This window comes from Mycobacterium sp. ACS4054, from assembly GCF_001667275.1.
Classification (GTDB): domain Bacteria; phylum Actinomycetota; class Actinomycetes; order Mycobacteriales; family Mycobacteriaceae; genus Mycobacterium.
In genome coordinates this window covers 1-57,671 of record NZ_LZHV01000035.1, presented here as the reverse complement: position 1 = coordinate 57,671, position 57,671 = coordinate 1, and the positions used below count along the sequence as shown (strand labels likewise).

Below are 57,671 nucleotides of genomic sequence, written 5' to 3'. Positions count from 1 at the left end.
CTTGTCGAGGTTGCGGGGCAGGGGAGCGCCATAGAACGGTGCGGAGGCGCCGAACCCCTTGGGCGACATCACCAGTGCGAACTGGCCGCCCATGCAGAAACCCGCGATGCCGATCTGACCCGAACATTCCGGCATGGCCTTCAGGTGATCGCGGGCGGCCAGGATGTCGGAGAGGGCGCGGCCGCGCTGCGTCTGCAGCTCCTTCATCACCCGGGTGATGCAACGGATGCGGCCGCCCCGCGCGTACATGTTCGGGGTGATCGCCACATAGCCGGCCTCGGCGATGCGCTTGTTCGTCGACTCTTTGTCCCGGCCGTATCCGAACGCGTCGTGGACCACCACGACACCGGGCCACGGGCCCTGGCCCGAGGGCAGGTCCAGCAGCGCGTCGATCGGTCCTTCGGGCGTGTCGATCTCAATCGTGGTCATAGCGTCATCTAACTGCAATCGCCCCGGACATCACCATGGGAACTTCGACGCGGTCGGCGGACGTTGGCCAGACATGCTGTCACGGCTGTTTGTCATCTACGCCGTCGTGGAGCTGGCGGCGACCATCGCCCTGGCTTCGGCGATCGGATGGGGCTGGACGGTGCTGGCGTTGCTGGGCACCTTCCTGCTCGGCTGGGGCCTGATGGTGCCGATGATGGGATCGCACGTCCTTCGCCAGATCGCTCACCTGCGGTCCGGCCTGGCCGCTCCCCGCACCGCGGCGAGCGACGGCGCGCTCTTCGCCCTGGCCGCACTCCTGGTGCTGGTGCCCGGACTGGTCACCACGGCGTTGGGGCTGTTGCTGCTGGTCCGGCCCGTCCGCTCGGCCGTCGGCCCGGGACTGGCGGCGGTCGCGATGCGCGGGCTGCGGCGGCGGATGCCGTTGCTCGCGGACGCGACGCTGTTCGGCGCGCGCCAGGGCGGCGCCCCCGCGGGCGCCGACTACATCGACGGTGAGGTCGTGGACGTGCGGGACTTCAAACCGCCCGCCCTGCCGAACGAGCCGGTGCGCGGTGGTTTCCCGGGACGGCCCGGCTGGGACTGAACATCGCCCGCCGCCCCACGTAGTTTTGCCCTGTGACTGCAACCACGCTGCTGGTCAACGGCCGGGTGCACAGCCCGACCCATCCCGACGCCACCGCCATGGCGGTGCAGGACGGCGTCGTGGCGTGGCTGGGCAGCGATGACGTCGGCCGCAGCCTGTTCCCCGGGACGGACATCGAGGACCTGGACGGCGGTTTCGTGGCACCCGGCTTCGTCGACAGCCACATCCATCTGACCGCGACCGGCCTGACGCTGAGCGGGCTGGACCTGCGCGCGGCGGGTTCGCGCGCGCAGTGCGTCCAGATGGTCGCCGACTATGCGGCCGCCCACCCCGGCCGGCTGGTGTGGGGACACGGCTGGGACGAATCGTCGTGGCCCGAGAACGCCGCGCCGGCAACCGCCGACCTGGACGCCGTCCTCGGGGACCGGCCCGCCTATCTGTCCAGGGTGGACGTCCATTCCGCGCTGGCCTCGACCGGATTGCGCCGGCTGGCCGCCGACCTGCCGGCGGCCGCCGGCTTCAGCCCCGACGGTCCGCTCAGCGGCGACGCCCATCACCTGGTCCGCGCCGTCGCGCGCGGCCTGCTGAGCCCCGAGCAGCTCGCCGAGGCCCGTGAGGCCGCCCTGCGGGCGGCCGCGGCGGCCGGCATCGTCGCGGTGCACGAATGCGCCGGACCCGAGATCGGCGGGCTGGACGACTGGCTGAAGCTGCGGGCCCTGGACCACGGCGTCGAGGTGACCGGCTATTGGGGCGAGGCGGTGACCACCCCCGCCCGGGCGCGTGCGCTGATCGAGGAGACCGGCGCCAGCGGGCTGGCCGGCGACCTCTTCGTCGACGGCGCACTCGGGTCGCGCACCGCCTGGCTGCACGAGCCGTACGCCGACGCCGAGGAACGGCGCGGCACCTGCTACCTCGACCCAGACCTCATCGAGGCGCACGTGCGGGCGTGCACCGAGGCGCAGGTGACCGCCGGCTTCCACGTCATCGGCGATGCCGCGGTGTCGGCCGTGGTGACGGCTCTCGAACGGGTCGTCGCGCGGCTCGGGTCGGTGGCCGTCGCCCGGTGCGGGCACCGCCTCGAGCACCTCGAGATGGTGACCGCCGAGCAGGCCACCCGGCTGGGGCAGTGGGGCGTCATCGCGAGCGTGCAACCCAACTTCGACGCGTTGTGGGGCGGCACCGGCGGCATGTACGCGCGGCGTCTGGGCGCCGAGCGAGGCAGTCAGCTCAACCCGCTCGCGCTGTTAGCATCCCAAGGCGTGCCCCTCGCGCTAGGTACGGACGCACCGGTAACGGGCCTCGACCCGTGGGCGAGCGTGCGCGCGGCGGTCAACCATCACACCCCCGGCAGCGCGGTGTCCGCGCGGGCCGCCTTCGCCGCGGCGCCCCGCGGTGGCTGGCGGGCCGCCGGGGTGCACGACGGCAAGACCGGGACTTTGGTGCCCGGCGCGCCGGCCTCCTACGCCGTCTGGGACGCCGGGGCCCTGGACGTCCACGCGCCCCGCGACGCCGTCGCGCGCTGGTCGACCGACCCGCGCGCCCGGGTGCCGGCCCTGCCCCGCCTGGGCCCGACCGACGCTTTGCCGCGGTGCCGGCGGACGGTGCATCGGGGCGCTGTCATCCATGGCTAGGGACGACGACCCGGTGGACGATCCCGGCGCAACTCCCGATAGCGACCCGATCAGCGACGAAGCGGAATCGGAACGCGGCGACGAGCCCGCCGCCGTCGAGCCCGAGCCCGAAACCGACGCCTCCGACGCCGGCGCCCGGCCGATCGCGGCCCGTCTGCAAGCCGTGCCGGGCCGGCTGGGCGCGGCGGCGCTCGCGCGGCTGCCCGCCGTCCGGGCCGCCATGCGGCCGCGGCTGGCCCGCCTGGTGTGCGCCACCGCGGGCGGTGTGCTGCTGTTCACCAGCTTCCCCTCCCTGAACTGGTGGTGGGCCGCGGTCGTCGCGTCCGCGCTGCTGGCCTGGGTGCTCAAACATCCCGCGACCACGCCGACGGGCGGTCTGGGTTACGGCTTCTTGTTCGGGCTGGCCTTCTATCTGCCGCTGCTGCCCTGGATAAGCACCCTCGTCGGCGCCGTGCCCTGGACGGTGTTGGCGATGACGTGCGCGCTGTTTCCCGCCTTGTTCGGGCTGTGCGCCGTGCTGGTGCGCGGGTTGCCGGGCTGGCCCGTCTGGTTCGCCGTGGTGTGGACCGCCCAGGAGTGGCTGAAATCCACCCTGCCGTTCGGCGGCTTCCCCTGGGGCGTGGTGGCATTCGGCCAGGCGCAGGGCCCCTTCCTGCCACTGGCAAAGCTCGGCGGCGCCGCGCTGCTCTCCCTGGCGATCGTGCTGATCGGCTTCAGCGCGACCGCCATCGCAATCGAGATCGTGAAGTGGTGGCACGCCGGCCGCCGGGCGGGAAGCGGCGACGAACCGGCGAACGCCGATGCGGCACCGCCGGCGGTGGTCCTGCCGGGCGTCTGCATATGCCTCGTGTTGTTCGCGGCGGTCATCGTCTGGCCGCAGGTGCGGCACGCCGGCACCGGGTCGGGCGGCGAACCCTCGGTCACCGTCGCGGCGGTGCAGGGCAACGTGCCGCGGCTGGGTCTCGACTTCAACGCGCAACGCCGGGCGGTGCTCGACAACCACGTCCACGAGACGCTGCGGCTGGCGGAGGACGTGCGCTCCGGGCAGGCGCCGCAACCGCAATTCGTCATCTGGCCGGAAGACTCCTCGGACATCGATCCGCTGGCCAATGTCGACGCCGCGCTGGAGATATCGCAGGCCGCGACCGCGATCGGCGCCCCGATCCTCATCGGCACCGTGTCCGAACTGCCCGGCAGCCCGCCGGACAACCCCCAATACACCAACACGATGATCGTCTGGAACCCGTTAACCGGCCCCGCGGACCGGCACGACAAGGAGATCGTGCAACCGTTCGGCGAATACCTGCCGATGCCGTGGCTGTTCAGGCACCTGTCCGGCTATGCCAACCGCGCGGGGAACATGGTGCCCCGGCCGGGCCGGGACGTCGTGCACATCGCCGGGGTGCCGGTCGGGGTCGCCACCTGCTGGGAAGTGATCTTCGACCGGGTCCCGCGCAAGGCGGTGCTCAACGGTGCCCAGTTGCTGGCCGTGCCGAGCAACAACGCCACCTTCAACAAGACGATGAGCGAACAACAGCTGGGATTCGCCAAGGTGCGGGCGGTCGAGCACGACCGATACGTGGTGGTCGCCGGCACCACGGGGATCAGCGCGGTGATCGCGCCGGACGGCGCCGAGCTGGTGCGCACGGACTTCTTCCAGCCCGACTACCTGGACATCCAGGTACGGCTGAAGACCAAACTGACGCCGGCGACGCGGTGGGGCCCGCTGCTGCAGTGGCTCCTGGTCGCGGCGGCCGGAGCGGCCATCCTGGCCGGGATGCGGCACAATAGATGGTTCCCGCGTCCCATTCGTCAGAGGTCCGAGGCCCCGGACGAATCCCCGAACGGCGGTGCGCCCGCGGGCGACAGCCCGCCCGACGAGGCCGACTCAGCCAGTCCGCCCGAGGAGGGCGGGGACCAGACGCCGCCGGACACCGACGGTGACTACACTCCGCCCCACGAGGGCGGCCGACGACCGTCGCGCCATTCCGGCCGACACAGAGGAGCTACATGACCACCGGCCAGCCGGCGCCCCGGGTCCCGGGCAGCCGCCCCAGCGAGCGCGTCCTGGTGATCATCCCCACCTACAACGAGCGGGAGAACCTGCCGGTGATCCACCGGCGGCTGAAGGACGCCTGCCCCCACGTCCACCTGCTCATCGTCGACGACAGCAGCCCCGACGGCACGGGCGAGCTCGCCGAGGAGCTGGCGGCCGCCGATGCCGGTCGCACCCACGTGATGCACCGCACCGCCAAGGACGGGCTGGGCGCCGCCTATCTGGCGGGCTTCGCCTGGGGGCTGAGCCGCGACTACTCGGTGCTGGTCGAAATGGACGCCGACGGCAGCCACGCCCCCGAGCAGCTGCACCTGCTGCTGGACGCCGTCGACGCCGGAGCCGATCTGGCCATCGGTTCCCGCTACGTGGAGGGCGGGGCGGTGCGAAATTGGCCGTGGCGGCGCTGGGCGCTGTCGTGGACGGCCAACACCTACGCGCGGATCGCGCTGGGTATCGGTGTGCATGACATCACCGCCGGCTACCGCGCCTACCGCCGTGAGGTCCTCGAGGCGATCGGGCTCGATGCGGTCGACTCCAAGGGCTACTGCTTCCAGATCGACCTGACCTGGCGCACCGTCTGCGGCGGGTTCGTCATCGCCGAGGTGCCCATCACCTTCACCGAACGCGAGCTCGGCGTCTCCAAGATGAGCGGATCCAACATCCGCGAGGCGCTGGTCAAGGTGACCCGCTGGGGCATCGAGGGCCGTAGGACCCGCGCCGGCAGCCAGCGCGCCGACAACCGCACCTAAGCGGCCGGGCTCAGCCCCGGCGGCGGGTGCGGATGATTTCGAGACGCTCCTTGAGCAGCTCTTCGAGTTCTTCGACGCTGCGACGCTCCAGCAACATGTCCCAGTGCGTGCGCGGCGGCTTCACCTTCTTCGGCTCGGGGAGGTCGCCCTCGATCAGGGTGCCTTCCATGCCGTTGCGGCACAGCCAGGTGCCGGGGATCTCGGCGTCGTCGGCGAAGGGGACCTCGAACTCCTCGCCGTTCTCGGTGCGGTACCGCGCGATCTGACGCGGCGCGAGGTCGTGGTTGCGGTCGGTCTCGTAGCTCACGGCTCCGAGGCGACTGCCTCTAAGAACGCGATCAGCCATGTTGCTACTCCTCTGGGTCCTCTGAGCTGTCGGGCAAGTATGTCCATTCGGCAAACGTTGCGGCGCTCCGCGTAGTTCCCCGGATGGGCCGCCGGCGTACGCGACGCGGCCTTCAATGATACCGGGATCGCCGCGCAATCCCGATAAAGTCGGCAGGCGTGAGCCGTCGCACCCACCCGCAGCCGTGCCGCTGGTGCGGTCGAGACGTGTCCGACGCCGGGATGGGACGGCGCCGCCAGTACTGCCGGCAGTCGTGCCGGCAGCGGGCATACGAACAACGCGCCTCGCTGACCCGGGGCGGCGGCGGAGCCGCGCTGGCGCTGCCCGCCGACGCGATCGTGCTGTCGGCCGACGACGCGGCCGACCTGTCGGACCGGGTCTACCAGGTGCGGTGCGCCGCGGAAGACGTCGCCACCGCCCTGGAAGAGGGGGCCCCGGCGACCGAACTGCGCGAGCTGTGCGACGTGCTGATCAGCGCCGCCCGGGCCGCCGACGGCTGGCGCCGGGCGGGTGTCTGACCGCTCTGACCACCAGCGATGCTCAGCCGGGTACAGTCGCGCCATGGACGGCGCGTCAGCTGTACCGCGGTGCACTCGGGTCCGGGCAGGCCACGAGACCCGCGGGCGCAGCGGCGCGTCGCGCGCGCCAAAGCCGGTCCTCCTGTAGCAGCCGGGAGCATCGGACGTTTTGAAATCCCGTCGGAGTTGGCCATACTCACCAGCGACATTCTTGGGCCGGAGAGCAGCACGACTTCGCATCGTGCAGCAATTTCCGTGACTCGGCGAGAGTCGCATCGGGGCAGCTGACGGCCAAGTTAGGCGAGAGGTAGTGATGGTGGATCAACTCCAGCATGCGACCGAAGCGCTGCGCAAAGCGCTGGTCCAGGTCGAGCGCCTGAAACGCACCAACCGTGCGCTGCTGGAGCGGTCGAGCGAGCCGATCGCGATCGTCGGCATGTCCTGCCGGTTCCCCGGCGGAGTCGAGACCCCGGAAGACCTGTGGCGGATGGTCGCCGACGGCCGCGACGTCATCACCGAGTTCCCCACCGATCGCGGCTGGGACCTGGCGAGCCTGTTCGACCCGGACCCCGACGCCCGCCACAAGACGTACGCGCAGACCGGCGGTTTCGTGGACGGCGTCGCCGACTTTGATCCGGCGTTCTTCGGCATCGCACCGAGCGAGGCGCTCGCCATGGATCCGCAGCACCGGATGCTGCTGGAGCTGTCCTGGGAGGCCCTGGAGCGGGCGGGGATCGATCCGAGCGGCCTGCGGGGCAGCGCCACCGGCGTGTTCGCCGGCCTCATCGTCCAGGGCTACGGCATGCTCGCCGAGGAGATCGAGGGCTACCGCCTGACCGGCATGACCTCCAGCGTCGCTTCGGGGCGGGTGTCGTACGTGCTGGGGCTGGAGGGCCCGGCGGTCTCGGTTGACACCGCTTGCTCGTCGTCGCTGGTGGCGTTGCACATGGCGGTGCAGTCGCTGCGCTCGGGCGAGTGCGATCTGGCGCTCGCCGGGGGCGCGACCGTCAACGCCACGCCCACCGTGTTCGTCGAGTTCAGTCGCCACCGCGGGCTGGCCCCGGACGGCCGCTGCAAGGCCTACGCCGGCGCGGCCGACGGCGTCGGCTGGTCGGAGGGCGGCGCGATGCTGGTCGTCGAACGGCTGTCGGATGCGCGGCGGCTGGGCCATCCGGTGCTGGCGGTGGTGCGCGGCTCGGCGGTCAACCAGGACGGCGCGTCGAACGGGTTGACCGCGCCCAACGGTCCGTCGCAGCAGCGGGTGGTGCGCGCGGCGCTGGCCAACGCCGGGTTGTCGCCGGCCGACGTCGACGTCGTCGAGGGCCATGGCACGGGCACCACGCTGGGTGATCCCATCGAAGCCCAGGCGCTGTTGGCGACCTACGGCCAGGATCGCCCCGAGCCGCTGTGGCTGGGTTCGATCAAGTCGAACATGGGTCACACCCAGGCCGCCGCCGGCGTGGCCGGGGTGATCAAGATGGTCCAGGCCATGCGCCACGAGATCTTGCCCGCCACATTGCATGTCGATGCGCCCAGCCCGCACGTGGATTGGTCGGCGGGATCGGTGTCACTACTGACCGAGGCGCAACCCTGGGCGGCCGAACGGCCGCGTAGGGCCGGCGTGTCGTCGTTCGGCATCAGCGGCACCAACGCGCACGTGATCGTCGAGGCGGCCCCGGCGCCGGAGCCGCCGGAGGACGGCCCGAAGCCGGCGGTGGTGCCGTGGGTGGTGTCGGCGAAATCGTTGTCGGCGTTGAGGTCTCAGGCCGCCCGGCTGGCCGGGCACATTCGCGGCCACGAGGAGCTCGAGGTCGCCGACGTGGCCTGGACGCTGGCCGGCCGCGCGACGTTCGAGCATCGGGCCGTCGTCGTCGGTGGCGACCGGGACCGATTGCTGGCCGGGCTGGACGAACTGGCCGGCTCCGAGATGGCGGACCTCAGCGGTTCGGTGATCCAGGGCTCCGCGGTGCCGGCGGGCAAGAACGTCTTCGTGTTCCCCGGCCAGGGTTCGCAATGGCTGGGCATGGGCGTCGAATTGCTGGACACCGCACCGGTATTCGCGCAGCAGATCGATGCGTGCGCCGAAGCGTTCGCGGAATTCGTCGACTGGTCGCTGATCGACGTCCTGCGCGGCGCCCCCGGGGCGCCGGGGATGGACCGCGTGGACGTGGTGCAGCCGGTGCTGTTCGCGGTGATGGTCTCGCTGGCCGAACTGTGGAAGTCGGTCGGGGTCAGCCCGGACGCGGTGATCGGCCATTCGCAGGGCGAGATCGCCGCGGCGTATGTCGCCGGCGCCCTGCCGCTGCGCGATGCGGCCCGGGTGGTCACGCTGCGCAGCCAGCTGCTGCGATCGCTGGCCCATTCCGGGGGCATGCTGTCGATCGCGTGCAGCACCGAGCGCGCGCGGGAACTGTTGGCGCCCTACGGCAATCGCGTCAGCATCGCGGCCGTCAACGGGCGCTCCGCGGTGGTGGTATCGGGTGACGTTGCGGCCCTGGACGAACTCGTCGGGTTCTGCGCCGACCTGGAGCTGCGCACCCGACGGATCGACGTGGACTACGCGTCGCACTCAATCGAGGTCGAGGCCATCCGTGACGAGCTGGCCGAAGCCCTGGCCGGTATCGAGCCGCGTTCCTCGCGCATCGCCTTCTTCTCCACGGTAACCGGAAATCGTTTGGACACGGCCGGTTTGGACGCCGCCTACTGGTATCGCAACATCCGGCAGACCGTGCAGTTCGACCAAGCGGTGCGCGCCGCATGCGAGCACGGCTACCGCACCTTCATCGAGTCCAGCCCGCACCCCGCGCTGATCGCCGGTGTCGAAGACACCGCCAACGACTGCCTGAAAAACGCGGCCGGCGACTCCGAGGCCATCGTGGTTCCCACCCTGGGCCGCGACGACGGCGGACTCGGGCGGTTCCTGACGTCGGCCGCGGCCGCGTTCGCCGCGGGCGTCAGCGTGAGTTGGCGCGGTGTGTTGGCCGGCGCGAGCTTCGTGGAGCTGCCGACGTACGCCTTTGACCGGCGCAGGTTTTGGCTGTCCGGCGAGGGCATCGGGGCGGACGCCGCGGGCTTGGGCCTGGGGACCAGCGAGCACGCCTTGCTCAGCGCGGTCGTGGAGCTGCCGGCCTCGGACGGAGTGTTGCTGACGGGTCGGCTGTCGCCGAGCCTGCAGGGCTGGCTGGCCGATCACGCCGTCTCCGGTGCCGCGGTGTTCCCGGGCGCGGGCTTCGTCGAGCTGGCGATCCGGGCCGGCGACGAAGTCGGTTGTCCGGTGGTGGACGAGTTGACGCTGCAGGCGCCCCTGATGCTGTCCGCCTCGAGTTCGGTTGCCGTACAGGTGGTTGTCGGCGCCGGCGACGAATCGGGCCGGCGCGCCGTGTCGGTGTTTTCCCGCGCCGACGCCGGTTCGGGATGGGTATGCCACGCCGAGGGCACGCTGAGCTCCCGGTCGATCGAGGCCGGCGCCGACCTGTCGGTGTGGCCGCCCGAGGGTGCGGTCGCGGTGGACCTGGCCGACGGCTACGACCAGTTGGCCGCGCACGGATACGGTTACGGCCCGGCGTTTCGGGGACTGACGGCCACGTGGATCCGCGGCGACGAGGTGTTCGCCGAGGTGCGGCTGCCGGACGCGGCGGGAGGCGTCAGCGGGTTCGGCGTGCACCCGGCATTGCTCGACGCGGCAATGCACGCCGTCATCATGGCCCAGCAGGCGGCGGGCCGGCCCGTCGACGTGATGTTGCCGTTCTCGTGGCAGGACGTCTCGCTGCATGCCGCGGGTGCGACCGCGGTCCGCGCGCGGATCGCGCCCACCGCCGGGCAGGGCGGCGGGGGCACCACCGCGATCTCGATCGAGCTCGCCGACGGGCTGGGCTTGCCGGTGTTGTCGGTCGGCGCGATGGTTGCCCGTCCGGTCAGCGAGCGCCAGCTGCGTGCGGCGCTGTCGAGCTCGGGTCCCGAGCGACTCTTCGAGGTTGCCTGGTCGCCTTCGGCCGCCTCGGCCGCCACCGACCCGGCGCCCTCCTACGAGATCGTGGAATCCGTTGTCACCGAACAGGATCCCTTAACCGCGAGCTACCCGCGCACCCACCAGGCGCTGAGCGCGGTGCAGGCTTGGTTGACCGAGCGGGACTCCGGGGTGTTGATCGTTGCGACCCGCGGCGCGGTGGGATTGGCGGGCGAGGACGTCAGCGACCTGGCCGGCTCGGCGGTATGGGGCCTGGTGCGCTCGGCGCAAACGGAACATCCGGGCCGCATCGTCCTGGTGGATTCCGATGTGTCGCTGGATGATCAGGCGGCGGCGTCGGTGCTCGCGGCCGGCGAGCCGCAGGTACTGTTGCGCGGCGGCCAGCTTTACACCCCACGCGTGCGGCCCAGCCGCGCAGCCGACGACCTTCTGGTGCCCCCGGGCGAGGGGCCCTGGCGACTGGGCATCAGCAGCGCCGGCACCTTCGAAAACCTAAGGCTGGAGCCGGTTCCCAACGCCGACGCGCCGTTGGAGCCGGGCCAGGTCCGTGTCGCGCTGCGCGCCATCGCCGCCAACTTCCGCGACATCATGATCACCCTGGGCATGTTCACCCACGACGCGCTGGTCGGCGGCGAGGGTGCCGGCGTGGTCACCGAAGTCGGCCCGGGCGTCACCGAATTCGCGGTCGGCGACTCGGTGTACGGGTTCTTCCCCGACGGCAGCGGCACGCTGGTCGCCGGCGATGTGCGCCTGCTGCAGCCGATGCCGTCGGACTGGTCGTACGCCGAAGCCGCCGCCATCTCGGCCGTCTTCACCACCGCGTACATGGCCTTCGTGCACCTGGCCGCGGTCAAGCCGGGGCAGCGGGTGCTGGTGCACGCCGCCGCCGGTGGTGTGGGCATGGCCGCCGTCCAGTTGGGCCGGCACCTCGGCCTCGAGATCTTCGCGACGGCCAGCCGGGGCAAGTGGGACACGTTGCGGGCCATGGGTTTCGACGACGACCACATCTCGGATTCCCGCAGCCTGGAATTCGAGGAAAAGTTCCGCGCCGTGACCGGTGGTCGCGGCATGGACGTGGTGCTGGACTCGCTGGCAGGCGATTTCGTGGATGCCTCGCTGCGGCTGGTGGCCCCCGGCGGCATGTTCCTGGAGATGGGCAAGACCGACATCCGCGACCCCGGTGTGATCGCGCAGGAGTATCCGGGCGTGCGCTACCGCGCCTTCGACCTCTTCGAGCCCGGCCGGCCGCGGATGCACCAGTGGATGATCGAGCTGGCCGGTCTTTTCGACGCCGGCGTGCTGCGGCCGCTGCCGGTGACCACCTTCGACATTCGGCGCGCTCGGGCGGCGTTGCGATACCTCAGCCAGGCCCGCCACGTCGGCAAGGTCGTCATGACGCTTCCCGACGCGTGGGCCGCGGGCACCGTGCTGATCACCGGCGGGACCGGAATGGCGGGTTCGACGCTCGCCCGGCACCTGGTGACCGAACACGGGGTGCAGAACCTGGTGTTGCTGAGCCGCAGCGGTTCCGCCGCGGCCGGATCGGCCGAGTTGGTCGCCGAGTTGGAGCGCGCCGGCGCCCGGGCGCGGGTGGTCGCGTGCGACGCCGCCGACCGCGAGGCGCTCGCCGCCGTGCTCGCCGAGATACCCGCGAGCCACCCGCTGACCGGGGTGATCCATGCCGCCGGCGTCCTCGACGACGCGGTTGTCACCTCGTTGACTCCCGAGCGCGTGGACGCGGTGTTGCGCGCCAAGGTGAATGCCGCCTGGAACCTGCACGAGCTCACCCGCGGCCTTGACCTGCCGGTGTTCGTCATGTTCTCGTCGATGGCCGGCCTCGTCGGGTCGTCGGGGCAAGCCAACTATGCGGCGGCCAACTCCTTCCTCGACGGACTCGCCGCGCACCGGCGGGCCCACGGGCTGCCGGCCATCTCGTTGGGATGGGGGCTGTGGGATCAGGCCAGCGCGATGACCGGTGGGCTGGACGCCGCCGACCTCGCGCGGCTGGGTCGCGACGGCATCCTGGCGTTGTCGTCGGACGAGGCGATGGAATTGTTCGACACCGCGGTGATCCTCGACGAGCCGTTCCTGGCCCCGGCCCGCATCGACCTGAACGCGCTGCGCGCGCACGCCGCCGCGGTGCCACCCATGTTCGCCGACCTGGTCAACGCGCCCGCGCGGCGCCAGGTCGACGACTCGCTCGCGTCCGCCAGGTCGAAATCGGCTCTGGCCCACCGTCTGCACGGGCTGCCCGAGGCCGAACAGCACGCCGTGCTGCTGGACCTGGTGCGCTCGCACATCGCCACCGTCCTGGGCAACACCACGCCGGAGGCGATCGACCCGGACAAGGCGTTCCAGGACCTGGGCTTCGACTCGCTGACCGCGGTCGAAATGCGCAACCGGCTGAAAACCGCTACCGGGCTTGCGCTTTCACCCACACTGATCTTCGACTACCCGACGCCCAACGGCCTGGCGGGCTACATCCGCGGCGAACTCGCCGGGGTGCCGCAGGAGATTGCGCCGGCCCCGGTCGCCCGCCCGGTCGGCGACGACCCGATCGTGATCGTCGGCATGTCCTGCCACTATCCGGGCGGGGTGAATTCCCCCGACGACCTGTGGCAGATGCTTGTCGAGCGCCGCGACGTGCTCTCGGCGTTCCCCACCGACCGTGGCTGGGACCTGGGCGGCATCTACAGCCCGGATCCCGACGTCCCGGGCACCTGCTACACCCGCACCGGTGGCTTTGTGGAGGGCGTCGCGGACTTCGACCCGGCGTTCTTCGGCATCGCGCCCAGCGAGGCGCTGGCGATGGACCCGCAGCAGCGGATGTTTCTGGAGCTGTCCTGGGAAGCGTTGGAGCGGGCCGGAATTGACCCCGCCGCGTTGCGGGGCAGCGCCACCGGCATGTTCGCCGGCGTGTACACGCAGGGCTACGGCATGGGGGCCGCCCCGGCCGCCGAGGGCTTCCGCCTGACCGGGCAGTCGTCGAGCGTGGCGTCGGGACGGGTGTCCTACGTGCTGGGGCTGGAGGGCCCCGCGGTGTCGGTCGACACGGCGTGCTCGTCGTCGTTGGTGGCGTTGCACATGGCGGCGCAGTCGCTGCGCTCGGGCGAGTGCGACCTGGCGCTGGCGGGTGGCGTCACCGTCAACGCCACACCCGACATCTTCGTGGAGTTCAGCCGCATGCGGGGGCTGTCCGCCGATGGCCGGTGCAAGGCGTACGCGGGGGCCGCCGATGGCACCGGGTTCTCCGAGGGCGGCGGAATGCTTGTCCTGGAACGCCTGTCGGACGCGCAGCGGCTGGGCCACCCGGTGCTGGCGGTGGTGCGCGGTTCGGCGATCAACCAGGACGGCGCGTCCAACGGCCTGACCGCCCCCAACGGCCCGTCCCAGCAACGTGTGGTCCGTGCGGCGCTGGCCAACGCCGGGTTGTCCGCGGCCGAGGTGGACGCGGTCGAGGGCCACGGCACGGGCACCACGTTGGGCGATCCCATCGAGGCCCAGGCGTTGCTGGCCACCTACGGGCAGGACCGCGCCGAGCCGCTGCTGTTGGGATCGATCAAGTCCAACATGGGCCACACCCAGGCCGCCGCAGGCGTGGCCGGCGTCATCAAGATGGTGCTGGCCATGCGCCATGACCTACTGCCGGCGACCCTGCACGTCGACGAGCCCAGCCCGCACGTCGACTGGTCGGCGGGATCGGTGTCGCTGCTGACCGAACACCGGGCCTGGCCCGCGATTCGCCCCCGCCGGGCCGGCGTGTCGTCGTTCGGCATCAGCGGCACCAATGCCCACGTCATCATCGAGGCCGCGCCTGTCCAGGACGCACCCGCCGCCGACCGCGAGCGGCCGCCGGTGCTGCCGTGGGCGATCTCGGCAAAGTCGCTGCCCGCGTTGAGCTCTCAAGCCGATCGGCTGGCCGCGCACCTGCGCGGGCACGGCGAGCTCGACATCGCCGATGTGGCGTGGTCGCTGGCGGGCCGCTCCCACTTCGAACATCGGGCCGTGGTCGTCGGTGGCGACCGCGGGCAGCTGATGGCGGGCCTGGACGAGGTGGCGACCGGTCAAGTCGTTTCGGTCGTTCAGGGCACGGCGACGCCCGGCGGCAAGACCGTCTTCGTCTTCCCCGGCCAGGGCGCCCAAATGCTCGGCATGGGAAGGGGTTTGCACGAGGCGTACCCGGTGTTCGCCGAGGCGTTCGACAGCGTCGTGGCGGAGCTGGACCGGCACCTGCTGCGGCCCCTGCGCGATGTCATGTGGGGAACCGACGAAAACGTCCTGAACACCACCGAATTCGCGCAGCCGGCGTTGTTCGCGGTGGAAGTCGCCCTGTTCCGGCTGCTCGAATCCTGGGGCATTCGCCCCGACTTCGTGCTCGGCCACTCGATCGGGGAGCTGGCCGCCGCGCACGTCGCCGGCGTCCTGTCGCTTCAGAATGCGGCGGTGTTGGTCGCCGCCCGGGGCCGCTTCATGCAGGCCCTGCCCGAGGGCGGGGCGATGATCGCCGTGCAGGCCACCGAGGAGGAAGTGCGCCCGCTACTCGTGCCGGATGTCGGCATCGCCGCGGTCAACGGGCCCGCGTCCGTGGTCATTTCGGGCGCCGAGGACCCGGTGAGCGCGATCGCGGACCAACTCCGCGCCGACGGCCGCCGCGTCCACCGGTTGGCGGTGTCGCACGCGTTCCACTCGCCGTTGATGGAACCGATGATCGACGAGTTCGGCACCGTTGCCGCCGGGCTCGCCGTCGGCAAACCGACGATACCGATCGTGTCGAACGTGACCGGGCAGCTGGCGGCCGACGATTTCGCCTCGCCCGTCTATTGGAAACGGCACATTCGCGAAGCGGTGCGGTTCGCCGACAGCGTCCGCTTCGTGCACGCGGCCGGTGGCAACCGCTTCTTCGAGGTGGGCCCCGGCGGCGGCCTGACGGCTTCGATCGAGGAGACGCTTCCGGACGCGCCGGTGATCACCATGTCGGCGTTGCGCAAGGACCGCCCGGAGCCGGTGACGCTGACCAACGCGGTCGCGCAGGGGTTCGTCGCCGGGATGGACGTGAATTGGCGCGCGGTGGTCGGCCACGCCAATTTCGTGGAGCTGCCCACCTATGCCTTCGAGCGTCGCAGGTTCTGGCTCTCCGGTGACGGCGCCACGGTTGACGCCGCGGGGCTGGGCCTGGCGCCCGGCGAGCACGCGCTGCTCGGCGCGGTGGTGGAGCTGCCGGCATCCGGTGGAGTGGTGCTGACCGGCCGGTTGTCGCCAAGCGCACAGGGCTGGTTGGCCGACCACGCCGTCGGCGGCGTGGTGCTGTTCCCTGGCGCGGGATTCGTCGAGCTGGCCATCCGCGCCGGCGACGAGGTGGGCTGCGGAATTGTCGACGAACTGAATCTGGCTGCGCCGCTGGTGCTTCCGGGCTCGGGCTCGGTTGCGGTCCAGGTCGTGGTCGGCGGCGGGGACGATTCGGGTGCGCGCGCCGTGTCGGTGTTCTCGCGTGGCGATGCGGGCGCGGGTTGGTCGTTGCACGCCGAGGGTGTGCTGCGGCCCGGATCGGTGCAGCCGAGCGCCGACCTGTCGGCGTGGCCGCCGCTGGGCGCCACCCCGGTGGACATCGGCGACGGCTATGAGCTGCTGGCCGAGCGTGGATATGGGTACGGGCCCGCGTTCCGCGGCCTCACCTCCATGTGGCGCCGCGGCGACGAGGTGTTCGCGGAAGTGACCCTGCCCGCCGACACCGGAGTGTCTGCCGCGGGATTCGGCGTCCACCCGGCGATGCTCGATGCCGCGCTGCACGCGGTGATCTTGGCGTCCGACGGCGACGGGCTCCCCGAGGGTTCGATGCTGGTGCCGTTCTCCTGGCAGCAGGTCTCCTTGCACGCAGCGGGCGCGACGGCGGTGCGGGCGCGGATCGTGCCGGTGAGTGAGTCGGCCGTGTCGATCGAACTCGCCGACGGCCTGGGCCTGCCGGTGCTCTCGGTGGCGTCGATGGTGGCCCGGCCCGTGACCGATCAACAGCTGCTGGCGGCGGTTTCCAGCTCGGGCCCCGACCGCCTCTTCGAGATCATCTGGTCCGTGCAACGGTCGACCTCGGTGCAGCCGGTCTCGGTTTCCCACTGGGGCGCACCGGAATCGGACAACTTCGAAGCACAACCGTCGGCGGTCGTGTTCGAGTCGGCCCCGGTCACCACCGACGTCGTCGCCGACGTCTACGCGGCCACGCGAGCGGTGCTGCCGGTGCTGCAGTCCTGGTTGGCCCGTGACGGGGCGGGCACCCTGGTGGTGGCGACCCGCGGCGCGATGGCGTTGCCGGGGGAGGACGTCACCGACCTGGCGGGCGCGGCGGTGTGGGGACTGGTGCGCTCGGCGCAGACCGAGCACCCCGGCCGGATCGTGCTGGTGGACACCGACGGCGTCCTGGACGAGGAGTCCGTCGCCGCGGCGCTGTCGGTCGGTGAGCCGCAGGTATTGCTGCGTGGCGGGGCGGTATACACCGCCCGGGTGCATGGCAGCCGCGCCGTCGGCGGCCTGCTGGTGCCGCCGGGTGACGAGCCGTGGCGGCTCGGCATGAGCAGCCACGGCACGTTCGAGAATCTGCGGCTGGAGCGCATTCCCGACGCCGACGCCCCGCTGGCGCCGGGACAGGTCCGGGTCGCGGTCTCGGCCCTGGCCGCGAACTTCCGCGACGTGATGATCGCGCTCGGGTTGTATCCGGACCCCGACGCCGTCATGGGCATCGAGGCGTCCGGCGTCGTCATCGAAACCTCGTCGGAGGATGGTCGTTTCGTGGTCGGTGACCGCGTCATGGGACTGTTTCCCGATGGCACGGGCACGATCGCCAGGACCGACCAGCGGCTGCTGGCCAAGATGCCGGCCGGCTGGTCGCACACGGCGGCCGCGACGACCACGGTGGTCTTCGCCACCGCCTTCTATGCCCTGGTTGATCTGGCCGCGGCCAAGCGCGGCCAGCGGGTGTTGGTGCACGCCGCCGCCGGCGGCGTGGGGATGGCCGCGGTGCAGTTGGCCCGCCACCTCGGCCTGGAGGTCTTCGCCACCGCCAGCCGCGGCAAGTGGGACACCCTGCGGGCCATGGGCTTTGACGACGACCACATCTCGGATTCCCGCAGCCTGGAGTTCGAGGACAAGTTCCGCGCCGTCACCGGCGGGCGTGGCGTGGACCTCGTGCTGGACTCGCTGTCCGGCGACTTCGTCGATGCCTCCCTGCGCCTCGTCGCCCCCGGCGGCGTGTTCCTGGAGATGGGCAAGACCGACATGCGCGAACCCGAGGCGGTTGCCGAGCAGCATCCCGGGGTGCGCTACCGCGCCTTCGATCTGTTCGAGGCCGGGCCGGACCGTATCGCCCAGATGCTCGACGAGCTGACCGCCTTGTTCGCCGACGACGTGCTGAGGCCGTTGCCGGTGACCAGGTTTGACGTACGACGGGCGGCGGCGGCGCTGCGGTATCTGAGCCAGGCCCGCCACGTGGGCAAGGTCGTCATGACCATGCCGGACGCCTGGGCGGCCGGCACGGTGTTGATCACCGGGGCCACGGGAATGGCGGGTTCGGCGTTGGCCCGCCACGTGGTGAGCCGCCACGACGCGCGCCACTTGGTGTTGGTGAGCCGGCGCGGCCTGGACGCGCCGGGCGCCGCGGAATTGACGACCGAGCTCACGGCCGCCGGTGCCCAGGTGCACGTCGTCGCCTGCGATGCCGCCGATCGCGAGGCGCTGGCGAAGGTGATCGCCGATATCCCAGTGCAGCGGCCGCTTTCGGGGGTGATCCACGCCGCCGGCGTGCTCGACGACGCGGTGATTTCCTCGCTCACCCCCGAACGGGTGGAGGCCGTGTTGCGGGCCAAGGTCGACGCGGCGTGGAACCTGCACGAGCTGACCCGCGACCTGGATGTCTCTGCGTTCGTGATGTTCTCGTCGATGGCGGGGCTGGCGGGAGCGTCGGGCCAGGCCAACTACGCGGCGGCCAACTCGTTCCTGGACGGGCTGGCCGTGCACCGGCGGACGCATGGCCTGCCGGCGATGTCGCTGGCCTGGGGCCTGTGGGATCAGGCCAGCGCCATGACCGGTGCGCTCGGGGCGGCCGATCGCGCCCGGTTCGGCCGCGACGGCATTGTCGCGATGTCCTCCGACGAGGCGCTGGAACTCATGGACACCGCGCTCATCGTCGATGAGCCGTTCCTGTTGCCCGCCCACATCGACCTCGCCGCCCTGCGGGTCAAGTTCGACAACGGGACGTTGCCGCCGATGTTCGTCGATCTGATCAACGCGCCGACCCGGCGCCAGGTCGACGATTCGCTCGCCGCGGCGAAGTCGAAATCGGCTCTGCTGCAACGCCTCGAAGGGCTGCCCGAGGACGAGCAGCAGGCGGTGCTGCTGGACCTGGTGCGGGCCAACATCGCCACCGTGCTCGGCAGCTCCAGCCCCGAGTCCATCGACCCGGACCGCGCGTTCCAGGAGCTGGGCTTCGATTCGCTCACCGCGGTCGAGATGCGCAACCGCCTCAAATCCGCCACCGGCCTGGCGCTGTCGCCCACGCTGATCTTCGACTACCCGAACTCCGCCGCGCTGGCCGGTTACATGCACTCCGAACTCGTCGGCGCGGCCGAGCAACGGGGTCCGGCCGCCGCGCCCGGGGAGGCCGAGATCCAGCGCGCCGTGGGGTCCATTCCGGTCAAGCGCCTGCGACAGGCCGGGGTGCTGGAGCTGTTGCTCGCGTTGGCGAACGAAGCCGACGGCGGTCGTGTCGACGGGCAGGCACCTGCCGACGCGGCGACCTCGGAGAAGGACATCGCGGACATGGACCTCGAGGATCTCCTCAACGCGGCGCTGATGGACGACGACGAATAGCCATGAGCCTGGGCAAGGGTAGCCAGTGAGGATCGCCGTCACCGGGGCCGGCGGCGTGCTCGGCCGGGGCCTCACGTCGCGCCTGCTCAGCGAGGGCCACGACGTCATCGGAATCGCGCGGTACCAGCCCGAAAGCTGGCCCAGCGCAGCCGAATTCGTTGGGGCCGACGTCCGGGACGCCGCTGCGGTCAACCGCGCCCTGGCCGGTGCCGAGGTCGTCGCCCCCTTCGCGTGGGCGCACGACGATGGGGCCAGGCGGCAAGTCAACGTCGACGGCACCCGCAATGTCCTGGCCGCGGCGGCCGAGACCGGAGCCAGGAGAATCGTTTTCGCGTCGTCGCCGCACGTCTATGGCGGCGGCGATGCGCCGAAGACCGAGCACGACCCGAAAGCGCCGGTCGGCGCCGACGGCGAAGATAAGGCGCGGGCCGAGCGGATGCTCGAGGAATCCGGTCTGGAATGGGTCGCGGTCCGTTCCGCGCTGATCCTCGGCCGGGGCGTCGACAACTGGGTGCGCCGGTTGCTGGCGCTGCCGGCATTCCCCGATGGCTCGCTCGACCGACTCATGCAGGTCGTCCACCTCGACGACGCTCTCCGATTATTCGACCGGGCGATCGTGGACAGCGAAATCGGCGGCGGCGCCGTCAATCTCGCCGCTCCCGGTGAATTGACCTTCCGGCGGGTCGCCGCGGCACTCGGACGCCCGATCGTGCCGCTCGGCGCTGAATCGGCCGGGCTGAAGCAGGTGCGCGGCGCCCCGTTCATGGATACCGCCCGGTTGCGCGAGCAGTGGGACTTTCGCCCGGCGTGGAGCTCCGCTGAGTGCGTCGAGGATTTCGCGCTCGCGGTACGCGGCCGGATCACCCTGGGCAGGCGGGTGATATCGCTGCCGTGGCGCATGACCAGCATCGCGGACCTGCCCGCCGTCGACGCGCCGAGCGAAGACGGCGTCAAGCCCGAATGGGCAGGACCACCGGGGGATAACGGGGAGTTCGATACTCCGATTGACCCGCGCTTTCCGACGTTTCTGGCGACCAATTTGTCGGAGGCACTGCCCGGACCGTTCTCGCCGGCGTCTGCCTCGGTGACCGTACGCGGGCTGCGCGCCGGCGGCGTGGCCATAGCCGAGCGGCTGCGGCCCGGCGGCATCATCCAGCGTGAGATCGCGATGCGGACGGTCGCGGTGTTCGCCAATCGGCTCTACGGCGCAATCACCTCCGCGCACTTCATGGCCGAAACGGTGCCCTTCGCCAAGCCCTCGACGATCGTCAGCAACAGCGGCTTCTTCGGCCCAAGCATGGCGTCGTTACCGATCTTCGGTGCCGAGCGCCCCCGTTCCGAAACCGGCCGCGTCCGAAAGCAATTGCGGACCGTTCGGAACATCGGGGTCTTCGGCGTCAACCTCATCGGGTTGTCCGCCGGCTCGTCGCGGGACACCCACGAATTCGTGGCCGACGTCGATCGCCTGGAGCGCCTCGCCGACGACTTCACCCGGTTGGACGATCGCCGGCTGCTCAGCCTGATCTCGTTGGCGCGCGACGCTGTGGTGCACGGCTGGGTGCTGGCCTCGGCGTCGTTCATGCTGTGTGCCGCGTTCAACGTCCTGCTGCGCGGTCTGTGCGGGCGGGACACCGCCGCGCCGGCGGGGCCGGAATTGGTCAGTGCCCGATCGGTCGAGGCCATGCAGCGGTTGGTGGTCGCGGCGCAGCGCGATCCGAAAGTGACGGCGCTGCTTGCCGAACCGGGGGAGCGGCTGGGCAAGCTTGCGGTGGAGGCCCCGGAGTTTCACGCCGCCGTGCTGGCCGAGCTGGCGCTGATCGGGCATCGCGGCCCGGCCGAACTCGAGATGCTGTCCATCAGCTACGCCGACGATCCCGAGTTGCTCGTCCGGATGGTGACCAGGGCCATGAGCGCGCCCGAAACTCCTCAGCCGCAGCACGCCCGAATTCCGCTGCACGCCAGGCCCATTGCGCAGCTGGCGACGCGCCAGCTCCGCGATCGCGAAGTCCGTCGCGACAAAGTGGTGCGGGCCAACTGGGTGCTGCGCAACCTGATGCGCGAGTACGGGCGCCGGTTGGTCGAGGCCCAAATAATCGAATCCGCCGATGACGTGTTCTATCTCCTCGTCGACGAGCTCGATGCGCTGCCGGCGGATGTCGGCGCGTTGGTGGCCCGGCGCCGTGCCGAGCAACGCAGGCTGGCCGGCGTGGTCCCGCCGACGGTGTTCAGCGGCAGCTGGCAACCGACCACAACCGCCTCGGCGGTTCTCGCCAGCGGGGACACCCTGCGCGGGGTCGGCGTCTGTGGCGGCAAGGTTCGCGGCCGGGTGCGGATCGTGCGGCCCGAGACCATCGACGACCTGGAACCGGGCGAGATACTGGTCGCCGAGGTCACCGACGTCGGATACACCGCGGCGTTCTGCTACGCCGCGGCGGTGGTGACCGAACTCGGCGGCCCGATGTCGCATGCCGCGGTGGTGGCCCGCGAATTCGGGTTCCCTTGCGTGGTGGACGTGCAGGGAGCCACCAAGTCGCTGCCGGCCGGCGCACTCGTCGAGGTCGACGGCGCCTCGGGCGAGATCCGGGTGCTGGAAGTGGACCAACCGCTAACCGGCTGAGCCGGCGCCTCAGGGCAGGTTGGTCGACAGGAAGGTCAACGGCAGGCCGCACACCGAGAGGTCGATTTCCTCCAGGTAATTGCCCTCGCCCTCGAAGCCTTGCCGGAAGCGGGTGATGGAGCCATAGCGCTTGGCGACCTCGTCGGCTTCTGACGCCCCTTCGACCTGCAGCACCACCGTATAGACGCCGTCGCCATGGCTCGCCAGGAACTCGGCCACCGAGGCGGCCACCCCGGCGGTGGCTGCCGGTTGCGGGCTGATCAGCTCGATTCCCCGGTTCCAATCCAGGAGCACCCGGAGCCCCAGTTCGTCCAGGCTGATCTCGTCGAAGCTGAAGCCCAGCTCCGTGAACAGTTGTCCCACGGCGTCATGTCGCTCGCGCGCGACGGCGAAGACGACGTGATGCAGGCGCGGCGACGAGTCATTCATCGGTGACCCCCAGGGGTGCTCGCGGGATGGTCATCGGCGGGGAGAACTCCACCAGAAGGCTTGTCGGACCGCTCATGCCAAGCATCGGTTTCCACGGGGCCGGTCCGACCCGGTGGGCGTCCGGCAGCCGTTGCGCCAAAATCCTGAGGCCTTCGGCCAGCTCCAGTCTCGCCAGGTTGGCGCCCAGGCAATAGTGCACGCCGCCGCCGAAAGTCAGCACGGCCGGCACGTCCGTGCGGGTGATGTCGAAGCGGTCGGGATCGGGATAGATGGCCGGATCACGATTGGCGGCAAAAGAATTCACCAGAACGTGGGTGCCGCTGGGAAACGTGTAGCCGCCCAATTGCACGTCCTCGTGCACCGTGCGGATCGTGTTACACACCGCGGGGGAGTGGCGCATGCTCTCCTCGACCGCGGGCGCGGCGAGTTCGGGGTGCGCGCTCAACATCGCCCACTGCTCGGGGTGATCAAGGAGCACCTGCATGGAGGCGGCCAGCTGGTTGCGGGTGGTGTCCGTTCCGGCCAGCAATAGTCCGGCCACGGTCATCCGAAGTTCGTCCGCGGTGAGCCGGTCGCCTCGACGAGTCGGGTCCTCGGCGCGGATGAGATCGGAGAGTAGGTCGTCCGTCAGGCGGTGTCGTCGCTCGGCCACCATGGCATCGACATAGGCGTCGAGCTCGGCCCAGCCTTGCAGAACCACGGGCATTTCGTCGACGAGGTTCACCGAGAAGTTCACCATCTTGAAGATGGTTTCGGCCCAGTGGGAGAACTGTTCCCAGCTTCCGCGGGGAGCGCCCAGCAGTGCGCAGATGATGGGGATCGGGTACTGCCGGGCAATGTCGGTGACGACGTCACAGCGGCCGGCGCCGGCGACGCCATCGACGAGTTCGTTGACGACTTCACCGATGGTGTCGTGCAACCGCGCGGTGGCCCGCGGTGTGAAGGCCCTCGACACCAGGCTTCGCAGGCGATGATGTTCGACGCCCTCGGCGCAGATGATGCTGCCGACGACCCTGTCCCAGAGCGGACCTGAGGTCACGCCTTGCGCCGTCAGATGCAACCCGGGGGGAATCACGAACCGGGTGTCGCGCATGATGCTGCGGGCCAGCTCGTAGGACAGGACTTCGGGTCCGATCGGGCCGATGGCGATCGGGCCTTGCCGCTGCGCGGCCCGGATGCGGGGGTAGACCTCGTGCGGCGATTCGGTGAGGTCGTATTCGAGCGTCGGGAGTCCCGCGTCGAAGACGTTGGGCGCGCCGGCCGTAGTGGCGGGCGGCGCGGGATGTTGGGTCGGGGGCATCGAACGCACGTCCTCTCAGTTGCGGGCCAGCACTCCGCGCGGCAGGAGCAGCGGTAGGTCGTTGTAGGTGGCGATGCCGGGCGGGGCGGCGACGACGGCGGGTATCGCGGTGATCGCCGGCATGGCGGTGATGGTGAGACCCAGCATGATGTAGTCGTCCAACGTATCGCCCTGAAAGTCCGGCGGTGGAAGGAAACTCAGCGTGGTCTTGATGGTGGGTCGGCCGTGGACCTCGATGGTGTAGCCCATATCCAACGGCCAATCGGGATCCAATGTTTGACCCTTGCGCCAGCGCCCACGGATCTCGATGACCTCGCGGTCGCCGACGATCCCCTTCCACCGGACGTCCACGCCGGCGACGCACCCCTTGGCGATCGTCCAGTCGCCGGGAAGGTGCAGGTCTTCGGTGGTTCGGGCGTATTCGACTTCGCAACGCACGTCGTCGAGTTCGGCGCCCAGAGCTTCGGCGACCAGCAGCACGCCGTCCCGGAAGACGCCCGAACCCTTCGCGGTGATGGCCGAAAGATCGGGCTGGTCGACGGGATAGCCGAAGCCCATGGGTATTTCGGTGGCCGGAGAGTTGTAGATCGTCGTGTCAACGGATTCCAGCATGGAAACCTTGTCGACTCGGTCCGAGAGCCCCGCCGACACGATCGCGAACAGTTGGATGAATCCCGGGTTGATGCCGCTGCCGAAGATGGTCGATCCGCCCTGCCGGCAGGCCTCGGCGATGCGATCGCGACCCGCTCCGAGGAAGTGGCCGGTGACGAACCCGGCCGTGCCCACCACGTTGATGCCCGCAGCGAGGATGCGGACCAGTTCGTCGACGTCGGCGAACATCGGGTTGTAGACCACGCAGTCGGGCTTCAGTGCGAGCAGGGCCTCGATGTCGTTGGTGGCCTTCACATTGAGCGGTTCGATCCCGCACAGCTCGCCCACATCGCGGCCGGCCTTTTCGGGCGACCAGGCGTAACATCCGACGAGTTCCAGCGCGGGGTTGGCGGCAATCGCCCGGACCGAACTCGTGCCGACGTTGCCGGTCGTCCATTGCACCACTCGGTAGGTCACGGGTGCGCCGAATGCCGTTGGGCCTCCTGGCGGGCGAGCCGGTCGTTGTGGATCTTGACGAGTTCGCGGAACCCGAGGCGGTGATACTTCGGTATCGGCTGGATGCCCCAGACGTCCTGCGCGGTGGCCTTGCCCTCGGCGCCCTCCGGCGGCCCGAACGGCGGGTACGGATACTTGCATTCCAGGGTGTCGTTCGAGTAGCGAATCTTGAGCAGCTCGCTGCAGATCTGGGTGAGGCTGAGCGTGGGATAGCCGTAATAGACCGCCATGAACGGCAGCGTGAACGCGCCTTCGATCACCAGTGCCACCAGGCACACCAAAACGGCCCGCTTGATCCATTTGTGCATGCGCGCGTAGTACGGCGTGGTCCCCGGCTCCAGATCCGTAGCCGGCTGCTGTTCTTCGGATGTGGCGGTCATGGCAGCTGCTCCTTGAGCTAGTCGGTGAAGATTTCTCGGTTGACGGTGTGCAGATACGGGATGGCGAGGAAGGGGGTGATGTAGAAGATGTCGTAAAGCCACCAGCCGACGACGGGGAATACGACGCCGGCGTAACGCACGTCGGCGAACATGGTCATGTTGAACACGTAGGCGCACCAGATGACCACGCCCATCCAGCAGGTGAGGACCATCCACTGATGGCCCCACCGTTTCATCTGCAGGAACCCGATTGCGGCGGCCACCCGCATGGAGAACACCGTGAGGATCAGCCCGGCCACATAGGCCTTCTCGCCCGGTCCCGCCGCACCGCCGACCCAGAGTTCGTTGTAATGCCAGAAGTAGCCGGCATCAAACATGTTGCCCCACCCGACCATCAGCACCCGATTGATCAGCGTGTGGTTGGCGACCAGGTCCAGGGCCCAGCCGAGGCTGTTGAGCATGCCGTCGATCAGGACCAGATAACCGATCAGGGTCACGATCATGGGCCGGACCGAAAGGCCCGCGCGCAGCGCTTGCCGCTGCAGCCACACCCCGCGCATGAAGATGGGAAATCCGATCAGACCGGGGGCCCACATGCCCATCAACGCGGCGCCGACGATCATCCACTTGTCGGCACGGCGCTGCGCCCGGTGGGACTCATCGTGGTGATCGTCCAGGCCGACCGAGCTAACTGGTTGCTCGACAACAGGTTTCACAAGTCCCACCACCCACGGGCGAAAGACATGTACAGCTGAATGCCGAACATCACCAGGAGGTAGCCGTAGATGAAGATCTGGAAGACGATCAGCGCCCTCTTGCGCTTCTCCTCCTGTCGGTCCATGCCGTCAGCTCCTTTCCTAGGGCCGTGCGCCCGGGGCGTCGGTGGTGGCCAGGCTGGCCGCCGCGACTTCGCGTAGACCGTCGGTGACCGCGCCGTCGGTGCTCAGCGGCGCGAGTATGCACGCGTCGGCCGCATCCAGTTCGGTTGCGCCGGCGGCGATCAGGTGTCCCGCCGTGACCAACACCCTGGTCGACGGCGGCTCGAAGTGAAATGCTTCGTCGGCGGTGCGGATCGCGACCGCGCAGTCGACCAGGCGCCGAGCCGTGGCCGGCGGAACGCCGGCTTCGGCGACAATCACTTCGGCCTCGCGCTCGGGCGGCAGGTATCTCATCGCAAGCGTGACGAACCGTTGGCGGAACGACGGTTTGAGCTCCTTGAGCGAGCTGCGATATGCGGGGTTGTACGAACACACCAGCATGAACTCCCCGGGCGCCGTCACCACTTCGCCGGCCCGGTCGAGGAACAGCGATCGCCGGTGATCGGTGAGCGAGTGCAGGATGGCCAGCGAGTCGTGCCGGGCCTCGACGACTTCGTCCAGGTAGCAGATCGCGCCGGCCTTGACCGCCCGAGTCAGCGGGCCGTCGGTCCACACCACGTCACCGCCGGTCACCATGAAGCGGCCGACCAGGTCGGAACTGGTCAGGTCGTCGTGGCAACTGATGGTGACGACCGGTCGTTGCAACAGGCGCCCCATGTGCTCGACGAAACGCGTCTTGCCGCAACCGGTCGGTCCGGTGAGCATCACGGGCATGCGCTGGCGGAACGCCTGCTCGAACAACTCGACCTCGTTGCCGTTCGCGAAATAACCAGCGACGGCACTCATGCGGCAACCAGTTCACGATGAACGTGAGCCAACACCCGCGGCAGCTCCTCGACGCGCCTGATCCGCTGAGAACGCCTGGGCCCGAACACCTCCGGCAGCGGATCGACCCGGGTCGGTCCGACGCCGACGTAGTACACCGACACCCCGGCGTCGTTGGCCTCCTCGACGGCGTGCGCGGCATCCGCCCACGCGTACCGGCCCTCATAGCCCTCATCGGAGATCAGCCCGTCGCCGATGACGATCAGCAGTCGCCGCTCGGAGGCCTGCGCGAGGAGTCGGTTGGTCAAATGGCGCAGCGGCGCGCCGAGCCTGGTGTATCCGCGGGTGGACAGCCCCAGCCCGCTCGGCACGACTAATCGGCGGTCCTCGAAGTCCTTCAGGCACTGGACTTCGACCCGGTGACGGGTATTGCCGGTGAAGACGAACACCCCGTGCCGCTCGTGCGCGACCGTCATGGCGCGCGAAAGCGCGTCGGCGCAGGCCAATTCCAGTTCGAAGATGCGCCCGCCGTGCACCCCCAACGACGAACTGCCGTCGAGCAGCACGGCCGTGGTGACGTCGCGGCCGCTGGGCAGCAACTCACGGAAGATCTTCGGCTCCTTGGCCTCGCCGGTGGTCAGGTCGATGTAGTGGTTGACGTATTGGTCGACATCGAGATCGGAGCCGTCTTCGCGGCGGTTTGTCATCGCGCGATGCGTGTGTTCTTCGAACCACTTGCGTACGTCAACGGCGATGGGCACCGGGCGGGCAGCACGCCGGACGTCGGCAGGCTCGAGCACGGCCACGTGATCGCGCATGAAGCGCCGGGTCCACATGTTCCATTCGGGGTAGGGGATCCCGGGCCGGTGTTCGGGGGTGACGTCGAAATCGTTGTCCTCGGGCCGGCTCGGTGGCGGCAGGTTCGGGTTGCGGACGCCCCCGTCGCCGCCGACGGGAACCGAGTACGGTCGCGGACGGCGCTTTTGCGTTGTGGTCCATGGCATCCGGCCGAAGCTGCGCCGTAACCGGTCGGTTAGCCCCCGCGGCATCGCGTGGGCGAGCGGCAGGTGGCCCAGCAGCGGATGAAACGTCAAGGCTCCGCCCGCGGCCGCCAACGCGATCGCGCGGTCCAGCATCTGTTCGGCGGGCGTATCGCCGGGTTCGGGATGCAGTTCGGGGAGCAGCCGTTGCAGGTCGGGCAGCAGGCCCGGCCACCTCTCGGCGATCCAGCCGAGCGCTACGCCCGCCTCGACCAGAGTGAGCGCGCGCAATTCCCGGGCGGATAATTCGTTCAGTCGATATTCCAGGATGCGTTCCTTCGAGGGCGAACATTGCAGGGCGACACCGCATGTCAGGTCCCGGCGGGTCCATTCGGGAGCGGGATAGGGGAGATGAACGAACGTGAGCGCCGCGTTCAAACCGAAGCTTCGCCGTTCCCCGGCGACGAGGCGGACGCCCTCGCGACGTCGCTCGCTGAGCGCGACCGCCGCCACCGAGCAGCTCCGCTCCAGCGCCATCGCGTGCGAATCGTCAGGCATGGGCCAACTTCCGTTCGGTTCGGCGGCCCGGTCCACCGGTCAGAACGTGCCGATGTTGGAGAAGAGCCAATACCAGAACCAGATGATCAGCCCGGTGCCGCCCCACGCGGCGACATAGCGCAGGATCTCCCACAGATAAGCCACGATCCGACCTCCTTGGTGACGTAATCGAATTCAGCCCGCGCATGTCAGTCGGAGAACAGTTCTCGGTTGACGGTGTGCAGATACGGGATGGCGAGGAACGGGGTGATGTAGAAGATGTCGTAGAGCCACCAGCCGACGACCGGCAGCACGACGCCGGCGAAGCGCACGTCGGCGAACATGGTCATGTTGAAGACGTAGCCGATCCAGATGACCACGCCCATCCAGCAGGTGACCACCATCCACTGATGCCCCCAGCGCTTCATCTGCAGGAAGCCGATGGCCGCGGCGATGCGCATCGTGAACACGGTCAGGATGAGCCCGACTTCCCAGGCCTTTTCGCCCGGACCGGCCGCGCCGCCCACCCACAGCTCGTTGTAGTGCCAGAAATATCCGGCGTCGAACATGTTGCCCCAGCCGTTGAGCAGCACGCGGGCCAGCAGCGTGTGGTTCGCCACCAGGTCGAGCGCCCACCCGACGGTGTTGATGGCGGCGTCGATGATGACCAGGTAGCCAAGCAATGTGACCAGCATCGGCCGCACGGAGAGGCCATCCCGGTGGGCCCGGCGCAACAACCGGACCCCCCAGAGGAACAGCGGCAACCCGAAGACGCCCAGCGCCGCGGTGCCGATCAGCAGGCTGCCGGAGATCAGCCACTTGTCGGCCTGACGCTGCGCGCGTCGTGAGCGCTCCAGGTGTTCATCGAGCGCCAGCCCCGGCGGTGTCGGGCCGGTCGGGCGGGGGGCCGTGCCGACGCCGGGATCGCGCTGGTGCAGCTTGGGCAGATTCACGAATCCTCCCCGTCATCGTTGGTCGGCTCGTGCACTATAACAGGCTGACTGCAGTCAGCAGTAGTGCCTGGTGCGCCGGTGCCCATACCGTGGTGAAGCCGCCACCACGGGGGCGAACATCAACTGACATATGGAGTCTGACGCGGTGCCGCGTCGACGACGCGGGCAGCCGCGGTCGGCGGCCAGGGGTGGATCTACTGACGAGAGTCAGGATCCTGGTCGTTGACACGCCGTTCGGGCGGCGCCTACGCTCAGCGGGCGCTCAGCCGCTCCGGCCTGCGTGCCGCCGGCGAGAACGTAGTCCAAGAGCAGTCGGTGCATGCAAAGGAGTAGCGATGACGCTCAAACCGCCGGCCGGCAAGAAGTACCGCGTGATCCAGTGGGGCATGGGCAATGTCGGGACGGTGGCGCTCCGTCATTTCGCGCACAACCCCGCATTCGAGGTGGTCGGCGTGCTCTGCAACCGCCCGGAGAAGGTGGGCAAGGACGCCGGGGAGCTCGTCGGCGTCGCCCCGATCGGGGTGCTTGCCACCACCGACAAGACGGCGATCGAGGCGCTGGACGCCGATTGCGTCTTCTATGCGCCGCTGTGGTCGGATCCCGACGAAGTCTGTCGCCTGCTGCGGGGCGGCAAGAACGTCGTCGCCTCGGGCGGCGCGTGGTGGTTCCGGACGGAGCACAGCAAGGCCGACATCGACAAGATCGACGCTGCGTGCCACGAGGGCGGGACGTCGTTTCACGCAGGTGGTGTCAATCCCGGATTCGCCGGAGACCTGCTCGTTTTGACCCTGGCGCGCATCGTCAGCCGAATCGACGCGATCCACATCTACGAGGTGGTGAATTTCGGCAAGGACACCCTGAAGTACCTGCACGAGATGGGCATGGGGGACACCCCCGAGGAGTTCTCGGCCGGACCGAACCTGCTGGGCAACGCCTGGCCCCTGTTCGCCCAATCGATGGCCATGGTGGTCGACGGCTTTGGCAAGACGGTCGACAAATACACGACCGAGGTCGAGCTGGGAACCGCGACTCGCGACATCGGTTACGAGGGCGGTCCATCCAGTGACATGCCGGGCTTCAAGGGGACGATCAAGAAGGGCACCGTCGCCTCCCAGCACCACAAGTGGACGACGTGGGTCGACGGCAAGCCCTTGATCACGTTCCACGAGATGTACACGATGGACGAATACGATGCCATTGAGCCGCAACCGGATTGGGGCGGCCACTACCACTACCGCATCGTGATCGAGGGTGACGAGCCCACCGAACTGATCCTGCAGGCGCCCAGGGATCCGAGCGGCAATTACCCCAAGCCCGGCTACACCTGGACCGCGATGGGTCCGGCGAACACCGTTCCCGCTGTGTGCGAGGCCGCGCCGGGCTTTTTGACCCACAAGGAGCTCGGCTTGGTGCCGTTGCTGGGTGTGGTGCGGTAGTGGCGAAAGGCCTTGCCGGTCAGGGCTTTAGGCTGCGCAATGACCGGGCGACATAATCCTCGAGCAGCGCGTGCCCGGTCGGCCAGTGGTTGGTGGTGATCAACAGGGCATAGAGCCCCAGCAGAAAGAACACCGCGCTGTTCATCGGATCGACGAGCGGATCGGTTTCGCCGCGCTCCTGAGCCTGCGCGATCTCCTGGGCGACCAAGACGATCAAGGGGTGATCCCTGCCATCCTCGGTTTGCGGACGCGTCTGGGAAAAGTGCAGCGCCAGAAAGTCGTTGAACAGCCGATCGCCCAGCCGGCGCTCCAACCCGACGACCAAGCGGACCGCCTCGTTCAACGCCGAAGCGAGATTATGCTTGGACTTCAGAAATTGCGCGAACTGCTTGGCGATCCGGTCCTCTTCGCGGCGCTCCAGCTCGAGGAGCACATGCTCCTTGGTGGGGAAGTGAAAGAAGAAGGTTCCGTGGGCAACCCCCGCGGCGGCCACGATCGCGCTGACGTCGGCCTCGGCCATCCCGGCCCTGGCGAACTCCGCGATCGCGGCGCCCATCAGGCGCTCCCTGGTCTGCAGGCGCTTCGCCTCGCGTGCCGACAGCCGATCGGTGACAGCCATTTGCGTTCCTCACGGTTGACCTGACTCATACAGAAGTTTCGAGGTTAGTCCAGCCCATTATGCCGCGTCCCTGCCAAAAAGGCTTGCACAACTTGTCCATTCTTAAGTCACCCTCCTGGTCAGGGATCGCGGTCGCGATACTTCATTGACTTTAGTCAGTATCATTCATAGATTGAACGACGCACAGCACACCCAGGATCGAAGGGGTCCGGCATGGCATTGGAGCAGTTCCGGCTGGATGGACAGGTCGCGATCGTCACGGGTGCCGGAAAGGGCGTCGGGGCGGGCATTGCCCGGGTATTGGCGGAGGCCGGGGTCACCGTAGTCGGTACCGCGCGCACCGAGGCGGACATCGTCGGCACGATTGCGGGGATCGAGGCCGCCGGCGGCAAGGGTCTGGCCCTGGTTGCCGACGCGATGAGCCGCCCGGACGGGGAACGGGTCGTCAACACGGCGATGGAGCGCTTCGGCCGCATCGACGTTCTGGTCAACAACGTCGGTGGGTCGACGTACGCGCGGTTCCTGGATATCACCGACGAAGACTTCCGGCACACCTTCGACTGGTGCGTGACGTCGGCCTTCATCATGAGCCAGCTCGTCGCCCCGCACATGCTCAGTTCCGGACACGGTTCCATCATCAACATCTCGTCGGGCTCGGCGCGCTTCGGGATCCGTGCGCTGACCGCCTATTGCGTCGCGAAGGGCGGCCTCGAAGCGCTAACCCGCGCGATGGCACAGGAACTCGCGCCGAAGATTCGCGTCAATGCCATCGCCCTGGGTTCATTCGCCACCGACGGGCTGAAGGGCAGCCTGGACCTGATGCCCGGGTCGCTGGAGAAGATGCAAGAGGCCACGCCCCTGCACCGGCTGGGCGACGTCGAGGATCTCGGTCGCTTGGCGGTGTATCTGTGCACACGCGATTGTTACGCAACCAACGCGACCTTCCACGTGGACGGCGGCATCGAGTCGAACAATTCACCTTTGCCGATACCCGATTACTGACCTGCGTTGCGAGCGAACGCGTCATGATGGGGCGTCGGCACCGCTGGAAGGACGAAGTACCGTGCGCAGAGTCATTCAATTCTCCACCGGGAACGTGGGCCGGCACTCGTTGCGGGCCATCATCGGCCGGCCGGACCTCGAGCTCGTCGGCGTGCACGCCGCGAGCCCCGAGAAGGTCGGCCAGGACGCGGCGCGGCTGTGCGGACTCGACGAACCGACCGGGATCATCGCCACCGACGACGTCGACGCCCTCGTGGCTCTCGGCGCCGACTGCGTGGTGTACACGTCTCAAGGCGAAACTCGCCCGATGGAGGCTGTCGAACAGATGGCCAAATTCCTTGCGGCCGGCACCAACGTCGTCGGCACCTCAATGGTCTGGCTGGTCACGCCCCGCCATGCCGACGACTGGCTGCGCGATCCGTTGGAGCGTGCCTGTGCGGCCGGCAACACCTCGCTCTACATCAACGGCATCGACCCCGGCTTCTCCGGCGACACCCTGGTCCATTCGGCGGTCAGCCTGACGACACGGGTCTCCTCGATCACCGTGCAGGAGATCTTCGACTACGGAAACTATGACGACGCCGAGTTCACCGGCGCCGCAATGGGCTTCGGGACGACGCCGGACGACGACTCGCCGATGATGTTCCTCCCGGGGGTGATCGTGTCGATGTGGGGCGGTCAGGTCCGCAGCCTGGCGGACAATCTCGACATCAAGCTGGACGACGTGCGCCAGCGGGTCGAACCGTGGTACACGCCGGAACGAATCGAATGCACGATGATGACGGTGGAGCCGGGGCAGATGGCCGCGGTGCGCTTTGCCACCGAGGGCGTGATCGATGGCAAGCCGGTGATCACCCTCGAACACGTGACCAGGCTTACCCAGACCGCGGCGCCCGACTGGGAGTTCCCGCCCGACGGGCACACCGGCGTGCACCGCGTCGTCGTGGAGGGCGAACCCCGAGTCGAGATCAACACGCACGTCTCGCATCCGGTGCTGGATTCCACTGACGCCGGCTGCATCTCGACGGCGGGCCGTGCCGTCAACGCGATCGACTGGGTGTGCCGCGCGCCCCGAGGACTGATCGCGGTGGAGGACATCCCGCTGTCGGCGACGATGCGCGGCCTGATGTGGAACGAGCGGTAGCCGGGTGACCTCGAGCCCTGGACGCGTTGCCGGTAAACGCTTTCTGATCACCGGCGCCGCGCGCGGCATGGGCCGCGGCCACGCGCTACGGCTCGCCGAGGAGGGCGCGGACCTCATCCTGGTCGACCTCTGCCGATCCCTGCCGGAGGTGGAGTATCCGCTGGCGACCGAGGACGATCTCACCGAAACGGTAAGTCTGGTCAGGGATTTGGGCCGGCGCTGCATCGGCCGCGTCGTCGATGTGCGCGACGAGGCGCAATTGCGCTCCGTGGTCGACGACGGCGTCGGCGAATTGGGCGGCCTCGACGGCGCGGTGGCCAATGCCGGCGTGCTCACGGTCGCGTCCTGGGACAAGACGACCGCCGATCAATGGCGCACCGTGGTCGACGTGAATCTGATCGGGGTGTGGAACACCTGCGCCGCCGCGATACCGCACCTGCTCGAACGGGGCGGAGGGAGCCTGGTCAACATCAGTTCGGCCGGTGCCATCAAAGGCTTCCCGCTGCAGACGCCCTACACGGCGGCCAAGTACGGCGTCGTCGGCTTGACGCGGGCGTTGGCCAACGAACTCGCGGCGCAGAACGTGCGCGTGAATACCGTGCTTCCCACGGGGGTTCCCACCGGGATGGTTCCGCCGTCGTTCGGACCGCTCCTGGGGGAGCAGCGCCCCGACCTGATTCCGATCTTCGTCAACGCCATGCCGACACCGGCCGTGGAGCCCGCCGACGTCAGCAGCGCGGTGCTGTTCCTGCTGTCCGATGAGTCCCGATACGTGACCGGGCTGGAATTCAAGGTCGACGCCGGGGTGACGATCAACTAAACCCCTTACAGCGGCCAGCTATTCGAGTCGACCTCGTAACGCAGCGCCGCCGCCGGCGGCAACGGTAGCCGCTCGTTCACCGCTATCGCGTCAACCATCAGCGCGACATACCGCCGCCAGCCGTCGCTGCCCGGATCCATTGTGGACAGCACACCGAAGAGCATGGCGATCAGGCGGGGCAGGTCGTCGGCGACGAGGTCCGCGCGGACCCGGCCCATCCGCTGGCCTTCGAGCATGAGGTCGCCCAGCGCCTCATTGAGCGACGCCGAGATGTCGGACGACAACGAACCGGCGCGGCGTGCGGCGGTGAGGAGGTTGTGCTCGCGCGCCCCCAGCGCGATCGCCGCTTCGATCAGTTGGGTGAGGCCGCACAACGGGTCGTCGGCGCGGCGGGCCTTGTCGATCGCCGGCGTGAGGTCCTCGGCGATGCTTTGGTCGAGCGCGGCCAAGACCAGGTCGACCTTGGTCGGAAACCTGCGGTAGAGGGTCCGCTCACCGACCCCCGCGCGGCGTGCGATCGCCTCCACCGGCGCGTCCGGCCCCAATTCCCCGTACACGTCTCGCGCCGCGCGCAGAATGCGCTCGACATTGCGCGCCGCGTCCGCCCGTAACGGGCGGTCCTCAACCGCGGTCATGGTGACAGCGTAACTGACGGTTGACTGCCACCTGGGCGGGCTTTACCCTCTATAACTGGCAGACATCTGACAGTTAATAGGAAACACCGTTCATGTCAACAACTTCCGAGGTGCGCCCCGGCGCCGATCTTCCGGTGCTGCCCATCGCCCGGCCCGCCCGCTGTCCGCTCGCGCCCCCGGACGAGTTCGTGCGGTGGCGGGAACAACCGGGGCTGAGAAGGGCGCTGTTCCAGGGCAACCCGGTCTGGGTGGTCAGCCGCTACCGAGACATCCGGGCGGCGTTGGTCGACCCGCGCCTGTCCGCGAAGACCATTCCCGACGCGATCATGCCGAAGGACGATGACAACAAGGTCCCGGTGATGTTCGCGCGGACCGACGACCCCGAACATCACCGGTTGCGGCGCATGCTGACCAGCAACTTCACCTTCAGGCGTTGCGAGTCGATGCGACCGCACATCCAGGACATGGTCGACCACTATCTGGGCCGGATGGTCGCCGGCGGCGCGCCGGCCGATTTGGTGCGCGAATTCGCCTTGCCGGTGCCGTCAATGGTGATCGCGCTGTTGCTGGGCGTGCCGCCCGAAGACCTCGAACTCTTCCAACGCAACACCACGACCGGGCTGGACCAGAAGTCCACCGATGCGGAAAAGGGCCAGGCGTTCGGGGCCATGTACGCCTATATCGAGGAGCTGGTGGAACGCAAAGAACGCGAACCCGGCGACGACCTGATCAGCCGCCTGGTCACCGAATACGTCGCGACCGGCCAACTCGACCATGCCACCACGGCCATGAACGCGGTGATCATGATGCAGGCCGGCCACGAGACCACCGCCAACATGATCTCCCTGGGAACGGTTGCGCTGCTGCAACATCCGGACATCTTCGACCGGCTCGGAAAAACGGATGACCCTGCCGTCGTCGCGAACATCGTCGAAGAGCTCATGCGCTACCTCACCATCGTGCACAGCCAGGTCGACCGCGTGGCAACCGAAGACCTGGTGATCGGCGGGCAGCTGATCCGGGCCGGGGAGTTCGTCATGATGAGCCTGCTCGCCGGGAACTGGGATCCCGAATTCGTCGACGATCCCGAATCCTTCGACCCCGGCCGAAACAGCCGCGGGCACTTGGGCTTCGGGTACGGAGTGCACCAATGCATCGGGGCGAACCTGGCCCGCGTCGAGATGCAGGTCGCATTCACCACGTTGGCGCGCCGATTGCCCGGGCTCGCAATTGCGGTGCCACCGGAAGAACTGAAATTCAAGGCCGCCAACATCTACGGCATGAAAGAACTTCCGGTGAGCTGGTAGACGATGTCGACGAACGAGCTGCGATTCGACGGTCAGGTCGCCGTAATCACCGGTGCCGGTGGGGGGTTGGGTCGGCAATACGCGTTGCTGCTGGCCTCCCGTGGTGCGCGCGTCGTCGTCAACGACATCGGCGGCTCCGTGACGGGGGAGGGCGCCGACAGTCAGGCGGCCGACGCCGTCGCCGAGGAGATCTGCCGGCTAGGCGGCGAGGCCGTCGCCGACAGCCACAGCGTGGCCAGTCCCGAAGGCGCGCAGTCGATCATCGACACCGCACTGGACACCTGGGGTCGAATCGACATCCTGATCAACAACGCGGGCATCGTCGGTGACGCGCCGTTCGAAGACATGACGCCCGACCGGTTCGAACCCCTCCTGGACGTGCACCTGAAAGGTGCCTTTCAGGTGACCCGACCCGCGTGGCGAGCCATGCGCGAGCGGCGCTACGGCCGGGTGCTCAACACCTGCTCGGCGGCCGGAATCCTTGGTGCCGAACGCATGAGCAACTACGGCGCGGCCAAAACCGGGTTGATCGGCTTCACCCGGGTGTTGGCGGCCGAGGGGGCCGACCACGGCATCAAGGTCAACGCCATTGCGCCGATCGCCTACACGCGGATGCTCACGCATTCGCTCGGCGGCGCCGGGGAACCCGACGATGCGGCGGCCCGCGCGCTGTTGGACGACCTTGTCGGCCAATACCTTCGGAGGCTGGACCCGGCGCGGGTGGCCCCGGTGGCCGCCTTCCTGACGCACCGGGACTGCCCGGTTTCCGGCGAGATCTACACGGTGGGAGCCGGACATGTCGCGCGCTTCTTCATCGGCAGAACAAGAGGATTCTTCGATCCGGAGCTGTCGGTGGAGGGTGTGCGGGACCATTTCGAGGCGATCCGCGACGAATCCGGATACACGATTCCGGGCGGGCCGGCCGACGAGATGGCCGAGTTGTTCGCGACCATCGCGAGGGTCAGCAGCTGAACGCCGTGCCGATGCCATCCGGCGCGGGGGCCGGCCGCAGGCAGCCGAACGGCTCGACGCCCGCGGGGCTCAATCGTGCCGCCGACTGGTGTGCGTAGTTCACGCAATACAGACCGGTTTCGTCGGCGCGGCAACGGTAGTCGCCGAACGACAGCGAATCGCCGTTGGCCAGTTCGGGACCGTTGCCGTTGAGGAACGGGCCGGGATCGGCGCGCGCGGCGCCCACCTGCAGATTCTGTCCGTCGAAGGTCACCCACCCGCCCTGCCAAGCGCCGTAGGCGGTCGGGGGCGCGGGCGGCGGATTGGTCAGGCTCACCAGGCAGAGCAGTGCGCCGGCGGTGTGCCTGGAATCCGTCATGCAGGAATTTTTGCCGGCCACCGCGCTGAAGGCGATGTCGGCGCCGAGTGGCGTGGTCACCCCCTCGCGGGTCGCGCTGTGATACCGACCCGGATCCGCGGGGTGACCAGCTTCGATCCAGCCGATGACGTCCGATATTGGCGCCTTGGCGCTCGGCGCCCCTGGCGGCGTGCCGCCGGATGGCGGGGTGGTGTTCGTCGGCGAGAAACCCGAAACCGGCGTCGTGTTGGGCGGCTGGCGCGGGCCACCCACGACCGTGTGGGAGCACCCGGCGACCAGGACCGACGTGGCGAGCAGCGCGGCAATCCGCATCCCGTCAGGCTAACCGCCAGGTACGGAAAAATAAGGCGCTGCGCGCGCGTTACGGCCGGCACGTCGGCTAACGTCGGGTTATGCATCAGCGCACGGTCCGTGCACGCACGACCATCGGCACTGTGGAGGGATTCACCCGCGACGGCGTCCACCGCTGGCGCTCCATCCCGTACGCCCGGCCGCCGGTCGGGTCCCTGCGACTGCGGGCGCCCCAACCGGCACAGCCGTGGTCGGGTGTGCGGCACTGTCACGGCTTCGCCAACTGCGCGCCCCAACAGCGGCGCTACACCATGCTCGGGGTGGGCCGCTATCAGCCGATGGGCGAGGACTGCCTCACCCTCAACGTCGTGACCCCCGACGCCCCCGTCGAAGAGCCGCTGCCCGTGATGGTCTTCATTCACGGTGGCGGCTACATCCTGGGCAGCTCGGCGACGCCGCTGTACGACGGCGCGGCGTTGGCGCGCCGCGGATGCGTGTACGTGTCGGTGAACTACCGGCTGGGCGCGTTGGGATGCCTGGACTTGTCGTCGCTTTCGACCCCGGACATCACCATCGACAGCAATTTGTTCCTGCGCGATCTGGTGCTGGCGTTGCGCTGGGTGAAAGACAACATCTCCGCGTTCGGCGGTGACCCGGAGAACGTCACCATCTTCGGCGAAAGCGCCGGCGCGCACATCACCGCCACCCTGTTGGCGGTGCCCGCCGCCGAAGGCCTGTTCGCCCGGGCCATTTCGGAAAGCCCGGCCTCCGGCATGGTTCGGTCGTCGGAGACGGCTGCGGAATTCGCGGTGCGCTTCGCCGAGCTGCTGGGCGCGCGCCCGGAGAACGCCGCCGAAACGCTGATGAAGGCGTCCCCGGCGCAGTTGGTCGATGCCCAACACCGGCTGATCGACCAAGGGATGGAGGACAGGCTGGGTGCCTTCCCGATCGGGCCGGTCGCCGGCGACGACGTCGTGCCCGTCGATCCCGTCGAGGCGATGCGCCGGGGCAACGCCCACCGGGTGCCGCTCATCGTCGGCACCAACGCCGAAGAGGGGCGCTTATTCACCCGTTTCCTCAAGATGCTGCCGACCAATCAAACGATGATCGAGGAGCTGCTGGCCGACGCGGAACCGGCTGCGCGCGAACGCATCACCGCCGCCTACCCCGATTATCCCGCGCCGTCGGCGTGCATCCAGCTCGGCGGCGACTTCGCCTTCGGGTCGGCCGCCTGGCAGATCGCCGAGGCACACAGCGCGCACGCGCCCACCTACCTGTACCGGTACGACTACGCACCCCGCACGCTGCGCTGGTCTGGCCTGGGCGCCACGCATGCCACCGAGTTGCTGGCCGTCTTCGACGTCTATCGGACCCGCTTCGGTGCGCTGTTGACCGCGGCCGCCGATCGGCGGGCCGCGCTGCGAGTCAGTAACCAGGTGCAACGGCGCTGGCGGTCGTTCAGCCACAGCGGCGCGCCGGGCCACGACTGGCCCGCCTACACCACCGCCGACCGCGCCGTCATGGTCTTCGACCGCAAGAGCCGCGTCGAGTTCGACCCACATCCGCACCGCCGAATTGCCTGGGACGGCTTCTCCCTGACGCGGTGACCTGGCACGCTGACCCTCATGCATGCCGAGACCGAACAAATCATCGAACGACCCGGGGACCTCACCGCCGCATGGTTGTCGGCGGCGATCGGCGCCGGAGATGTCGACGACTTCTCCGTGGAGCGCATCGGCACCGGACAGATGAGCGAGTGCTACCGCGTGCGGCTCAACTACGCCGGCGGCGCGGCGACCCCCGACCGGCCCGGGTCGGTGGTGCTCAAGGTGGCGGCCACCGACCCGGTGAGTCGCCAAACGGGGTTGGCTCTCGGCCTTTACGAGCGGGAGGTGCGCTTCTACGGCGACATAGCGCCCCGACTCGGCGGGCCCATAGCGCCCTGCTACCACGCCGCCGTCGACACCTCGACGGGCGCGTTCGATCTGCTGCTTGGCGATGCCGGGCCGGCGGTCGTCGGGGACGAAATCGCCGGCGCGACAAGCGAACAGGCTCGCCTGGCCGTCGTGGAGTTGGGACGGCTGCACGGCCCGTTGCTCGGCGACACCACGCTGGCCGAGGCGCCGTGGTTGAACCGTGAATCGCCGCTCAATCAGGCGATGATCGGGCCGCTGTACGCCGGTTTCATCGACCGCTACGGCGACCAGATCGCGCCGGAGCACCGCATGGTTTGCGAACGCCTGGTGGCGTCTTTCGACGGTTATCTGGCCGCCGAATCGGCGCCGGACCGCGTCCAGGGCCTGATGCATGGCGACTACCGACTGGACAACCTGTTGTTCGGCACCGCCGGCGCCGACCGGCCGTTGACGGTCGTCGACTGGCAGACCGTTTCCTGGGGGCCGGCCCTGACCGACCTGTCCTATTTTCTCGGCTGTGCGCTGCCGACGCCGGATCGGCGGGAGCAGTACGAGGCGCTGTTGCGGGCGTACCACGAGGCGTTGGGGCCGCAAACACTCCTCACGCTGGGCGACGTCACCGAAGGTGTTCGCCGGCAGGCCTTTTTCGGCGTGATGATGGCGATCGTCTCCTCGATGCTGGTGGAGCGCACCGAGCGCGGCGACCGGATGTTCATGACGATGCTGCAACGGCATTGCGATCATGTGCTCGACGCGGATGCGTTGGCGACGCTGCCCGCCGCCCAGACACCCGAACCCTTGCGGCCCTCGGAGGAGGACGAACTCGCGCACGCTCCGACCGCCGAACCGCTGTGGAGCGAGAGCTGGTACGCCGACTTCGCCGATGCGGCACAGGGATTGGGCGGCTGGTTCCGCCTCGGCCTGGTCGCCAACGAGCGGACGGCGTGGGTGCACGCGCTGCTGTGCGGGCCCGACCTGCCGACCGTCGCCCTCGATGCGCAAGTGCTGCTGCCGGCCGACCCGTGGGAATTGCGCACCGACTCCTTCGAACTCGGCCACTCTGCGCCCGCGCCGCTGCAGACCTATCGCGTCGACATCCGGGCCCGGGCGCACGCTTACCCCGACCCGTCGGCGTTGTTGCGCGGGGAGCCGGGCACCGGAGTCGAGATGACGATGAACCTGGTCTGGACCACCGACGGCGTGCCCTACAAGTACCGCTTGACGACGCGATATGAAATTCCGTGCACGGTGTCGGGCACGGTCACCGTCGATGACGCCGCCTATCGCTTCGAGTCCGTGCCCGGCCAGCGCGACCACTCCTGGGGCGTACGCGACTGGTGGAGCATGGACTGGATTTGGAGCGCGCTGCACCTCGACGACGGCACCCACCTGCACGGCGTGAACATCCGAATCCCCGGCGCACCGACCTTCAGCATCGGCTACTCCCAGGACGCCGATGGGGCGCTCACCGAGCTGCAGACGGTGGATTCACGGGAATCCTTCGGCGCCAACGGGTTACCGCTGGGCACCACTTTGACCCTCAACCCGGGCGGACTCACCGCGGAGGTCGAGGTGCGCGGGCACGCACCCGTGCTGCTGACGGCCACCGACGGGCGGGTCAGCCAGTTCCCGCGGGCCTGGGCCACCGTCAAGACGGCCGACGGCCGGGACGGGGCCGGCTGGGTGGAATGGAACCGCAACCTCGCCGGAAAGGCCGAGTGAACGCAGCGTCACCGGTCGTGGTGATGGGCGTTTCGGGATCGGGCAAGTCGACGGTGGGGATGGCGCTCGCGCGGCGCCTGCGGGTCCCCTTCGTGGACGCCGACACGCTGCACCCGCGGGCCAACATCGCCAAGATGGCCGCCGGTGAACCCCTGGACGACGACGACCGACGCCCCTGGCTGGACAAGGTCGGCGAGTGGTTGGCGAGCCACCGCGACGGCTCAGTGGCGAGTTGCTCGGCGCTCAAACGCAGCTATCGCGACCAGTTGCGCGCGCACTGCCCGCAGGTCGAATTCCTCCACCTCGCCGGCACACCGGAACTGATCGGCGCCCGGCTGGCCGCCAGGACCGGTCACTTCATGCCCGCGACGCTACTGAGCTCACAGTTCGGCGCCCTGGAGCCGCTCGGCACCGACGAGTCCGGCGCCACCGTCGACGTCGGCCAGGACGTCGAGGCGATCGTCGACGAGTACCTCAGGAAAGCTTGCGACGGCCGGCCTTGACCTGCTCGTTGAGCCGGTCGCGCGCGGTGTCCGCCAGGTAGCCGCCGCGTGCGCGGGCCGTGTCGGCGAGGTAGCCGCCCCGCGCCCGAGCGGTTTCGGCGAGGTCCTCGCCGCGATCCAAGGCCGTGCTCGCCAGATCCTCACCGCGCTTGCGCGCCTTCTTCGCCAGCTTCTCACTGCGCTTACGGGCCTTCTTGGCCAGCGGCGCGGCCCAATCGGCGGCGTCGTCGGCGAGTTCCTCGCCGCGCTTGCGCGCCTTCTTCGCCAGCGGCTTGCTTCGCTCGGCGGCCGTGCTGGCGAATTCACGGCCGCGTTCGAGCGCCGCCTCGGCGTAGGGTGCGCCGCGTTCGGCGGCGGTGCTGGCCAGTTCGCGGCCGCGTTCGGCGCCGATCTGCAGGCCGTGCACGATCTTCTCGCCCAACTCCGAGAAGTCGGTGTCGTCGTCCGAGCCCGGCAGCGCCGACGACACACGCTCGGAGAGCCGCTCGGCCGCCCGGCGGCCACGCCAGCCGAGCGACGGCTTGCCCGCGGTGTCGGCGGACGCGATCAGCAGCCCGCCCACCAGGCTGAGGTCGGTGAGGAACTGTTGGCGCTTCTGGGCCTTCGCCTGCGGATCGCTCTCGTTCCAGAAGGAGTGTGCCCCGAGGTTGGCCGGCAGCACCGTGACCGCGAGCGCGGCCGACGCCACGCGCGGCAGTTTGCCGGTGGCAAGCAGCAGGCCGCCGCCGATCTGAACGGCCGCGTTGATTTGGGCGAACGTCTCGGGGTCGCTCGGGATGTTGCCGCTGACCGAATTCGGCAGCGCCTGCAAACCGTCCACCGCGGGCGCGGCGGCGGCCGCGGCCGATTTGGGATTGAGCAGGGAATTGACTCCCTGGCCGATGAAAGCCACTGAAAGCAACGGGCGCGCGATTCTCCGGATGACCATGGGCGGTGGATTACCCGACTGGTTGGCGGACAAACCGCTCACCCCATAAGCCCAGCGCAACCGCCGTCATGGGCGACACCGATAGGGTGGATCGGGTGAGGGCGTTGATCATCGTCGACGTGCAAAACGACTTCTGCGAGGGCGGCTCGCTGCCGGTGACCGGCGGCGCCGCCGTGGCGCCCGCCATCAACGACTATCTGGCCGGCGAGCAGGGCTACCAGCATGTGGTAGCAACCCAGGACTTTCACATCCAGCCGGGCGAGCATTTCTCCGACCGGCCGGATTACTCGTCGTCGTGGCCGCCGCACTGCATCGCCGGAAGCCCCGGCGCCGACTTCCGGCCCGACCTCGACACCAGCCGCATCGAGGCGGTCTTCCGCAAGGGGGACTATTCCGCGGCATACAGCGGCTTCGAAGGCGTCGATCCCACCGGCACCCCGCTGCTGGACTGGTTGCGGCAGCGCGGGGTCGACCAGGTGGATGTGGTCGGCATCGCCACCGACCAGTGCGTGCGGCGGACGGCGGAGGACGCCGCGCGGGCGGGCCTGCACACCAGGGTGCTGGTGGACCTGACCGCGGCCGTCGGCGCGGATTCGGGCGCGGCGGCGTTGGCGGAGATGCGGTCCGCGGGCATCGAACTGGTCGGCGGATCGTGAGCGAGCTGACACGGGAACAACTCCTCGCCGCCGTCGAACGCTCACCGCGGGCCGCCGCCGCGCATGATCGCGCCGGATGGGTGGCGCTGTTCACCGATGACGGCCGCGTCGAGGATCCGGTCGGGTCGCGGCCGCACATCGGGCACGAGGCGATCGGCCGCTTCTATGACACCTTCATCGGTCCCCGTGACATCACGTTCCACCGCGACCTCGACATCGTCGTCGGCACCGTCGCCCTGCGCGACCTCGAGCTCGAGGTCGCCATGGGCCCCGCCGTCACGATGCGCATTCCGGCAGTCCTGCGATACGACCTGCGAAACATCAACGGCGAGTGGCGCATTGGCGAACTGCGGGCCTATTGGGAACTGCCCGCGATGATGCTGCAATTCTTGCGAACCGGGGCGCGCGCCGTCTCGCCCGGGCTGCAGCTGTCGCGGGGCCTGCTGATCAATCAGCGGCTGCGTGGCACGGCCGGCTTCCTGGCCGGATTCCGGCGAGCGGGTGCGCGGCACCGCAAACGGGTGCAGACGTTCCTGGGGGCGGCCGCGCGGGGAGACCCGGCGGTCGCCGGGGGCGCGTTATCGCCAAGCGCCACAATAACTCTCGGCGACCACGACGCGCTCGGCCTTGGTGGGCTGGTGGAGCGACTGGACGGCGCACGGGCCACCAAGGTAGTCGGCGCGGGCCCCACGGTCACCGTCTCGGTCGACTCCGGCCATGCGCGCGGGATCCTGTTCGCCGACATGGCCTCGCGGGGCGACGCCATCCGACGGATCCGGTATTTCCCCGCCTGACCGCGATCAACGCAGCAGCGCCAGCGCCAGCGCCGCGACCGACATGCCCAGGTATGCCAACGGAAACGCGATGTTGTAAAGGACGCCGGCCCTCAGGTGCGTCACCACGGCGCCGACGAAGAACAGCACCAGGCCGGTGGCGGCCGCGACGCCCAACATCGGCGGGCCCACCAGGCCCACGACCAGCCCGGCCGCGCCGGCCAGTTTGACCATCGCCAGCGCCGGCAGCCACGACCGCGGCACCCCGACTTCGGCCGAGTTCGCCAGGACGAACTGCGCCGGGACGAGGTCGGCGACGGCGACGCCGGCGGTGCCGGCGGCGGTCAACAGCGTGACCAGAACGTATGCGGTGTTCATCTGCGGCAAGCCCTTGCCGGACAGCCGGTTTTGCGGTGGCGGGCCGGATGGTCGCCGCGGCGCACAATCGTTAAGGTCATGGTGCTGGCCTCCTTTGCAACAGAGAGCTCGATGGTTGCGGTCAATCTCTTGACGGCTTCTGTGCGGAAAAGGTGACCCATGAGCGCCCCGAAGAACCTGACCGATCTCGCGCAGCGTTTCGACGCGGACCGCCGACACCTGAGGTCGGTCGCTTTCCAGCTGCTGGGCTCGGCGGCCGACGCGGACGACGCGGTTCAGTCGGCATGGCTGAAGGCCAGCCGCGCCGACTTCGGCGCCGTCGACAACCTCACCGGCTGGTTCACGACGATCACCGCCCGCGAAGCCCTCGACCAGCTGCGGAGTCGCAAGAGGCGCGCCGAACAGCCGTTGGCCGACGCCGACGAACTGGACCGACTGGCCGCGGCCCCGTCGGCACCGGCGGACGAGGAAACGCTGTTGACGGAGTCGGTGAGCAATGCGCTGCTGGTGGTGCTCGACCGGCTCTCGCCGGCGCAGCGCGTCGCGTTCGTGCTGCATGACGTGTTCGCGGTGCCGTTCGAAAACATCGCCGGCCTGCTGGACCGGTCGCCGGAAGCCGCCAAGAAGCTGGCAAGCCGGGCGCGTGGGCGGCTGCAAGCCGATCCGCGCGAAAAACCCGGGCGCGTGACCAAGCACCTCGAGATCGTGGAGGCGTTTCTCGCGGCGTCGCGCGGTGGCGACATCGGCTGCCTGCTCGAGCTGCTGGCTCCGGACGCGCTGCGCACCGTCGAGGAGGCGCTGGTTCCCGACGGCGTGCCGACCGAGCTGCGCGGGGCCACGCAGGTCGCGGAGGAAACCCGCCGATTCGCCCAGCGGGCCCGCGCCGGTGTGGTGATGCTCATCGACGGGGTGCCGGGCATCGTCCTGGCGCCGCATGGACGCGCTGAGGCGATGTTGCTGATCGCCATCGGGACCGATGACCGCATCCACGCGATCGACATCACCGGGGATCCCGACCGCGTCGGACGGGCTGCGTTGACGCTGCCGCGCTGGCCGGTCCAGCAACATCACAGCCGCATCGGGTACCAAGGACATCAGACACCGCCGGCCGTGCGGCCGGCAACGGGGCGAGAACGGGAGCGCCATGCTCGATAAGCCGTTCGCGCGGCGCGGCGTGCTGCGCGGTGCCGGCGCACTCGCCGCGGCATCGCTGGTGCCGTGGAGCGGCGGCTGCGCTCCCGAAGAGGACGCGTTGACGTTCTTCTTCGCGGCCAACCCCGACGAACGCGACGCCAGGATCCGCATCGTCGACGAGTTTGCCCGCCGTCACCCGGACATCAAGGTTCGCCCGGTGCTGTCGGCCCCGGGCGTGATGCAGCAACTGTCGACGTTCTGTGCCGGTGGCAAGTGCCCGGACGTGCTGATGGCGTGGGACCTCACCTACGCCGAGTTGGCCGCCCGGGGCGTGCTGCTGGACCTCAACACCATGCTGGCGCGCGATCCGGGGTTCGCGGCCGAACTGAAGGCGGACGGCATCGGGTCGCTGTATGACGCCTTCACCTTCGAGGGCGGTCAATACGCCTTCCCGGAGCAGTGGTCCGGAAACTACCTCTTCTACAACAAGCGGTTGTTCGCCGACGCCGGGGTGCCGCCCCCGCCCGGCACGTGGGAGCGGCCGTGGTCCTTCACGGACTTCCTGAACGCCGCCACCGCCCTGACCAAGCGGGATCGTTCCGGACGGGTTACCCAGTGGGGCTTCGTGAACATGTGGTTCTCGTACTATTCGGCGGGGTTGTTCGCCATGAACAACGGGGTGCCCTGGTCCACGCCGCTGAAGAACCCGACCCATTTCAACTTCGACAACGACGGTTTCATCGAGGCGGTGCAGTTCTACGCCGACCTGGCCCACAAACACAAGGTCGCGCCCAATGCGTCCGAGGTGCAGTCCATGTCCACCCCCGACCTGTTCGCGACCGGCAGGGCGGCGATGGCCATGGGCGGGCACTGGCGATACCAGACGTTCATCCGGGCCGACGGCCTGGATTTCGATGTCGCCTCGCTGCCGGTCGGGCCGCGGCGACAGGGGCAACCCGCCCATTCCGACATCGGTTCCACCGGACTGGCCATCTCCGCGAGCAGCCAACGCAAAGACGAGGCATGGGAATTCGTCAAATTCGCGACCGGGCCCGTCGGCCAGGCGCTGATCGGTGAGTCCAGCCTTTTCGTTCCGGTGCTGCATTCCGCGCTCGACTCGCCAAGGTTCGCCAAGGCCCACCGCAACATCGGCAACCTCGGCGTGCTCACGCAGGGACCCGCGTACTCCGAAGGGTTACCGGTCACCCCGGCGTGGGAGAAGATCGTCGCCTTGATGGACCGCAGCTTCGGACCCGTCCTGCGCGGATCACGGCCCGCGACGTCCCTGGCCGGTCTGTCGCCCGCCATCGACGAGGTGCTGCGCAACCCATGACATCGGTCGACACCGCCCCGGCGCCCGGGGCAGCCAGCCGCAACGCTGCCGGGGGAGCGGGCCCGTGGCGACGGCGCGCCTGGGCCGGCCGCCTTTTCGTGGCGCCGAACCTGGCCGCCGTCGCGGTGTTCATGCTGTTTCCCCTGGGTTTCTCGCTGTACATGAGCTTTCAGCGGTGGGACGTCTTCACGCCGCCGAAGTTCGTGGGCCTGAAGAACTTCCAAGAGCTGTTCACCTCGGACCCGCTCTTCCTGATCGCCATCCGCAACACCGTCATCTTCACCCTCGGAACGGTCGTGCCGACCATCGTCGTCAGCCTGGTGGTTGCCGGCGTGCTGAACCGTAAGGTCAGGGGCATCGGCGTTTTCCGCACCATCGTCTTTCTGCCGCTGGCGATCTCGTCGGTGGTGATGGCGGTCGTATGGCAGTTCGTGTTCAACACCGACAACGGGCTGCTCAACATCATGCTGGGCTGGGTGGGAATCGGCCCGGTCCCGTGGCTGGTCGAACCCCATTGGGCGATGGCCTCGCTGTGCGTCGTCAGCGTCTGGCGCAGCGTGCCGTTCGCCACGGTCATCCTGCTGGCGGCGATGCAGGGGGTCCCCGAGACGGTTTACGAGGCCGCCCGGATAGACGGGGCGGGCGAGATACGTCAGTTCGTGTCCATCACGGTCCCGCTGATCCGTGGATCGATATCCTTTGTGTGCGTCATCTCGATCATCCACGCATTCCAGGCATTTGACATGGTTTACGTCCTCAACGGCGCGAACGGCGGCCCCGAAAGCGCCACGTACGTCCTGGGCATCATGCTGTTCCAGCACGCCTTCTCGTTCCTGGAATTCGGGTACTCGTCGGCGCTGGCGTGGGTGATGTTCGCGATCTTGCTGGTGCTGACCGTGGTGCAGCTGCGGATCAGTCGCCGGCGGACCTGGGAGACATCTCGTGGCCTCAGCTGAGCGGTTGTTCACGCGCAACGCCATGCGTGGTGTGCTGGTCTACAGCGCGCTGATCGCCATCGCCTGGTGTTGGCTGTTTCCCATCGCCTGGGCGGTGTCCGGCTCGCTGAAGCGGGAAGGTGAGATCACCGAGCCGAGGCTGTTGCCGGCGCACCCGCGCTGGTCCAATTACGCCGAGGTGTTCTCGTTGCTGCCGTTCGCGCGCATGTTCTTCAACACCGTGCTGTACGCCGGCTGCGTGACCGCCGGCCAGGTCTTCTTCTGCTCGTTGGCCGGATACGCGTTCGCGCGGCTGCAATTTCGCGGGCGTGACACGCTGTTCGTGCTATACCTGGGCACGCTGATGGTGCCGCTGACCGTGACCGTGATCCCGCAGTTCATCCTGATGCGGACCGTCGGGTGGGTAGACACCCCGTGGTCGATGATCGTGCCGGGCCTGTTCGGCAGCGCGTTCGGCACCTACCTGATGCGTCAGTTCTTTCGGACGCTGCCCACCGACCTGGAGGAGGCGGCGATACTCGACGGTTGTTCGCCGTGGCAGATCTATTGGCGAATCCTGTTGCCGCACGCCCGTCCCGCGGTGATGGTGCTGGCGGTGCTCACCTGGGTCAACGTCTGGAACGACTTCCTGTGGCCGCTGCTGATGCTGCAGCGCAACAGCCTGGCCACGCTGACCCTCGGGTTGGTTCGGCTGCGGGGCGAGTATGTCGCGCGCTGGCCGATAATCATGGCCGCGTCGATGGTGATCATGTTGCCGTTGGTCATCATCTATGCGGTCGCGCAGCGCTCCTTTGTCAGGGGCATCGCCGTCACGGGACTCAACGGTTAAGCCATGGCCTCGGTGACCTTCGAGCAAGCGACGCGCCGCTACCCCGGGACGGACCGTCCGGCCTTGGACAGCCTCGATTTGGAGGTCGGGGACGGCGAATTCGTTGTCCTGGTCGGCCCTTCGGGATGCGGGAAGACGACCTCGTTGCGGATGGTGGCCGGGCTGGAATCGCTGGACTCCGGGCGCATCCGGATCGGCGACCGCGACGTCACCACCGTCGATCCCAAGGACCGCGATGTCGCCATGGTCTTCCAGAACTATGCCCTCTATCCGCACATGACGGTCGCGCAGAACATGGGCTTCGCCTTGAAGATCGCCAAGACGCCGAAGGCGCAGATCCGCGACCGCGTGCTGGACGCAGCGAAACTGCTTGACCTGCAGCCGTATCTGGACCGCAAACCCAAGGACCTCTCGGGTGGGCAACGCCAGCGGGTGGCGATGGGACGTGCGATCGTGCGCCGCCCGCAGGTCTTCCTGATGGACGAGCCGTTGTCGAACCTGGACGCCAAACTGCGCGTGCAGACCCGCAACCAGATCGCGGCACTGCAACGGCGCCTGGGAACCACGACCGTCTACGTCACCCACGACCAGGTCGAGGCGATGACCATGGGCGACCGCGTCGCCGTCCTGCGCGACGGCGTGCTGCAACAGTTCGCCGCGCCGCGTGAGCTGTACCGCAACCCGGTCAACGTCTTCGTCGCGGGCTTCATCGGATCGCCGGCGATGAATTTGTTCACCCTGCCGATCATCGATTCCGCTGTGTCGTTGGGGGATTGGCGCATCCCGCTGCCGCGCGACCTCGCCGGCAGCGCGAGCGAAGTCGTCGTCGGGGTCCGCCCCGAACACTTCGAGCTGGGCGGGCTGGGAGTCGAGATGGAGGTCGACGTGGTCGAGGAGCTCGGCGCGGACGCCTACGTGTATGGCCGAATCACCGGCTCCGGCAAGGTCATCGACCAACCCGTCGTTGCGCGCGCCGACGGCCGACGGCCCCCCGAAAAGGGCAGCCGGGTGCGGTTACATCCAGAGCCGGGGCATTTGCACTTCTTCGGTGTGGATGGCCGGCGAATCGGTTGAGGGGGTAGGGCCATGAGCGTGAGCCGCGCCGATCTGGTGTGTGAAGGTGGCGGTGTCCGGGGGATCGGCCTGGTCGGCGCGGTCGACGCGCTGGCCGACGCCGGTTACCGGTTTCCCCGCGTCGCGGGCAGCAGCGCGGGCGCGGTCGTGGCGTCGCTGGTCGCGGCGCTGCAGGTCGCGGGTGAACCGCTGACCCGGCTCGCGGAAGTGATGCGGTCCATCGACTACCGAAAGTTCCTGGACCGCAATTTGATCGGACACGTGCCGCTGATCGGTGGGGGACTGTCGCTGCTGGTGTCCGACGGGGTCTACCGCGGCGCCTACTTGGAACGGCTGCTAGCCGGTCTGCTCGCGGACTTGGGAGTCCGGACGTTCGGCGATCTTCGCACGGGCGAGGAACCTGACCAGTTCGCCTGGTCGCTCGTGGTGACGGCCAGCGACCTGTCCCGGCGCCGGCTGGTGCGCATCCCGTGGGACCTCGGTTCCTACGGCATCGACCCCGACGACTTTCCGGTGGCCCGCGCGGTGCACGCTTCATCGGCGATTCCCTTTGTGTTCGAACCCGTCCGGGTCGGCAGCGCCACCTGGGTCGACGGTGGCTTGTTATCGGACTTTCCGGTGGAGCTTTTCGATCGCCCCGGCGCGCAGCCGCGATGGCCGACGTTCGGGATCCGGCTGTCGGCGCGGCCCGGCATCCCGCCGACCCACCCGGTTCATGGGCCGGTCTCGTTGGGCATCGCAGCGATCGAAACGCTGGTGAGCAATCAGGACAACGCCTATATCGACGACCCGTGCACCGTTCGGCGCACCATCTTCGTTCCCGCCGAGGACGTCAGCCCGATCGACTTCGACATCACCGCCGAGCAGCGCGACGGCCTCTACCAACGGGGACTGCAGGCGGGCCGGGATTTTCTGCGGACCTGGAGCTACCCGGATTACCTGGCGGCGTGCGGTGGCCCGTCGAAAGGCGCGCCGTAGCGGAGTCAGCGGCCGTGGCGGCGCTTATCCACGCGCGCAGCGGATCTCATTGAGGCGATGTTCGATGCGCGCGACGTCGGCCGGCAACGGCAACTGGTTGGTGACCCGGGTGATTTCCACGCCGATATCAATGCGGCTGATCGGCCAGAATTGCCGCCTCATGAGTTTGCTTGCGATGGCGGTGATCTCGTCGTTACACAGGCGCCGCCGAGCCAGGGCCGCCAGGGGGGCATATCCGGTCGTGGGCATGCCGGCGGGGTAACCGGCCCGCACGAAAGCCACGATGCTCGACACCCAAAGGGCCAGGTCCATAGTCCCACCTCGCTCACCGCCGCGTTGTAAGAATTAGCGGCAGCCTTACCGGTAGCAACGTACCATCGCCAACGCGATCAGCTCAGTAACGCCACACAGTTAAAACGCATTTTTTACACGCGGATTGCCGGGCGGCGGCACGCGCGATCTTCGCCACGATGCCGCTTTGCCGGGCGCGCCGTAACGGCGTTTGGCCGCAAGGCTTTCTAGGATTGCCGCGTGATTGATCGCTACGGAACCGATGTCCTCGCCGCGGGCCGGCGCAAGCCCCGTTCGACCGAGCAGCCGGCCGAACCGGGCCTGGTGGTCGAGGACGTCGAGACGGGGTACGTCGGTGCGGTGGTGCGGGTCGAGTACGGCCGGGTCGACCTGGAGGACCGGCGCGGACACGTGCGTGGTTTCCCTTTGGGCCCTGGGTATTTGATCGACGGTCGCCCGGTGATCCTTACCGCGCCGCGTCGCGCGGCGCCCACCGCCGCGGCGCGGACGGCGTCGGGTTCGGTCTCGGTGCCGGGCGCGCGCGCCCGCGTCGCCCGCGCCAGCCGGATTTACGTCGAGGGCCGTCACGACGCCGAGCTGATCGCGCAGGTGTGGGGTGAGGACCTGCGCATCGAGGGGGTCGTCGTCGAGCACCTCGGCGGCGTCGACGACCTGGTGGACATCGTCGCCGAGTTCGCCCCGGGTCCGGGGCGTCGGCTTGGTGTGCTCGTCGACCACCTGGTCGCGGGTTCGAAGGAGGCGCGGATCGCCGAGGCGGTGCGGCGCGGACCGGGCGGCGGTGACACCCTGGTGGTCGGCCACCCCTACGTCGACATCTGGCAGGCCGTAAAACCCCAGCGGCTGGGCCTGACGGCGTGGCCGGACGTGCCGCGACACATCGAGTGGAAGCACGGCGCGTGCCGGGCGCTCGGCCTGCCGCACGCCGGCCAGGCGGACATCGGCAGGGCCTGGCGGCATATCCGGTCGCGGGTGCGCGACTGGAACGACCTCGAGCCGGCACTGATCAGTCGGGTCGAGGAACTCATCGACTTCGTGACGGAGCTGACCGGCGGGTGACCATGGCGTTACGGCCGTCTTAACTCATCGACGACAAAGCCCTCCGTCCCGTTGGTTAGGGACTTAAGCCTCACGACCGGCGGCGTCGCGCGTCAATAGCGTCGCTGGTGATGGAGGGAGAACGAAATGTCAGCACCTGACCAACAGCGCGGCATCGTCGTCGCGGTCGACGGCTCGCCGGCATCGAATGCCGCCGCCACCTGGGCCGCCCACGAGGCGGCCCTGCGAAAGATTCCACTCACCGTCGTGCACGCGGTGACGACCCCCACCGCCACCTTTCCACCGGTCCCGTACCCCGAATCTCTCGTCGTGCGGCTGGAGGACGAGGGCAAGAAGGCGATCATGCACGCGATCAAGCTCGCCGAGGAGTCGCTGCCGGCGGATGCGAAGATCACCATCAACAGGGAACTCGTGTACTCCAGCCCGGCGCTGGCGCTGATCAAGATGTCCGACGAGGCGGCGATGGTCGTCGTGGGCACGGCCGGGCGGGGCCTGCTGGCCCGGGGCGTCCTCGGGTCGGTCAGTGCCACCGTGGTGCGGCACGCCAATTGTCCGGTCGCCGTCGTCCATGGCGCCGACGTCCCCGACCAACCGGAAGCGCCCAACGCTCCCGTCCTGCTGGGCGTCGACGGGTCGCCGGCTTCCGGGCTCGCTACCGCAATCGCGTTCGACGAGGCCTCCCGGCGCGGTGTCGATCTGGTGGCCCTGCACGCGTGGAGTGACATCGCGATAAGCGAACTCCCGGAAGCGGATTGGTCGTCACTGGAAGCGGAAGCTCATCGCAGCCTCGCCGAAAACCTGGCCGGCTGGCAGGAGCGCTATCCCGATGTGACCGTGCATCGGTTGGTCGTCCGGGACGGGCCGGCCCGTCAGCTCGCCGAACAGTCCAAGACCGCCCAGCTTCTCGTCGTCGGCAGTCACGGCCGGGGCGGGCTCTCGGGCATACTGCTGGGTTCGGTCAGCAACTCGGTCTTGCACTCGGTCCGCATCCCCGTGATCGTCGCCCGGCCGCCGGCGTCCGACTGATCCTTTCCGGCCGCAAGGGCGGTGGCCGCCCACCCACAGAGGGCGGCGAGATCCCGGCCGGCCCGCGCCACGGTCCGGTCGGGGCGCACCAGCGCGGCGCTGGCACGCCCGCGGCGCAGCCATGACCCCAGCGGGCTGTCGGCGTCGGCCACCAACACGGCGACATTTCGCCGCCGCAGCGCCGCCTCATCGGCCGCGGTGGGGCGGGCGGTGGTGATCAACGCGAAACCGGCGCCGAGCGCGTCATCCAAGCGAATTCCCTGGCCTACGCGCGGATTCGGGCACAGCGTGCCGGCGAGCCGGCGTGGTTGTCGGGACGCGCACACCCACGCGGAACGACGCAGCGCCGGCGTTTTCGAATCGACGACCTTCTCGCGGAGGCCAGGGATGAGCCGCAACCGCGGCAACACCGCCCGGCGCACCCCGTCGCCCAGGCGGCCACCGCCCGTCATCGCCCAGCCGATGCCCAGCGCCAACCGGATCATGGATCGGGCATGAGGCTTGCGTTCCCGCTCATAGGTTTCCAGCACGTCGGGCGCCAGGGTGCCGAGGTGGACTCCGGCGATCTTCCACGCGAGGTTGGCCGCGTCCCGCAGGCCCGCCCCCATGCCCTGGCCGATGAACGGGGGAGTGAGGTGCGCCGCGTCGCCGAGGAGAAACACGTTCCCACGGCGCCAGCGGTCGGCGATCTGGGCTCGGAAGGTGTACTCGGCGACCCGCAAGAGCGTCAGCGCGCTGGCGGGCACGGCGCTGGTCCATGGCATGATCAGCGGCCGCAGCCGCTCCAGGGCGCCGAAGTCGTTCGCGGTTTCGCCGGCCAGCAGCCGGAACTCCCACCGGTACCGGCCCGGCCCGATTCGCATGTAGGTGCCCGCGCGTTTCGGGTCGCACACCTGGTGCACCCCATCCCATTGGCCCAGGTCCGCGTCGCTGGCGATGTCGACCACCAGCCAGCGCTGCTCGAAGTTCAAATCCCGCATGGCCGAGCCGATCTTGGCGCGCACCAAGCTATTGGCGCCGTCGCAGCCGAGCAGGTAGTCGGCGTCGACGTGATGAACGCGGCCGTCGGAGCGGTCGGTGAAGGTGACCCGGATGTGTGTTCCGGCCGCCGTGATGTCGGTGACCTCGGCGTCCCCCCGGAGTCGGGCGTTGGGGTGGCGGTCGAGGTTGGTCCGCAGCAGGGCTTCCAGTTCCGGCTGGTCGAACATGTTGGCCTGCGGGAAGCCGTGCACACTGCCACCGGGGTCGCGGTTGAACTCGGCAAGCGTCCGAAACCGGTTGTCCACCAACCGCAGGCCCAGCGTCGGCCGCGATATCGCGGCGAATTCGTCGGCCAGCCCGAGGCGGGCGATGATTCGATAGATCTCGTCGTCCAGGTGCACCGCGCGCGGTTGCGGGTACACGCCGGGCCACCGGTCGAGCACCAGGCAGTGCACGCCGTACTGCGCCAGCAGCGTGGCGGCGGTGACGCCGGTCGGGCCGGCGCCGACGATGACGACGGGAACCCGGGTCATGGTCACGCGAATCGGATTGTGGTGCGCTGTGTTCCGAGGTCGATGGTTCCGTCGTCGGTGGCCACCGACGCCGCGACCACGTCACCGTCATGCAGGTATTTGGGATTGGCCTCCTGCCGCGAGAAGAACATCTTCCATTTGACGGCCGGCGGCAACAGGTTTCCGATGAGCTGCATGGGCTTCGCCGGGGCGCTCAGCGCGGTGCCCGCGGGAGTGCCGGTGAGGACCAGGTCCCCCGGGGCGAGTTCCTGGAACTGGGTGAGCGACTGCAGCGCCTCCAGCGGCCGGTACAGCATGTCGCCCTCGACGAGGGCGTTTTGCCGTTCGTGGCCATTGACACTCAGCCGCAGCCGAAGATCGCCGAAGCGCTTGAGTTCATCGGCGGTGAGCAGCACCAGCTCCGGGCCGACGGGTGTGAAGGTCGGATACGACTTGGCCTCGTAGAACTGGGTCTGCGGGAGTTGAATATCCCGCGCCGACACGTCGTTGGTGACGACCAACCCGGCGATGAATTCACCGAGGTTGGCGTCGGAGATGGTGGTGCCGACCGGGATCGGACGGCCGATCACCAACCCGATCTCCACTTCGTAGTCGAGAAAGCGGACGTGGCGGGGTTTGACGATGTCGTCGAACGGGCCGTTGATGGACGCCGAGGCCTTGCGGAAGAAGGTGAGCGGGATGGACGCCGGATCCATTCCGGCGTCTTTGACGTGCGACTCGAAGTTGGTCATCTGGGCGATGACCCGGCACGGTCGGGTGACCGGTGAAATCAGCGCGAGGGTATCGACCGCGACGAGATCGGTGCTGGCGGCGGCCCGTTCGATCGCGGCCCGGTCGGCCAGCAGCGCGGCGGTGCTGGTGGCCGCGGTCTCGATCCGGGCGGCGCCCTGGGCGGATTTGAGCCACCACGCATGGCCGGCTTCGGAGGCGGTGTGCAGCACGGAGAGGGTCATGAGGTGGGCACTTTCAGTAGGCCGATCAGGCGTTTGATATCGAACTCATTGTGCGCGCGCAGCGCTGCGATCATCGAAAGTAATTCTCCGGGAGCCGATTTCGCGTCGGCGCCGAGAAAATCCCTGGTGGCCGGCGGCCCCCACTGGGCCAGCCCGGATGCGGTGAAGGGCGCCCAGCCCGGGTCCAGCGTGTCATCGAACAGGTCGCCATCGGTGAAGTGTTCGAACAGGTAACCGTCGGGGTCGCGCCAGTAGTCGAAAATCTGGCTGCCCTGGATATGCCTGCCGATTCCCCAGGACCTGGAATAGCCTCGCGCGCCGAGGTATTCGCCGCCAGCGGCCAGCGCGTCGAGATCGCTGACCTGATACGCCGAATGGACGTAGCGGTTGGCCGGACCCAGGGCCATCGCCAGCGTGTGGTGATCGGCGGGTGTCGACCCCCGGTCGCACCGGATGAAGCTCATGGTCGGCCCCCGGTCGCGCTGACCGGGGAAGTACAGGAAATCGCTGACGATCATGCCCAGGTTGTCCAGGTACCAGTTCAGCGTCTCGAGGTACTTGGTCGACTGCAGCACCAGGTGGCCCAGGCGCTGCACTTGAGCGGGAACTCGTGGGGGACGCTGGCCGGTGTTGGTGCGCCGCACGTCGCGTCCGAAGTTGAAGTCGTGGACGGCCTGGCCCGGCAGTTCGGGGAGTTCGTGCATGCCGGCGACGACGCGGACGCGTATGCCGCTCGGGTCGGTCAGGTCGACCGAGCGCCCGCCGATGGTCTCCGGCAGCGGCCGAACGGGTGCGTCGGCGTGGGCCGCCAGCCGGAGCACGTCCGCCTCGTCGGACGCCCGGAACGCCGCCCCGGTGAAGCGGCTGCGCGGTCCGCGACGCACGATGACGCATGGCGCGCCGGCCCGGGTCCCGCGCAGTTGCAGTTCGTCGGGCCCGTGTTGCGCCGCGTGGAAGCCGAACGCCCGGGCGAACGCCTCGGCTCGCGACATATCCGGCCGCTCGAACTCCAACCACGCGATGTCGGCGACTTTGATCACCGGGTTGCGGGACCGGCCGGGATGCTCGCCGGGCCGCGCGCCCTGCTCGCTGTGCGCGTGGTCGCGCGCGTTCTTCGTCAGATCCATGACCACTCCCAAAGGTAACTGACGAAATCGTCACATACGAGACAACGTTCAGTCAAGAGTCTGACGGAATCTTCATTACTGATGCATACTGCTGGTCATGAGCGCGATGGCGGAGCCGGCCAACCGGCTGGAACGGCGCAAGCGGCGCACCCGGGCTGCGCTGGTCAAAGCGGCACAGCAACTGATCGCCGACGGCAAGGTCAACGTGCCCGTCCTCGAGATCACCCAGGCCGCCGACGTCGGGATGGGGTCCTTCTACAACCACTTCGACAGCAAGGAGCAGCTGTTCGAGGCCGCGGTGGCCGACGTGCTCGACGCCTACGGGTCGATGTTGGACCGGCTCACCGAGTCGATCGAGGACCCGGCCGAGACTTTCGCCACCAGCTTCCGGCTCACCGGCCGGCTCTTCCGGCGCAGGCCCCAGGAGAGCCAGATTCTACTGGCCAACGGAATGGAGTTGTTGACGTCGGAACGGGGCTTGGCTCCGCGGGCGCTGCGCGATATCAAAGCGGGCGTGGCCGCCGGGCGGTTCGACGTCGACGATCCCGAGTTGGCCCTCGCCATGGCCGGCGGCGCGCTGTTGGGCCTGGGAAACCTGTTGCGCCACCATCCGGATCGCGACGACGCGCACGCCGCCGACGTCGTCACCGAAAACGTGCTGCGGCTGTTCGGGCTCAGCGCCGCCGAAGCGCACGCGATCTGCCAACGGCCGCTGCCCGATGGCGGGCTTCTCGAGCCCTAGCTGTACTCGGCCAGCAGGTTGGTCACAGTCGGCTGGTGGGTGGTAGTCCGTTGAGTGCGCTGTGGCGGCGTTGAGTGT

Annotated in this window: 45 protein-coding genes and 1 pseudogene (1 of these 46 running past the window's edge); 26 read left to right on the top strand and 20 right to left on the bottom strand. The window is 68.9% G+C overall.

The genetic code is table 11. The annotated features are described in order from the left end of the window. A protein-coding gene (locus tag A5730_RS07835) for a dienelactone hydrolase family protein (protein WP_067897894.1) crosses the window boundary here: on the bottom strand, nt 1–429 show its 5' portion. The gene continues 276 nt to the left of window position 1, outside the view; the window shows 429 of its 705 coding nt (coding positions 1–429); its start codon is at nt 427–429; its stop codon lies beyond the left edge, outside the window. 73 nt (nt 430–502) lie between these two features. Here A5730_RS07835 and A5730_RS07830 point away from each other — a divergent pair, with 73 nt between their 5' ends. The 3 genes and pseudogenes from A5730_RS07830 to lnt all read left to right on the top strand — a co-directional run bounded on the left by A5730_RS07830 (nt 503) and on the right by lnt (nt 5,469). Beyond that, nucleotides 503–1,033, top strand: coding sequence for an FxsA family protein (locus A5730_RS07830; RefSeq protein ID WP_067897891.1), 531 nt, complete (start codon nt 503–505; stop codon nt 1,031–1,033). Between the two features lie 98 nt (nt 1,034–1,131). Beyond that, on the top strand, nt 1,132–2,664 hold the full coding sequence (locus A5730_RS07825) for an amidohydrolase (protein ID WP_067898002.1): 1,533 nt from the start codon (nt 1,132–1,134) through the stop codon (nt 2,662–2,664). A gap of 220 nt (nt 2,665–2,884) precedes the next feature. Then, a pseudogene (lnt, locus tag A5730_RS07820) lies at nt 2,885–5,469 on the top strand (apolipoprotein N-acyltransferase). A gap of 10 nt (nt 5,470–5,479) precedes the next feature. Here lnt and rbpA read toward each other — a convergent pair. Next, the gene (gene rbpA, locus A5730_RS07810) at nt 5,480–5,815 is read right to left on the bottom strand and encodes an RNA polymerase-binding protein RbpA (protein WP_007170328.1); all 336 of its coding nucleotides are present in this window, start codon (nt 5,813–5,815) and stop codon (nt 5,480–5,482) included. 158 nt (nt 5,816–5,973) lie between these two features. On the opposite strand from rbpA, the gene A5730_RS07805 reads away from it, so the two are divergent. The 3 genes from A5730_RS07805 to A5730_RS07795 all read left to right on the top strand — a co-directional run bounded on the left by A5730_RS07805 (nt 5,974) and on the right by A5730_RS07795 (nt 21,770). Beyond that, nucleotides 5,974–6,333 carry a hypothetical protein gene (locus tag A5730_RS07805; protein WP_082946745.1) on the top strand — a complete coding sequence of 120 codons (360 nt, stop codon included), beginning with the start codon at nt 5,974–5,976 and terminating at the stop codon, nt 6,331–6,333. Nucleotides 6,334–6,646: 313 nt separating this feature from the next. After that, nucleotides 6,647–19,153 (top strand): type I polyketide synthase, encoded by a 12,507-nt coding sequence (locus tag A5730_RS07800; RefSeq protein ID WP_067897885.1) that lies wholly within the window; start codon nt 6,647–6,649, stop codon nt 19,151–19,153. Between the two features lie 25 nt (nt 19,154–19,178). After that, the gene (locus A5730_RS07795; protein WP_067897882.1) at nt 19,179–21,770 is read left to right on the top strand and encodes a sugar epimerase family protein; all 2,592 of its coding nucleotides are present in this window, start codon (nt 19,179–19,181) and stop codon (nt 21,768–21,770) included. 9 nt (nt 21,771–21,779) lie between these two features. On the opposite strand, the gene A5730_RS07790 is transcribed toward A5730_RS07795, so the two are convergent. The 9 genes from A5730_RS07790 to A5730_RS07755 form a co-directional block, all read right to left on the bottom strand. Next, nucleotides 21,780–22,199, bottom strand: a complete 420-nt coding sequence (locus tag A5730_RS07790) for a hypothetical protein (protein ID WP_067897879.1) — start codon at nt 22,197–22,199, stop codon at nt 21,780–21,782. Further along, on the bottom strand, nt 22,192–23,499 hold the full coding sequence (locus A5730_RS07785; RefSeq protein WP_067897876.1) for a cytochrome P450: 1,308 nt from the start codon (nt 23,497–23,499) through the stop codon (nt 22,192–22,194). The genes A5730_RS07790 and A5730_RS07785 overlap by 8 nt, the downstream gene beginning before the upstream one ends. Before the next feature lie 15 nt (nt 23,500–23,514). Next, on the bottom strand, nt 23,515–24,567 hold the full coding sequence (locus tag A5730_RS07780) for a dihydrodipicolinate reductase (protein ID WP_067897873.1): 1,053 nt from the start codon (nt 24,565–24,567) through the stop codon (nt 23,515–23,517). Continuing rightward, entirely contained in the window at nt 24,564–24,986 is a 423-nt protein-coding gene (locus A5730_RS07775; protein ID WP_067897869.1) for a hypothetical protein, read from the bottom strand. Before A5730_RS07775 ends, A5730_RS07780 begins: the two co-directional genes overlap by 4 nt. A gap of 17 nt (nt 24,987–25,003) precedes the next feature. Then, entirely contained in the window at nt 25,004–25,609 is a 606-nt protein-coding gene (locus A5730_RS07770) for a hypothetical protein (protein WP_231994650.1), read from the bottom strand. 89 nt (nt 25,610–25,698) lie between these two features. Further along, complete coding sequence (locus A5730_RS25300) at nt 25,699–25,827, bottom strand: hypothetical protein (RefSeq protein ID WP_255353594.1); 129 nt, start codon at nt 25,825–25,827, stop codon at nt 25,699–25,701. 16 nt (nt 25,828–25,843) lie between these two features. Then, nucleotides 25,844–26,650 carry a CbbQ/NirQ/NorQ/GpvN family protein gene (locus tag A5730_RS07765; protein WP_067897862.1) on the bottom strand — a complete coding sequence of 269 codons (807 nt, stop codon included), beginning with the start codon at nt 26,648–26,650 and terminating at the stop codon, nt 25,844–25,846. Continuing rightward, entirely contained in the window at nt 26,647–28,167 is a 1,521-nt protein-coding gene (locus A5730_RS07760) for a nitric oxide reductase activation protein NorD (RefSeq protein ID WP_067897993.1), read from the bottom strand. Before A5730_RS07760 ends, A5730_RS07765 begins: the two co-directional genes overlap by 4 nt. Before the next feature lie 188 nt (nt 28,168–28,355). Then, nucleotides 28,356–29,084 carry a hypothetical protein gene (locus tag A5730_RS07755; protein ID WP_369829860.1) on the bottom strand — a complete coding sequence of 243 codons (729 nt, stop codon included), beginning with the start codon at nt 29,082–29,084 and terminating at the stop codon, nt 28,356–28,358. A 350-nt stretch (nt 29,085–29,434) separates the two neighbouring features. Here A5730_RS07755 and A5730_RS07750 point away from each other — a divergent pair, with 350 nt between their 5' ends. Then, nucleotides 29,435–30,535, top strand: coding sequence for a dihydrodipicolinate reductase (locus A5730_RS07750; protein WP_067897859.1), 1,101 nt, complete (start codon nt 29,435–29,437; stop codon nt 30,533–30,535). Between the two features lie 19 nt (nt 30,536–30,554). Here A5730_RS07750 and A5730_RS07745 read toward each other — a convergent pair whose 3' ends face one another. Further along, a complete protein-coding gene (locus tag A5730_RS07745; protein WP_067897857.1) occupies nt 30,555–31,154 on the bottom strand; it encodes a TetR/AcrR family transcriptional regulator in 600 nt (199 codons plus the stop codon). Between the two features lie 213 nt (nt 31,155–31,367). Here A5730_RS07745 and A5730_RS07740 point away from each other — a divergent pair, with 213 nt between their 5' ends. From A5730_RS07740 to A5730_RS07730, 3 genes are all read left to right on the top strand, one after another. Continuing rightward, nucleotides 31,368–32,156 carry an SDR family NAD(P)-dependent oxidoreductase gene (locus A5730_RS07740; RefSeq protein WP_067897855.1) on the top strand — a complete coding sequence of 263 codons (789 nt, stop codon included), beginning with the start codon at nt 31,368–31,370 and terminating at the stop codon, nt 32,154–32,156. A gap of 61 nt (nt 32,157–32,217) precedes the next feature. After that, complete coding sequence (locus tag A5730_RS07735) at nt 32,218–33,300, top strand: dihydrodipicolinate reductase (RefSeq protein WP_067897853.1); 1,083 nt, start codon at nt 32,218–32,220, stop codon at nt 33,298–33,300. 4 nt (nt 33,301–33,304) lie between these two features. Continuing rightward, nucleotides 33,305–34,120 (top strand): mycofactocin-coupled SDR family oxidoreductase, encoded by an 816-nt coding sequence (locus A5730_RS07730; RefSeq protein ID WP_067897850.1) that lies wholly within the window; start codon nt 33,305–33,307, stop codon nt 34,118–34,120. A gap of 5 nt (nt 34,121–34,125) precedes the next feature. On the opposite strand, the gene A5730_RS07725 is transcribed toward A5730_RS07730, so the two are convergent. Beyond that, complete coding sequence (locus A5730_RS07725; RefSeq protein ID WP_067897848.1) at nt 34,126–34,755, bottom strand: TetR/AcrR family transcriptional regulator; 630 nt, start codon at nt 34,753–34,755, stop codon at nt 34,126–34,128. 92 nt (nt 34,756–34,847) lie between these two features. On the opposite strand from A5730_RS07725, the gene A5730_RS07720 reads away from it, so the two are divergent. Both A5730_RS07720 and A5730_RS07715 read left to right on the top strand, forming a co-directional pair. Then, nucleotides 34,848–36,062 carry a cytochrome P450 gene (locus A5730_RS07720; RefSeq protein ID WP_067897846.1) on the top strand — a complete coding sequence of 405 codons (1,215 nt, stop codon included), beginning with the start codon at nt 34,848–34,850 and terminating at the stop codon, nt 36,060–36,062. Nucleotides 36,063–36,065: 3 nt separating this feature from the next. Further along, nucleotides 36,066–37,034, top strand: coding sequence for an SDR family NAD(P)-dependent oxidoreductase (locus tag A5730_RS07715; RefSeq protein ID WP_067897842.1), 969 nt, complete (start codon nt 36,066–36,068; stop codon nt 37,032–37,034). Here A5730_RS07715 and A5730_RS07710 read toward each other — a convergent pair. Next, nucleotides 37,024–37,704, bottom strand: coding sequence for a hypothetical protein (locus A5730_RS07710; protein ID WP_067897839.1), 681 nt, complete (start codon nt 37,702–37,704; stop codon nt 37,024–37,026). The two genes, A5730_RS07715 and A5730_RS07710, sit on opposite strands and share 11 nt — an antisense overlap. Nucleotides 37,705–37,784: 80 nt before the next feature. Between A5730_RS07710 and A5730_RS07705 the strand changes: the two genes are divergently transcribed. The 3 genes from A5730_RS07705 to A5730_RS07695 are packed head-to-tail and all read left to right on the top strand — an operon-like array spanning nt 37,785 to nt 41,824. Beyond that, entirely contained in the window at nt 37,785–39,290 is a 1,506-nt protein-coding gene (locus A5730_RS07705) for a carboxylesterase/lipase family protein (RefSeq protein ID WP_067897836.1), read from the top strand. 18 nt (nt 39,291–39,308) lie between these two features. Then, complete coding sequence (locus A5730_RS07700; protein WP_067897832.1) at nt 39,309–41,321, top strand: phosphotransferase; 2,013 nt, start codon at nt 39,309–39,311, stop codon at nt 41,319–41,321. Beyond that, entirely contained in the window at nt 41,288–41,824 is a 537-nt protein-coding gene (locus A5730_RS07695) for a gluconokinase (RefSeq protein ID WP_369829859.1), read from the top strand. Before A5730_RS07700 ends, A5730_RS07695 begins: the two co-directional genes overlap by 34 nt. Here A5730_RS07695 and A5730_RS07690 read toward each other — a convergent pair. Continuing rightward, nucleotides 41,796–42,752 carry a DoxX family protein gene (locus A5730_RS07690; protein ID WP_055404999.1) on the bottom strand — a complete coding sequence of 319 codons (957 nt, stop codon included), beginning with the start codon at nt 42,750–42,752 and terminating at the stop codon, nt 41,796–41,798. The two genes, A5730_RS07695 and A5730_RS07690, sit on opposite strands and share 29 nt — an antisense overlap. Before the next feature lie 95 nt (nt 42,753–42,847). Here A5730_RS07690 and pncA point away from each other — a divergent pair, with 95 nt between their 5' ends. Then, nucleotides 42,848–43,408, top strand: coding sequence for a pyrazinamidase PncA (pncA, locus tag A5730_RS07685; RefSeq protein ID WP_156745726.1), 561 nt, complete (start codon nt 42,848–42,850; stop codon nt 43,406–43,408). Continuing rightward, entirely contained in the window at nt 43,402–44,202 is an 801-nt protein-coding gene (locus tag A5730_RS07680; RefSeq protein WP_067897986.1) for a ketosteroid isomerase family protein, read from the top strand. Before pncA ends, A5730_RS07680 begins: the two co-directional genes overlap by 7 nt. A 6-nt stretch (nt 44,203–44,208) precedes the next feature. Here A5730_RS07680 and A5730_RS07675 read toward each other — a convergent pair whose 3' ends face one another. Continuing rightward, the gene (locus tag A5730_RS07675) at nt 44,209–44,559 is read right to left on the bottom strand and encodes a DoxX family protein (RefSeq protein WP_067897824.1); all 351 of its coding nucleotides are present in this window, start codon (nt 44,557–44,559) and stop codon (nt 44,209–44,211) included. Between the two features lie 159 nt (nt 44,560–44,718). On the opposite strand from A5730_RS07675, the gene A5730_RS07670 reads away from it, so the two are divergent. From A5730_RS07670 to A5730_RS07645, 6 genes are read left to right on the top strand one after another with little or no spacing between them, the layout of a single operon-like run. Beyond that, nucleotides 44,719–45,714 carry a sigma-70 family RNA polymerase sigma factor gene (locus A5730_RS07670; RefSeq protein WP_067897821.1) on the top strand — a complete coding sequence of 332 codons (996 nt, stop codon included), beginning with the start codon at nt 44,719–44,721 and terminating at the stop codon, nt 45,712–45,714. Then, entirely contained in the window at nt 45,704–47,026 is a 1,323-nt protein-coding gene (locus tag A5730_RS07665; RefSeq protein WP_067897819.1) for a sugar ABC transporter substrate-binding protein, read from the top strand. The genes A5730_RS07670 and A5730_RS07665 overlap by 11 nt, the downstream gene beginning before the upstream one ends. Then, the gene (locus A5730_RS07660; protein WP_067897816.1) at nt 47,023–47,982 is read left to right on the top strand and encodes a carbohydrate ABC transporter permease; all 960 of its coding nucleotides are present in this window, start codon (nt 47,023–47,025) and stop codon (nt 47,980–47,982) included. The genes A5730_RS07665 and A5730_RS07660 overlap by 4 nt, the downstream gene beginning before the upstream one ends. Nucleotides 47,983–48,004: 22 nt before the next feature. After that, nucleotides 48,005–48,811, top strand: a complete 807-nt coding sequence (locus A5730_RS07655; RefSeq protein ID WP_067815769.1) for a carbohydrate ABC transporter permease — start codon at nt 48,005–48,007, stop codon at nt 48,809–48,811. A 3-nt stretch (nt 48,812–48,814) separates the two neighbouring features. Further along, a complete protein-coding gene (locus tag A5730_RS07650; protein ID WP_067815766.1) occupies nt 48,815–49,885 on the top strand; it encodes an ABC transporter ATP-binding protein in 1,071 nt (356 codons plus the stop codon). A 12-nt stretch (nt 49,886–49,897) separates the two neighbouring features. Continuing rightward, on the top strand, nt 49,898–50,863 hold the full coding sequence (locus A5730_RS07645; protein ID WP_067897813.1) for a patatin-like phospholipase family protein: 966 nt from the start codon (nt 49,898–49,900) through the stop codon (nt 50,861–50,863). Nucleotides 50,864–50,887: 24 nt separating this feature from the next. On the opposite strand, the gene A5730_RS07640 is transcribed toward A5730_RS07645, so the two are convergent. Continuing rightward, complete coding sequence (locus A5730_RS07640; RefSeq protein WP_055405008.1) at nt 50,888–51,175, bottom strand: DUF3349 domain-containing protein; 288 nt, start codon at nt 51,173–51,175, stop codon at nt 50,888–50,890. A gap of 219 nt (nt 51,176–51,394) precedes the next feature. On the opposite strand from A5730_RS07640, the gene A5730_RS07635 reads away from it, so the two are divergent. Continuing rightward, nucleotides 51,395–52,231, top strand: a complete 837-nt coding sequence (locus A5730_RS07635) for a DUF3097 family protein (RefSeq protein WP_067897810.1) — start codon at nt 51,395–51,397, stop codon at nt 52,229–52,231. A 126-nt stretch (nt 52,232–52,357) separates the two neighbouring features. Continuing rightward, the gene (locus tag A5730_RS07630) at nt 52,358–53,257 is read left to right on the top strand and encodes a universal stress protein (protein WP_067897806.1); all 900 of its coding nucleotides are present in this window, start codon (nt 52,358–52,360) and stop codon (nt 53,255–53,257) included. Here the strand turns inward: A5730_RS07630 and A5730_RS07625 are convergent. From A5730_RS07625 to A5730_RS07615, 3 genes are read right to left on the bottom strand one after another with little or no spacing between them, the layout of a single operon-like run. Beyond that, the gene (locus A5730_RS07625) at nt 53,149–54,771 is read right to left on the bottom strand and encodes a bifunctional 3-(3-hydroxy-phenyl)propionate/3-hydroxycinnamic acid hydroxylase (RefSeq protein WP_082946748.1); all 1,623 of its coding nucleotides are present in this window, start codon (nt 54,769–54,771) and stop codon (nt 53,149–53,151) included. The two genes, A5730_RS07630 and A5730_RS07625, sit on opposite strands and share 109 nt — an antisense overlap. A 2-nt stretch (nt 54,772–54,773) precedes the next feature. Beyond that, nucleotides 54,774–55,724, bottom strand: coding sequence for a fumarylacetoacetate hydrolase family protein (locus A5730_RS07620; RefSeq protein ID WP_067897800.1), 951 nt, complete (start codon nt 55,722–55,724; stop codon nt 54,774–54,776). Further along, nucleotides 55,721–56,851: a VOC family protein gene (locus A5730_RS07615; RefSeq protein ID WP_067897797.1), complete on the bottom strand. Its 1,131-nt coding sequence runs from the start codon at nt 56,849–56,851 to the stop codon at nt 55,721–55,723. The genes A5730_RS07620 and A5730_RS07615 overlap by 4 nt, the downstream gene beginning before the upstream one ends. A 97-nt stretch (nt 56,852–56,948) precedes the next feature. On the opposite strand from A5730_RS07615, the gene A5730_RS07610 reads away from it, so the two are divergent. After that, nucleotides 56,949–57,593 (top strand): TetR/AcrR family transcriptional regulator, encoded by a 645-nt coding sequence (locus tag A5730_RS07610; protein WP_067897793.1) that lies wholly within the window; start codon nt 56,949–56,951, stop codon nt 57,591–57,593. The last annotated feature ends 78 nt before the right edge of the window (nt 57,594–57,671 follow it).

Coding starts and splice junctions, on each gene's coding strand:
- A5730_RS07640 (WP_055405008.1), bottom strand. CDS start 51,175: ATGGACCTGGCCCTTTGGGTGTCGAGCATCGTGGCTTTCGTGCGGGCC.
- A5730_RS07660 (WP_067897816.1), top strand. CDS start 47,023: ATGACATCGGTCGACACCGCCCCGGCGCCCGGGGCAGCCAGCCGCAAC.
- A5730_RS07625 (WP_082946748.1), bottom strand. CDS start 54,771: ATGACCCGGGTTCCCGTCGTCATCGTCGGCGCCGGCCCGACCGGCGTC.
- A5730_RS07765 (WP_067897862.1), bottom strand. CDS start 26,650: ATGAGTGCCGTCGCTGGTTATTTCGCGAACGGCAACGAGGTCGAGTTG.
- A5730_RS07725 (WP_067897848.1), bottom strand. CDS start 34,755: ATGACCGCGGTTGAGGACCGCCCGTTACGGGCGGACGCGGCGCGCAAT.
- A5730_RS07620 (WP_067897800.1), bottom strand. CDS start 55,724: ATGACCCTCTCCGTGCTGCACACCGCCTCCGAAGCCGGCCATGCGTGG.
- A5730_RS07645 (WP_067897813.1), top strand. CDS start 49,898: ATGAGCGTGAGCCGCGCCGATCTGGTGTGTGAAGGTGGCGGTGTCCGG.
- A5730_RS07675 (WP_067897824.1), bottom strand. CDS start 44,559: ATGAACACCGCATACGTTCTGGTCACGCTGTTGACCGCCGCCGGCACC.
- A5730_RS07710 (WP_067897839.1), bottom strand. CDS start 37,704: ATGCGGATTGCCGCGCTGCTCGCCACGTCGGTCCTGGTCGCCGGGTGC.
- A5730_RS07715 (WP_067897842.1), top strand. CDS start 36,066: ATGTCGACGAACGAGCTGCGATTCGACGGTCAGGTCGCCGTAATCACC.
- A5730_RS07670 (WP_067897821.1), top strand. CDS start 44,719: ATGAGCGCCCCGAAGAACCTGACCGATCTCGCGCAGCGTTTCGACGCG.
- A5730_RS07745 (WP_067897857.1), bottom strand. CDS start 31,154: ATGGCTGTCACCGATCGGCTGTCGGCACGCGAGGCGAAGCGCCTGCAG.
- rbpA (WP_007170328.1), bottom strand. CDS start 5,815: ATGGCTGATCGCGTTCTTAGAGGCAGTCGCCTCGGAGCCGTGAGCTAC.
- A5730_RS07695 (WP_369829859.1), top strand. CDS start 41,288: ATGGAACCGCAACCTCGCCGGAAAGGCCGAGTGAACGCAGCGTCACCG.
- A5730_RS07630 (WP_067897806.1), top strand. CDS start 52,358: ATGTCAGCACCTGACCAACAGCGCGGCATCGTCGTCGCGGTCGACGGC.
- A5730_RS07615 (WP_067897797.1), bottom strand. CDS start 56,851: ATGGATCTGACGAAGAACGCGCGCGACCACGCGCACAGCGAGCAGGGC.
- A5730_RS07750 (WP_067897859.1), top strand. CDS start 29,435: ATGACGCTCAAACCGCCGGCCGGCAAGAAGTACCGCGTGATCCAGTGG.
- A5730_RS07825 (WP_067898002.1), top strand. CDS start 1,132: ATGGCGGTGCAGGACGGCGTCGTGGCGTGGCTGGGCAGCGATGACGTC.
- A5730_RS07740 (WP_067897855.1), top strand. CDS start 31,368: ATGGCATTGGAGCAGTTCCGGCTGGATGGACAGGTCGCGATCGTCACG.
- A5730_RS07700 (WP_067897832.1), top strand. CDS start 39,309: ATGCATGCCGAGACCGAACAAATCATCGAACGACCCGGGGACCTCACC.
- A5730_RS07720 (WP_067897846.1), top strand. CDS start 34,848: ATGTCAACAACTTCCGAGGTGCGCCCCGGCGCCGATCTTCCGGTGCTG.
- A5730_RS07650 (WP_067815766.1), top strand. CDS start 48,815: ATGGCCTCGGTGACCTTCGAGCAAGCGACGCGCCGCTACCCCGGGACG.
- A5730_RS07705 (WP_067897836.1), top strand. CDS start 37,785: ATGCATCAGCGCACGGTCCGTGCACGCACGACCATCGGCACTGTGGAG.
- A5730_RS25300 (WP_255353594.1), bottom strand. CDS start 25,827: ATGGACCGACAGGAGGAGAAGCGCAAGAGGGCGCTGATCGTCTTCCAG.
- A5730_RS07690 (WP_055404999.1), bottom strand. CDS start 42,752: ATGGTCATCCGGAGAATCGCGCGCCCGTTGCTTTCAGTGGCTTTCATC.
- A5730_RS07800 (WP_067897885.1), top strand. CDS start 6,647: ATGGTGGATCAACTCCAGCATGCGACCGAAGCGCTGCGCAAAGCGCTG.
- A5730_RS07775 (WP_067897869.1), bottom strand. CDS start 24,986: ATGACCGCCACATCCGAAGAACAGCAGCCGGCTACGGATCTGGAGCCG.
- A5730_RS07610 (WP_067897793.1), top strand. CDS start 56,949: ATGAGCGCGATGGCGGAGCCGGCCAACCGGCTGGAACGGCGCAAGCGG.
- A5730_RS07770 (WP_231994650.1), bottom strand. CDS start 25,609: ATGATCGTCGGCGCCGCGTTGATGGGCATGTGGGCCCCCGGTCTGATC.
- A5730_RS07790 (WP_067897879.1), bottom strand. CDS start 22,199: ATGAATGACTCGTCGCCGCGCCTGCATCACGTCGTCTTCGCCGTCGCG.
- A5730_RS07655 (WP_067815769.1), top strand. CDS start 48,005: ATGCGTGGTGTGCTGGTCTACAGCGCGCTGATCGCCATCGCCTGGTGT.
- A5730_RS07830 (WP_067897891.1), top strand. CDS start 503: ATGCTGTCACGGCTGTTTGTCATCTACGCCGTCGTGGAGCTGGCGGCG.
- A5730_RS07665 (WP_067897819.1), top strand. CDS start 45,704: ATGCTCGATAAGCCGTTCGCGCGGCGCGGCGTGCTGCGCGGTGCCGGC.
- A5730_RS07760 (WP_067897993.1), bottom strand. CDS start 28,167: ATGCCTGACGATTCGCACGCGATGGCGCTGGAGCGGAGCTGCTCGGTG.
- A5730_RS07785 (WP_067897876.1), bottom strand. CDS start 23,499: ATGCCCCCGACCCAACATCCCGCGCCGCCCGCCACTACGGCCGGCGCG.